The following is a 57499-nucleotide window of genomic DNA, read 5'->3' as shown; positions in this document are numbered from 1 at the left end:
ACGGCCAGGTCCAGGGCATCCTGTCGATCCTGGTGATCGGGGCGGCAACCGACTACGCCCTCCTGCTGACCGCGCGATTCCGGGAGGAACTGGCGGCGCACGGCGACCGGACGACCGCTGCCGCGGCCGCGCTCCGCCGCTCCTTCGGGGCGATCACCGCGAGCGCCGCCACCGTGGCCCTGGGACTCCTGGCGCTGCTGCTCAGTGACCTGACGAACAACCGTGCCCTGGGACCCGTGGGCGCCATCGGGATCGTCTGCGCGGTGCTGAGCACGATGACGTTCCTTCCCGCCGTGCTGGTGCTGTGCGGACGGGCCGCGTACTGGCCCGCCAAGCCGCGCCCCGCCGACGAGGCGACCGGCGGGCACGGCATCTGGCGCCGGATCGCCGCCCGGGTCGACGGGTCCCCGCGCAAGGTGTGGCTCGCCTGCGCGCTGGTCCTGGTCGCCTGCGCCGCGTTCGCGCCCACGCTGAAGTCCCAGGGTGTCCCGCTGGACGAGATCTTCGTGAACGACGCCCCCTCCGTCTCCGCTCAGGCCACGCTCAGCAAGCACTTTCCCGGCGGCTCGGGCAACCCGGCCGTCGTCGTCGCGGCGGCCGGCCGGGCCGAGGAGGTGACCGCGGCGGCCGAGGCGACGGACGGGGTGTCCTCCGCGGCGCCCGTCACCGCGTCGGGCCGGCCGGGCGGGGGCAAGCCGCTCGTCGTGGACGGCCGGGTGCGCATCGACGTGACCCTGGACGACGCCGCGGACAGCGACGCGGCCACGGCGACCGTCAAGCGCCTGCGTACCGCTGTGCACGAGGTGCCCGGGGCGGACGCGCTCGTCGGCGGCTACACGGCGCAGCAGTACGACACCCAGCGCACAGCCGAGCGCGACCGCGGCATCATCGTGCCGGTGGTGCTGGTGATCATTCTGCTGATCCTGATGGGCCTGCTGAGGTCCGTCCTGGTCCCGGTGCTGCTGGTGGCCACCGTGGGCCTCAACTTCCTCGCGACCCTGGGCGTCTCGTCCCTGGTCTTCAAGCACGCCTTCGGCTTCAGCGGTACGGACGCCTCGGTGCCGCTGTACGGATTCGTGTTCCTGGTGGCTCTCGGCGTCGACTACAACATCTTCCTGATGTCACGGGTCCGCGAGGAGGCGCTGCGGCACGGGGCGCGGGAGGGCATGATCAGGGGCCTGGTCAGCACGGGCGGGGTCATCACATCGGCGGGTGTGGTGCTGGCCGCCACCTTCGCCGCGCTGATCGTGATCCCGCTCGCCTTCCTCGCCCAGATCGCGTTCATCGTGGCCTTCGGCGTCCTGCTGGACACGCTGGTCGTGCGGTCGCTGCTGGCTCCGGCGCTCGTCGTGGACATCGGGCCCCGGGCGTGGTGGCCCAGCACCCTCAGCCGCACCGCGCGGGAAGCGGAGCCGCCGGCCTCCGCGTGACGGCCGTGGGGACACAGCCGGCCCGGCCGCCGCTGACACGGAGCCGGGCCGGTGGGGCGGTCGCGGTCAGACGTTGACGCCGTAGTCCGACGCGATGCCCGCCAGACCGGAGGCGTAACCCTGGCCGACCGCGCGGAACTTCCACTCGCTGCCGTGCCGGTAGAGCTCGCCGAACACCATCGCGGTCTCCGTCGACGCGTCCTCGCTGAGGTCGTAGCGCGCGAGCTCCACACCGTTGGCCTGGTTCACCACGCGGATGAACGCGTTGCGGACCTGGCCGAAACTCTGCCCCCGGCTCTGCGCGTCGTGGATGGATACCGGGAAGACGATCTTCGCTACGTCGGCCGGTACCGCCGAGAGGTTCACATTGATGGACTCGTCGTCGCCCTCGCCCTCACCCGTCAGGTTGTCACCGGTGTGCTGAACGGAACCGTCCGGGCTGTTGAGGTTGTTGTAGAAGACGAAGTGCAGGTCGGAAAGGACCTTCCCGTGGTCCGCGCACAGCAGCGCACTGGCGTCGAGGTCGTGGTCGGCACCGGTCGTCGTCCGTACGTCCCAGCCCAGGCCGACCGTCACGGCGGTCAGGCCGGGCGCCTCCTTCGACAAGGAGACGTTGCCGCCCTTGGCCAGGGTCACACCCATGTACTTCCTCCAATGATCCAGTGGTTCACCGGCCGTCGCCGAAGAGGCGGCGGCCCCGCCCTTACTCTTCACGATTCGAGAGGATTTGCCCAGGGCGTGGGCGAGGTCCGGCCCGCTTCCTGGAAGGGCCCGGTGAACGGAAGCGCTCTTCCCGCGCTCTCTCCTGGTGTCTTCCGGTCAATGTTTCCGGTGTCCGTGTGGGGAGAGGGGATCGGATTGACGATGGAGACGCCTCACGGCGCCGCACGACAAGCACGTTACGACAGAGCCCTACGCCAGAACCTTGCGACAGAGTTGCACGACCTTGACAACGCACGACAGCACGACCGTGCCGGTGCCGCCGACAGGCCGCCCCGCACGTCAGCCGGATGAACGGGGTGGCCCATGACAAGCAGGAACAAGGGAACGGGAGCGGGGGACAGGGGGAGCCGCCTGCGGCGGACTGCGGTGTCCGCCCTGTCCTTCCTCGTCCTGCTGGTCGCCGGGGTCGGCTGGGGATATCTGAAACTGACCGGCGACATCGATACGTTCAGCGCCGACGGCATCTCGGGCGACCGGCCACCGGGCACGGCCGGAGGGCAGAACGTCCTCGTCATCGGTTCGGACACGCGCTCCGGGGACAACAGCGGACTCGGCGGCAGTACGGGCGCGGTCGGCCGCTCCGACACGGTGTTCCTCCTTCACGTCTACGCCGACCGCAAACACGCCGTGGCCGTATCCGTCCCGCGGGATGCCATGGTCGACATCCCGGCCTGCCGGAAGCCCGACGGCACCTGGACGGACCCGCAGCAGCACAGTCAGTTCAACGGGGCGTTCTCGGTGGGGGAGACCGCCGAGGGCAATCCCGCCTGCACCCAGAACACCGTCGAACACCTCACGGGACTGCGTGTCGACCACACGGTCGTGATCGACTTCGCCGGATTCTCCGCACTCACCTCGGCCGTCGGCGGGGTGCGGGTCTGTCTGCCGCAGGATGTGTACCAGCGCGATCTGAACCCCAAGCTGGCGACCCAGGGCTCACGGGTCTTCGCCAAGGGCGAGCAGACGGTGTCCGGGCAGCGGGCCCTCGACTACGTCCGGCTGCGGCACGGCATCGGCGACGGCTCGGACATAGGCCGGATCAAGCGGCAGCAGGCCTTCGTGGGCTCCCTGGTGAAGAAGATCAAGTCCCGTGGTATGAACCCCACCACCCTGCTGCCACTGGCCGATGCGGCGACCGACGCGATGACCGTCGACCCGGGGCTCGGATCTGCCGACAAACTGCTCTCCTTCGCCCTGTCGATGAAGAACGTCGACCTGCACAACACCAAGTTCGTCACCGTGCCCTGGCGTTACGAGGGCGCCCGCGTCGCCGTCGTGGAACCGGACGCGGACGAGCTGTGGGCCGCGCTGAAGGCCGACCGCACGCTCGACGGCAAGGAAACCAAGGGCGGCAGGGCGGGATCCGGCGCCTCACCCGAGGCATCGCAGCCGCCGGTCTCCGGTACGGGCATCGACGTCGCCGTCTACAACGGCACCACGGTGACCGGGCTCGCGGCTCGGGCGGCCGGCCTCCTGAGCACACACGACTTCGGTGTCACCGGCACGGCCACCGCGCAGGACCAGAACCGCTCCCGCACCGTCGTCGCCTACGGCCCCGGCCTGCGGGACCAGGCCCGTACGACGGCCAGGCTCTTCCCCGGGGCGCGGATCGAGCAGTCCACCGACGCCGGAATCCAGCTGATCGTCGGACAGGACTACGCGGACGACCCGTCGCCCGCGCCGGACGCCTCGTCCCCCTCCGCGGCGTCCGGCGTACCGGCTGACGTCGCCGACGGGGCCCGCTCCGCCGACGACGACCCGTGCGAGGACCTGTCCTACGGGTGAGCTCCGGCGACTGCTTCCGGACCGGTGGGCCGAGGGGGGTGCTTGCCCGTACGTGACCTGTGCGCAAGGCTTGCACACAAGCGAGGCACGGGGAACGCGTGAACGGGGAGGAAACGCAATGGCGCTGGACAAGGAACTCGACTGGATCCTTGACGATCTCACCAAGCGGGTCGAGTACATACGGCACGCCCTGGTGCTGTCGAACGACGGCCTGGTGACCGGCGCGAGCGCCGGACTGGCCCGGGAGGACGCCGAGCACCTGGCGGCCGTCTCGTCCGGGCTGCACAGCCTCGCCCGCGGGTCGGGACGGCACTTCCGCGCCGGAAGGGCCCGGCAGACCATGGTGGAGTTCGACGAGGCACTGCTTTTCGTGACGGCGGCGGGGGACGGCAGCTGCCTGTGCGTACTGAGCGAGGCGGAGGCGGACGTCGGTCAGGTGGCGTACGAGATGACGCTCATGGTCAACCGGGTGGGAGAGCACCTCTCCGTGTCGTCACGACAGGACGGCACCGGGGGAATCAGCAGGATCTGACGACGCGCGACCGGAGACTGCCGCCCGGCCCGTGGAGTTATCCACAGGCCGGGCGGCAGTTGACTCCCCCGGACTACTCTGGTCACAGAGAGTGATTGGTTCGCACGGGGGAGTATCGCCATGTCGGCAACGGAAATGCCCGGAAAAATGCCTGAAAACCGCTCGCTCGCGGTGGAAGCACGGGAAGCGGGGGCGCCGGAAGCGGATATCTCGCGCTACGACCGCGCCCATACGATGGCGGCGGGCCGGGCCGCGACAGAACTCGGGCTCAAGCGGGGCGAGTTCGAGCTGGCCGTGTATCTGGGAGCTGTCAGGGTGACGAGTGGCGTCCCGGACGGTGTGCGGCCCAGGGTCCACCGGGAGGAGATGGAGCGCCTCCGGGCCCAGGACGGTTTCCCCGGCGCGCTGCGCGAGCGGGTGCGTACGGTCGGGACGGCGGAGGGGGCGGGCCTGCTCGGGATCAGCCCGGTCCGCTTCACCCGGCTGGCAAGGGCCGGGTGCGTCACGCCCGTCGCCTTTTACCTCAACCGCTACCGGGCGGTGGTATGGGTCTATCTCGCCCAGGAGGCACGGGCGCTGGCGGCCCGGTCGCCCGAACTCCTGGTGGGCAACAGCCCGCCCTGGTTGCGCGACCGGCTCGATGGCGGGGGCGACTGCCGGCCCCGCAACTGGCGCTCGCGCAGGATCGAACGCCTGCTGGCCCTCACCCGGGACCCCTGGACGCGCGCGGCGATCGTGGCGCGGGGCCTTGACCCGGTCCAGCTGGCCGAGGTGGTCGACGACCCGTACGAGCGGGCCTACTTCGGCAGGGTCGGTCCGGGCACCGTATTCGGCCGGAGAGGGACGGCCGCCGGGCGGGAAGCGATGGCGCGGCTGATGCCGGCGGACGAACCGGACGAGATCCTCTGGCGCCGGATCAGCCTGATCACGGAACTGGACGCCGCCCGCGAACACCGCCCGGCCCCGCGACCGGGCGACCGGCCGTGGACGGGCCCCGGGCAGGAGGGTGCACCGGTTGCGGCTGTTGAGCCGGTGCCGGCCGCCGAGGTGGCCGGGCCTGTCGAGTCGGTGCCGCTTGCCGGGTCGGGCGGACCCGGGGCGGCGGCTGCCCCGGGCGCACCGGTCACGTCCTGCCGGGCCGCCGGGTCCGAAGGGCCGGGAGGGCTGCTGGCGCGGCTCCGGCTGCGCGGGGCCCGGGGATGGGGGCGGCGCGGCCTGAGGCGAGGGGCGGCAGCCGGGTCGCGGCGGCCCGCCCGCCGCCGTCACCGTGCGACGGACAGGGGCCGCGCGTTCGCCGGGCGGGAAGGCGGGCCGGCGGCCGGAGACGTGGGGAACCCCGGATAAGCGCTGGCCGACGCGGCGTCGGCAAGGCATTGTTCTCGCCATGTTGATCAGGGAAGCCACCACCGAGGACTGGCCTGCGATCTGGTCCTTCTTCCACGGCATCGTCTCCGCGGGCGAGACCTTCACCTACCCGCTGGACCTCAAGGAGGCCGACGCCGTCGACTGGTGGCTCATGAAGCCACCGCACCGGACCGTAGTGGCGGTCGCCGAAGACGGGACCGTCCTCGGCACGGCGAAAATGAACAAGAACCACATGGGCAACGGGTCGCACATCTCCAGTGCCAGCTACATGGTCGACCCCCGGTACTCCGGGCAGGGCGTGGGGCGGGCCCTGTGCGAGTACACGCTCGACTGGGCCCGTGCGGCCGGGTACCGCGCCATGCAGTTCAACGCGGTGGTGGAGACCAACGCCGCCGCGGTGGGGCTCTACCGTTCGCTCGGCTTCGAGATCCTGGGCACCCTGCCGGAGGGTTTCAACCACCCGGCCAAGGGCTTCGTGGGACTGCACATCATGTACCGCCGGCTCTGACCGCGCGGGGCCCGACGGTGCCGGACGGGCGTCCGAGGCGCGCGCGGGCGGCACGGACCGGCGCCGGGCGCTCACTTCACGCCACCACATGGCGGGCGCCCCGGCCGACCCGGTGTCCGGCATGTCCCAACCGGCGACGGTGTGGGGGCCGTTGTGACACAGAATCGGTTGTGGGGCGGGTGCACACATCGGGGACGAGGGCAGTACTGTGCGCTCCACCGCCATTCGGGCGATGAAACATCTGCGGAGGAAAAATCCATGACCATACCCAGGAGATCGTGGCGCGCTGCGGGAACGCTCGCCGCCGCCGCGGTTGTCGGTCTGTCCGGCGCGGTCCTCACCGCCGGTCCGGCCGCAGCTCACACCCCCACCTGGGCCGTGACCTGTGACGAAGTCAGCCTGCACCTGACCCAGTACAACGACCGTGTCACCAACGAGGTGACCGTCACCGTGGACGGCAAGGACCTGCTGCCGACGGAGAAGTTCGGCAAGGGGTTCGACAAGAAGATCGCGCTCCCGGAGCACGACCAGCCCCTGACGGTGCACCTGGTCGTCAAGGCCGGTGACGGCGACCAGTACTCGAAGGAAGACACCAAGCAGGCGCCGGTGTGCGAGGACAGCACCCCGACCCCGCCGTCGACGCCCACGCCGACTCCGACCGAGACGAAGCCGTCCGAGACGCCGACCACGTCGTCTCCCACCCCGACCGACACGCCGAGCGACTCCGCTTCGCCGTCTGCGCCCGCCGCAGCCACGCCGAGCCCGAGCAGCCCGGATCTGGCCGAGACCGGTTCCTCGTCCGCCACGCCGATCATCGGTGGCGCGGCCGTTGCCGTGCTGCTGGCCGGCGGCGGCATCATGTGGTCCGTGCGCAAGCGGCGTACCGCGCAGCACTGACGCGGTCCGGCGGCCCTGACGCGACAGCGCCCGGGTAGCCGGCTGAGGGGCGTACCGCACACGCAGGGCGTGGGCGGTGCGCCCCTCATGCTGTCCGCCTCCCGCGGCTGCCTGTGCCGGCCGCTGTCCGCCACACACACGCACACATACGGCCGCCCGGTCTCACCGCGGTCCGTCCCCGGCCGCCGGTCGGTTGCCGCCGTTGTCCGTCAACGGCTCGGCGACGCTCCGGTGCACGGGGGTTGAGGTGGGCGGCGCCGCCGGTCCGATCTCGCACCAGACCGCCTTGCCCTCGCCCCGGGGTTCGATGCCCCATCGCGTGGCGACGGCGTCCAGCAGCAGCAGACCGCGGCCCGAGGTCGCGGTCTCGCCCGGCGAGCGCCGCCTCGGCCAGGTGCTGGAGCGGTCCTGCACCGAAAGCCGCACCCGGCGTACCGGCTCGGGCAGCACCTCCAGGGTGAGGACGGCGCCGCCCTCCGTGTGCAGCAGCACGTTCACCAGCAGTTCGCCGGTCACCAGCTCGGCGTCGTCGGCGAGTTCGGCCATCTCCCAGTCGGTCAGGGCCTGGCGCACGATCGTTCGCGCCTCGGAGAGCCCCTCCGGATCGGCCTGGTGGATGTACTGGTGCACACGCGGCGCCCGGGGCGAGCCCGGGTCGGGACTGCGCCGCAGCACCAGCAGCGCGACGTCGTCACCGGAGCCCCAGCGTTCCCACAGCCGGTCCGAGAGATGGTCGGCCAGCGCCTCCGCACCCGCCGGTCCCGCACTGACCTCGGTGATCAGGGTGCGCACCCCGGCGTCGATGTCGGCGCCCGGCTCCTCCACCAGCCCGTCGGTGTACAGGACCAGGGTCTCGCCCGGCACCAGATCGAGCCGGGTCTCCGGGTACTCCTCGTCACCGAAGTCCGTCGAGATGCCCAGCGGCATGCCTCCACGCACCTGGGGGCTGCCGACCCGGCCGTCCATGTGCCGGATCAGGGGCCCGAAGTGACCGGCCCGCACCACCCGTACGGTTCCGGTCTCCAGATCGACCTGGGCGTAGGTGCACGTGGCGAACCGCTCCGTGTCCAGCTCGGCGAGGAAGCGGGAGGCCCTGGCCAGCACCGTCGACGGCGGATGCCCCTCGGCGGCGTACGCGCGCAGCGCGATCCGGAGCTGGCCCATGATCGCGGCCGCGTGCGTGTCATGGCCCTGGACGTCACCCACCACGATCCCGAAGCGGTTCTTCGGCAGCGCGATCACGTCGTACCAGTCGCCGCCGACCTGGCGGCCGCTCCACGCCGCGTGGTAGCGGACGGCGATCTCGCCGCCCTCGATGTCGTGGATGCGCGGCGGCAGCATCGCGGACTGGAGCCCGGTGGCGAACTCGCGCTCCTCGTCGAACAGCTTGGCCCGCTGGAGGGACTGGGCGACGATCGCGGCGAGCCCCAGACAGAGAATGCGTTCGTCGGGCTTGAAGGAGGTGTGCTCACGGTAGAAGAGGGCCAGCCCGCCGAGCGACCGCGCCTGCGCGACCAGCGGAAGGTAGGCCGCAGCCTGGAACTTCAGACGACCCACGTACGGTTCGAGCACCGGGTAGCGCCGCGTCAGTGCCGCCAGGGAACTCACGAATCTCGGCTGTCCGCTCAGCACGGTGTCGGCCAGCGGGAACTTCGGATCGAGGCGGCCCGAACCCAGGTCGCCGATGGACTCCAGGGACTCGCCGCTGACCGCGATGACGTTCAGCACCGCGTTGTCCAGCAGCCCGAGCGCGAGCCCGTCGGCGCCCAGCCGTGCCAGTCCGCCGGGCCCCGTCAGGGCCGCGGTCACGTCGTCCACCGTCACCGCCCGCGACAACGCACTCGTTGTCCGTTCAACGATATCGGTCTGCCGCCGGCGGCGTTTCTCCAGTTCCAGCACGAAGGCCGAATGGGTGACCTCGGCCGTCGCGTCACGCACCAGACCGATCACCCGGCGCGCCTTCCCGTCCTCGCCGCGCAGGATGCGCCCCTGGACATGGGTCCACTGTTCGCGGCCGTCGGCGAGCGGAATCCGGAAGTGGACGCTGTACGAGCTGACGGAACTCTTCAGCGCGTCGTCCGTCTCCATGCCGAGCCTGATGCGCTCCCCGGGCTCCAGACGCTCCGCCAGGGTCTCCGGCCGCGCGTCGTACGAGGCCGGGTCCAGACCGAAGACCAGCAGGCCGGCCTCGTCGATGTCGAGCGTCCCGGCACCGAGATCCCACTCGAAGCTGCCGGTCCGGTTCATGGCAAGCCGCTCCGCCGTACCGGTCTCGCCGGCCGGCGCCTTGCCGGTGGCCCGGCCCGGCGGGCCGGGAATGACCGGCGGCCCGTTCTGATCGGTCATTCCAGCTCCGAGGATCGTCCGGCGGGTCTGCCGTACGGCGTGCCCCAATTGTCGGGCCGGTGCGGCACGTCTGCCACAGCGGAACCGCCCCGCGCCCCCTCCCGGTGCCCCGGGCCACCCCCCGTATCCCCTGCCGAGGGGCGCCGCGCACAATGGCAGCGGAAGATCGTCCGTGCCCCGCGGACGGTACGGCACCAGGGCTGACCGGAGCGCGCGCATGAACCACGAGGATCCCGTCCTGCTGCACACCGAGGGACGCGTCCGCCACCTCACGCTCAACCGCCCCCGCGCCCTGAACGCGCTGAACCACGCCATGGTGCTGCGCATGGCCGAAGCGCTCGACGCGGCGGAGCACGACCCCGACGTCACCGCGGTGCTGCTCACCGGCGCGGGGGAGCGGGGCCTGTGCGCGGGCGGCGACATCCGCGCCGTCCGCGACGACGCCGTGGCCGGCGGCCGCGCCTCACTGGACTTCTGGCGTGACGAATACCGGCTCAACGCACGGATCGCCCGCTTCCCCAAGCCGTACATCGCGCTCATGGACGGCATCGTGATGGGCGGCGGCGTCGGAGTCTCCGCCCACGGCTCTGTCCGGATCGTCACCGAGCGTTCCCGCATCGCCATGCCGGAGACGGGAATCGGATTCGTCCCGGACGTCGGCGGAACGTACCTCCTGGGGACCGCGCCCGGCGAACTCGGCACGCACCTGGCCCTCACCGGCGAGGCGATCGGCGCCGCCGACGCGCTGCTCTGCGGCCTCGCCGACCACTTCGTGCCCGCCCAGGGGCTTGCCGCCCTCGTCGCCGACCTCGGCGCCTGCACCACGCCCGAGGACGTCACCGCGACCGCCGGGCGGCACGCCCGCCCCGCACCCGGCGGCGTGCTGGCCGCCCACCGGGCCTGGATCGACTCCTGCTACGCCGCGGACACCGTGGAGGAGATCGTCGACCGCCTCACCGGCCACGAGGCCCCCGCGGCCAGGGAGACAGCGGCCATCATCCTGGCCAAGGCACCCACCTCACTGAAGGTGACCCTCGAATCCGTGCGCCGGGCGCGCCGGCTCGGCGGCCTCGAAGCGGTGCTCGACCAGGAATACCGCGTCTCGACCGCCGCCTTCGCGGGGCCCGACCTGGTGGAGGGCGTCCGGGCACAGATCGTGGACAAGGACCGCGACCCCCGCTGGGACCCGGCCGAGCTCTCCCGCGTCACCCACGCGGACGTCGCCCGCCACTTCGCGCCCCTCGGCGACCGCGAACTCGGCCTCGGTCCGGCACCGGAAGCCGGCTGAACCCGAAGCCGGCCGTCCGGGGCCGAGACCTCGCAGGGCCCGTCGGGGCGAACGGCTCAGTGACCGCCGCTGCCCGACAGGCTCGGCCGGATCGACCGGACGAGGTCGAAGAACCGGGTCTCGTTGCCCGAGAGCCCCGCGCGCCGCAGCGCCCCGTCGGCCTCCTCGATCGGCGAGGCGAGCAACGGCAGGTACAGCGGGGCGTCCTGCGGATCGGAGAGGGCCGCCCGGGTCGCCTCCAGTAAACGGACATAGGCCTGCGCCGCGGCGAGTTCGTCCTTGCGCATCTCAGCATCTCCCGGTCAGAGGTGTCGGACCCACAAGCATCCCCCATGGGTCTGACAGTGACCCCCTGTCAGGGGCGCGGCACGGGGGTCTGTCGGCCGTCCGGCCGACGCCCGCCCACCGGTGGCTCGACCTCCAGGAACCGGCGGCCGCGCGGTCCCCGGTACAACAGCGCCGTCCACCCCAACTCCCGCAGCGCCGCCGCGCACCGGGTCAGCCCGCCCTCCTCCTCGTAGGCGGCCCCACTGCCGGGCGGCCCCGGCCACTCCACCCGCACCGTGCCCGGCGAGGACCCGGCGGCCACCCGGTACCCCTTCGCCGTGCGCCGCCCCGACGGGCCGACGGCCGAGGCGGGCAGCCCCGCCGCCTCCAGCGCCAGGGCGACGGCCCGCACCGGCCGGTGCAGTTCCCACGGCGCCGGGACCGACTCCGGCGCGGCGTGGCCGGCATTGGCCAGGCGCCTGATCTGGAGCAGCCCGTCGAAGGCGGTCCGCACCGAAGCGGCCCGCGCCGGTCCCGGATCCGACGGGCCGTCCCCCGTGGCCGGTTCGAAGCCGCCGTCCGCCTCGGCGCCCATCCGCATCCCCTCCGCCGTACCGTCCTGGTGCCAGTGTGCGCCGCCCCACCGACAACCGGCGGTCAGGGCCGGGCGGCTCCGAGCACCTTGCCCGGGTTGAGGATGCCGTGCGGGTCGAGCGCCGCCTTCACCGCGTGGTGCATGCCGAGCACCGCGGGGCCCAGCTCCTTGTCCATGCCGCGCATCTTCAGCAGCCCCACCCCGTGCTCACCCGTGACCGTGCCGCCGAGCGCGATCGCGTCGTCCAGGATGTCCTCGAAGGCCGACTGGGCGCGGGTCCGGGCCGCTTCGTCGCCCGGAGGCGTGATGATGAGGGGGTGGAGGTTGCCGTCGCCCGCGTGCGCGATGTTGGCCACCAGGATGTCGTGCCGGGCGGCCGTCCGCTCGATCCGGGCCAGCATCTCCGGGACCGCGGTGCGCGGAACACAGACGTCCTCGGTCAGGACCGGACCCAGCCGCTCCAGCGCCGGATACGCCAGGCGCCGCGCCTGGAACAGCGCGTCCGCCTCCTGCTGGTCCGTGGAGACGGCGGCCCAGGTCGCCCCGGCCCGTTCGAAGCAGTCCCGGATCAGCTCGGCCTCGGCGTCGCTCTCGGCGCCCGGTGTGTCGACCCGGCCGAGCAGCACCACGTCGGCGTCGGCGGACAGCCCCATCTTCTTCCAGGCGTCGACCGCGGCGAGACAGTGCCGGTCCACCAGCTCCAGCGCGGACGGGATGACCCCGGAGGCCGTCACGGCGCTCACGGCCTCACCCGCCGCGACCACCGAGGAGAAGTATCCGGCCACCGTCCGCTCCTGGAGCCGCGCCGGACGCAGCCGCACCGTGATCTCCGTGATGACCCCGAGCGTGCCCTCCGACCCCACCATCAGCCCGGCCAGGTCGTATCCCGCCACCCCCTTCGCGGTGCGGCGGCCCAGCGACACGACCTCGCCGAGACCGTTGACGACCTCCAGGCCCAGCACGTAGTCGCGGGTCACGCCGTACTTGACGCAGCACATCCCGCCGGCGTTGGTCGCCACGTTCCCGCCGATGGTCGACCAGGGCGAACTGGCCGGATCCGGCGGGTACCACAGACCGTGCTCCGCGCTCGCCGCCCGCAGGTCGTCATTGACCACACCCGGCTGCACGACCGCCAGCCGCTCCGCGCGGTCGATGGAGACGATCCGGTTCATGTCCTCGAAGGACAGCACGATCGACCCGTCCACGGCGTTGGCACCGCCGGACAGACCCGTGCCCGCGCCGCGCGGCACCAGGGGAATGCCGTGGGCCAGGCAGTGGCGCACCACCTCCCGGACCTCGGCGGTGCTCTGCGGCCGCACCACAGCCAGCGGAGTCCCGTACGGAGCCCACTCGGCCTCGTCGTGCTGGTAACGGCCCAGGCCCGCCGGATCCGTCAGCACCCGCTGGGCCGGAATGCTGTCGACTGGTGCGTTCGCCACGAGAGTGGCCACCTCCCATATTGGATGTACTGCACACCATTATCGCGCGGGGGCCGCCCGTTCCGGGACCAGGGGCCGCACGCGGGGCCGATAGGCTCTGGACCTGTCCGGCGGACCAGGGCCGGACAGGCCCCAGAGCCGCTCACGAAGTCCCCGCCCCGGAGGATCCACGTACCGTGCCCGACCACGACCGCCCGGCCGGAGCCGGCCGCGCCGCCCTGCGCGCCGACTGCGGGAACTGCTTCGCCCTGTGCTGCGTCGCACTGACCCTGACCCGGTCGGCCGACTTCCCCGTCGACAAGGCCGCCGGTACGCCCTGCCGCAACCTCGGGGACGACTTCCGCTGCGGCATCCACACCCGGCTGCGCACCGAGGGCTTTTCCGGCTGCACCGTGTACGACTGCTTCGGGGCCGGCCAGAAGGTGTCGCAGGAGACCTTCGGCGGGCGGGACTGGCGCGGCGCCCCGGAGACCGCGCGGCAGATGTTCGACGTCTTCCCCGTCGTCCGGCAGCTCCACGAACTGCTCTGGTACCTCACCGAGGCGGCCGCCCTGGCGCCGGCGCGCCCCCTGCACGGCGAGATACTGCGCATCCTGGAGGCGACCGAACGCCTCACCCGCCTCGAAGCCGATGCCCTCGCGGACCTCGACGTCGCGGCGCACCGGGGCGAGGTCGCCGCCCTGCTGGCGCGCGGCAGTGAACTCGTACGCGCCACGGCGCCCGGCCGCAAGAAGCGCGACCACCGCGGTGGCGACCTCATCGGCGCCCGGCTCAAGGGCGCCGACTTGCGAGGGGCCGATCTGCGCGGCGCTTACCTCATCGCGGCGGACCTCAGCGGCGCCGACCTCCGCCTGGCCGACCTCATCGGCGCGGACTTCCGGGACGCGGACCTGTCGGGCGCCGACCTGACCGGTGCGCTCTTCCTGACGCAGGCCCAGCTGAACGCCGCCCGGGGGAGCGGCGCCACCCGGCTCCCGCCGTCGCTCGAACGTCCCGCGCACTGGGCGAAGTGACGGGACACCAGCACGTCAGGGCTGCGGCGTCTCCAACGCCGCCTTGAGGCGTTCGAGCGTGGTGCGGATGTTGCGGCGCTGGAACACGGCGAAGGTGTGCCCCCTGGTGGCCAGCCGGTCGAAGGCGTTGGCCACGGCATCGGGCCAGGCCCTGCGGTCGTCGGTCCAGGTCTCCGTGACCCGGGTGCCGCCCTCCACGGCTTCGAAGCGGTACTCCCACGTGGCGATGGGCCCGCGCAGCAACGGCCGCCGGGCACCGATCGCATGGACCCGGAAGGCGAACCTGCGGCCCGGATCGGCCGCCGTCACCGTGCACCGCGTCGTCCAGCTCACCGGGCCGCGCTTGTTGCGGCCGTCGAAGACCATGCCGACGTACGCGTCCCGGCGTTCACCCCGCACCCGCGCTCCCCGGTTCTCCGGGCTCCAGCGGCCCATCGCCGTCGGGTCGCTCAGCCGGGCGTACACGTCGGCGGGATCGGCGAGCACGACGATGCTGTCCGACACGGTCATGGTGCGGGGCATGGAGCACTTCCGTTCCGCGGCCGGCTGCGGTCACCACCGGGCGTCGGGCCGGCCGCACGGCCGACGGGCTCCCGCCCCCACACCTTACTGACCGGTCACATAGGATCCGGCGGCGGGGAGTGACGGATCCGGCAGCCGGAACGAGAACGCCCCGCGGCCGTGGTTCGTTGCACAGAACGTCGCACCCGGAACACCGCCGACGACCGACCGAGGAGCCCGCACATGCCGAGCCGTACCGATCCCAGCCGCACCGAGCCCGGCGGCACCGACACCGGCCGTACCCGCCTGATCGAGCGGCTGATGGAGCAGTTCCCGCACGTGCCGCGGGAAGCCGTCATCAAGGAGGACCTGCTGCGCGGCGGCCTCGCCTTCGACGAATCCGCGCTCAGCGACAACGAGGACGGCGACGTCAAGCCGAAGTCCTACTTCATCTTCTCCTTCGACCACGGCACGCTGCCCGAGCTGGGCGCGGCCGCGCTGCGCCGGCCCCCGGAGGAGATCGTGCTCACCGGAGGCCCGTACGAACTGCGGCGCACCGTAGTCTCGGTGCGGGTCAACCCGGCGTCCCCCTACCGGGTCGCGGCGGACGACGACGGCGTGCTCGGGCTCTACCTCGACGGCAGGCGGATCTCCGACGTGGGCCTGCCGCCCATGCCGGACTACTACCGGCACACCCTCGCCAACGGCAAGTCCGTGATGGAGGTCGCCCCGACCATCCAGTGGGGCTACCTCGTCTACCTCACCGTCTTCCGCGTCTGCCAGTACTTCGGCGCGAAGGAGGAGTGCCAGTACTGCGACATCAACCACAACTGGCGCCAGCACAAGGCGGCCGGCCGGCCGTACACCGGGGTGAAGCCCGTCGAGGAGGTCCTGGAGGCGCTCGCCGTCATCGACCGGTACGACACGGCGAAGACCTCCACCGCGTACACCCTCACCGGCGGCGCCATCACCTCGCACATCGGCGGCCGTGACGAGGCGGACTTCTACGGCCAGTACGCCAAGTCCATCGAGGAGCGTTTCCCGGGCCGCTGGATCGGCAAGGTCGTCGCCCAGGCCCTGCCCAAGGCCGACGTCCAGCGCTTCCACGACTACGGGGTGCAGATCTACCACCCCAACTACGAGGTGTGGGACCGCCGGTTGTTCGAGCTGTACTGCCCCGGCAAGGAGCGCTACGTCGGCCGTGACGAGTGGCACCGCCGCATCCTGGACTCCGCCGACGTCTTCGGCGCCCGCAACGTCATCCCCAACTTCGTCGCGGGAGTGGAGATGGCCGAGCCGTTCGGCTTCACCACGGTGAGGGAGGCCATCGACTCCACCACCGAGGGTCTGCGCTTCTTCATGTCGCACGGCATCACTCCGCGCTTCACCACCTGGTGCCCCGAGCCGACGACGCCGCTCGGCAGGACCAACCCGGACGGTGCGCCGCTGGAGTACCACATCCGGCTCCTGGAGGCCTACCGCGCGACGATGGAGGAGTACGGGCTCAGCTCGCCCCCCGGCTACGGCCCGCCCGGACCGGGGCAGGCCGTGTTCTCCGTCAGCTCCTTCATGGACAGCCTCCCGGCCGCGCCCGAGGCCGGGGACAGCGCCGAGAAGTGAGCGGCCCGCGCATGTGTGCCGGAGCGCGCGCCCCGGCACACATGCGCATTCACGCTTCCGGTGAGGCCATCGCGGGGGTGAGGAGCGGATGCGGGGGGAAGGTAACCGGAACAGTGCTAGTCATTTGTAAAGGCGGTGCCCCATGCTGCACGGTGTCGATGTCAGCGCCCATCAGTCCTCCTTCGACGCGGACGGACTCGACTTCGTCTTCATCAAAGCCACCGAGGGCCGCTCCTACGTCAATCCACGTCTGACCGACCAGACGAAACGGGCCCGCGACGCCGACTGTGTCGTCGGCTTCTACCACTTCCTGTGGCCCGGGAACATCGCGGCCCAGGCCGAGTACTTCGTGAGCAAGGCGCCCGAGAAGGCGGGCGATCTGCTCGCCGTGGACTGGGAGCAGAACGGCGAGGGCACCCACGCGAGCAACGCCGAGAAGGACCGCTTCATCCGCGAGGTCAAACGCCTGCGGCCGCACCACCGCGTCCTGCTCTACTGCAACCGCTACTTCTGGCTGAATCACGACACCACGTCCTACGCGGGCGACGGGCTCTGGATCGCCGACTACGTGACCGCGGGAAAGCCGCGCATCAAGGCGTCCTGGCGCATTCACCAGTACACCGACCACCCGCTCGACAAGGACGTCGCGAACTTCTCCTCGCGCTCCGCCATGCGCACCTGGGCGCGCAACTGACCCGTCCTGAGTAGGTGCACACCCATCATGGGTGCGGCCCTACGATATGTCCGGTGAACGAGACCCCGCCCAGCCTCCTGGGACTCACGACCTACCTCATGACGAAGACGGGCAAGGCAGCGCGCGGCCGGCTCGCCGACCGGCTGGCCGAACGCGGGCTGCGGCTCTGGCACATGGCGGTGCTCGCCGCACTGACGGACTTCGGCCCCCATGTGCAGCGGGAGCTGGCCGCACGGCTCTCGATCGACCGCAGCGACGTCGTGAAGATCGTGGACGGGCTCGGTGCGGCGGGTCTGGTCGAGCGGGCCCGCGACGCCGCCGACCGGCGGCGGGTCACGGTCACCGTCACCCCCGAGGGCCGCGCCCTGCTCGAAAGCCTGAAGGCGGACGCGCTGTCGGTGCAGGAAGAGGTTCTGGCCCCGCTGAACGCCCGTGAACGGGCCCGGCTGACGGCCCTGTTGCGCCGCGTGCACGACGGGGCGCCGGACACCGCGGGGGCGCGGCCAGGTCGCTGACCGATTCGGCGCGCCGCGTGCGGCAGACTTCTGTGGTGACCACACCCGCGGCCCAGCCGCCTCGTGACCGTGCGCTCGGGCGCGGCATCTCCACCCTCATCCCGCAGGCCGCGACCGCCTCGCCGGCCGAACAGGCGGCAGCCGTGCTGACGGCCATGCGCAGCGTTCCGGTGCGCGTCGGGGTGCTCCAGGCGGCGGTGGTGCTGCTGGAGGAACGGGTACGGGCCACCGGCGACGAGGCGGAACGGGCCGCGGCGGCGACCACGGTGGCCATGCTCCGCAGCGCCATCGGCCAGGCGGGCTGACACCGCACCTGTACACCGCCCGCACGCGGCCTCACCCTCATCGCCCCCGCTCAATCGGTTCGCGCCGGGGCCGGTCGGTACGTGATCCTGAGCACCGCCTCCGCCCGGGGGCGAACAGTGAAGGGCAGCGGCGAAGCATTGACGAGCAGTGTGTACGAGACGGCGTGCGGGCGGGTACGCGGACGGACCCCGGCGCGGGGAGTCGTCGCCGTCCTCGGAATCCCGTACGCCGAGCCCCCGTTCGGCGCGAACCGTTTCCGGGCGCCGCGCCCCCGCGCGCCCTGGGAAGGCGTCCGTGACTGTACCGTCTTCGGTCCCGTCCCGCCGCAGTCGGCAGAGCTGCCGGGCGCCCCGTCCTGGGCTCCCGGCGACGAGGACGTGCTGAGCCTCAACGTCTGGGCTCCGGCGGGCGCGCCCGGCCCGCTGCCGGTGCTGGTCTGGATCCCCGGGGGCGCCTACACCTTCGGCTCCGGCGCACAGCCCGACTACGACGGCACGGCGCTCGCCCGCACCGGACTGGTCGTCGTCACCCTGAACTACCGCCTCGGCTTCGAGGGCTTCGGCCACGTGCCCGCCGACGGCACGGACGCCTGCCCGCCCAACCGGGGACTGCTCGACCAGATCGCCGCACTGGAATGGGTCCGCGACAACATCGCCGCGTTCGGCGGGGCACCGGACAACGTCACCCTGGCAGGACAGTCGGCCGGCGCCACGTCCGCGGTCTGCCTGATGGCGATGGACGGCGCCCGGGGCCTCTTTCGCCGCGTCATCGCGCACAGCGCGGTCGGCCCCTGCTTCGCCCCTGAGCTCGCCCGGCGCGTCACCGCACGAGTGGCCGCCGAGGCGGGCGTCCCGGCGACCGGCGCCGCACTGGCCGAAGCGTCCCCGCAGGCGCTGGTCAGGGCGTCCGACGCGGTCACCGAGGCGTACCGGAAGGATCCGGACTCCGGCCAACTGCACTGGGACCCGGTGATCTACGGGCCGGTCGCCGACGGGCACCTGCTGCGCGACGACCCGCTGGCCCTGATCGCCGGGGGGACCGCCCGGGACATCGACCTGCTCGTCTGCCACACCACCGAGGAGTACTGGCTGATGGACGCCGTCGGCAGCAGCGCCGACGTCTCCACGGACGAGCGGCTCCGGCGCTTCGCATCCGACTTCGGCCTCCCCGGCCCGCTGATGGAGGGATACCGCGCGCTCATGCCCGGAGCCCACGCGTACGAACTCCACCTCGCGGTCTACGGGGACCTGATGTACGGCGAGTACAGCAACCGGCTCGCCGACGCGCACGCCCGCGCGGGCGGCCGGGCGTTCCTGTCCCGGTTCGACCGGCGGCGCGGGGAAGGGCGGTCGAGGGTGCGCGCCTGGCACTGCGCGGACGTGCCCTTCGCCTTCGGGAACGTGGAAGAGGAGAGCGTTCACTTCCTCATCGGCGGCGCGCCGACGCCCGGGGACCGCCGCCTCGCGGAGCTGATGACCGCGGCCTGGTCGGGTTTTGCGGCCACCGGCGATCCGGGCTGGGAACCGGGCGACGGCCATGTCCGGGTGTGGGGCGCGCCGGACGAGTCGGCGGCGCCGGGCCACTGGCGCGACAGCGCGTCGGTCCGCGCGCTGTGGGGCACGTACACCTACCGTCCCGCCCTCACCTGACGCGGGGAGACGGCGGCGCAGGGGGGTCACATCGGGGGCAGTCGCAGAGGTCCCCGGCCCTCGCGCACCTTGCCGACGTGTCGCAGCTCGCCCAGCGGCTCGCCGTGCAGATCCGTGGTCACCAGCACGGCCTGATCACCCAGGCACGACTTGTCCCCGTCCGGCTCCTCGCAGTAGAGCACGTAACCGGTGACCCGGTCGACGGTCCCGGGCTCCAGGCGCCACACCCAGTCGTAGTCGCTGACCTGCACGCGCGGGTACGTCGCCCGGAGCCGGTTCCCCACGGCGTCGTGCACGGCCGCGGCGAACTTCTGCCGCGCCTCGAACGGCCGGACGATCCGGGCGCTGCCGGAAGCGGGGTCGATGCGTCCGTCCGTTGCCGCGTAGCCCACCGAGTAGTAGTTGTGCGAGGTCAGGGCCGCCAGCAGGGAGGTCGAGCCCAGCCGCATCGCCGTCGGCTGCGACTTCTTTCCCCTGGGCCGGCCCTCGGCGACGGACGGCGAGGCCAGGTTCACCGCGGCGCCCTTCACCTCGGTCCCCTCCTTTCCGCTGCCCGCCTCCTCCTTCCACTGCCGTACGCACGAGCCGATGTCCTCCAGCAGGGCGGTCACCGTGGCATTGGCCGGGGAGGCGACGATCCACGGAGCACCGGTCTGCGGTTCGATCGCGATCACCTCGTGGCCGCAGCGCCGGAACGTGCCCACGAGCACCCGCAGCGCGGCCGCTTCCCGCCGCCCGCGCTCCACCGCGTCGTCCATGACACCCCGGCACGCGTGGGTGTTGCACGTGCCCGCGTCGGCGTCCACCCTCATGCGGACCACGGCGTCGGGGTCGTCGGTCATCGCGAAGGTGATCTCCGAACCACTCGCCTGCGGGAACAGCTTGTGGGCCTCGATCACCTTGAGAACGCCCGGGTAGTAGGTCTCGGCCAGCTTCGCGGCGAACTTGCGGTCCTCCTTCGTGCTCACCACCCCGCACCCCGTGAGCGCCAGTGCGAGCGCGCACGCCAGCGCGCCGGCAACTCCCGCTCCGGCCTTGCGCGTTCTCGACGATCTGCCCATGCCCGCCCCGCCCCCGCTCCGTATCCCGGTACGCCTCTGCGCCCGGACCTGCCCGTGTGTCCGATGTGACAGTAGGACCGCCGGGCGCGTGGGGGATGAGTACGCCTACTCATCGGGCGGACCGTACGGCCACTCATGTCATTGGCATGGACCTGCTCACATGTATTCGGCTACAGTCCCGAACGGCACACTCTGAGAGCGCTCTCAGAAGAGACGCCTCGGACGCCTGCTGTTCCTCCCCCACCCAGCCGGAACACCAGAAGGGCCAAAACCTTGAGACGCACCACAGCCTTGAGAACCGCACTGTCCGTCGTGCTCCTCGCCGGAGCCTGGGCGGGTGCCGGATTCCCGTCGGCCTCCGCCGCGGACACCCCCGCCGCACCGTCCCGCGCCGCCGCGCCGGCCTCGGACGGGCTGCTCACCGCCATGCAGAGGGACCTCGGCCTGACGGAAGGCCAGGCCAGGGCGCGGCTCTCCGCCGAGAAGACCGCCACCGCACTCCAGCCCAAGGCGCGCCACGCGGCCGGGGCCTCGTACGGCGGCTCCTGGTTCGACCCCGCGACGGGTGACCTCACCGTCGCCGTCACCAACGACAAGCAGGCGGCGGCGGTGCGGGCGACGGGCGCCGCGGTCCGGCTGGTGACCCACACCGAGCAGCGCCTCGACTCGGTGAAGGCGAAGCTCGACAAGCTCGACGCCCCGGCGGGCGTCAGCAGCTGGCACGTCGACCCGCGCGTCAACAAGGTCGTCATCGACGTCGTCGCGTCCAAGCAGTCTGACAACGATGTCCAGAAGTTCATCGAGCGGGCCGAGAAGACCGGTCCGGTCACGGTCGAGCACACCACCGAGGCGCCTCGGACGTTCTCGGCGGGAACCGTGGGCGGTGACCCGTACTACACGGGCAACGTGCGATGCTCCATCGGCTTCTCCGTGTACGGCGGCTTCGTCACGGCCGGCCACTGCGGCCAGGCCGGCGCCGGAGTCAGCGGCTGGGACGGCTCGGCGATAGGCAGCTTCCAGGGCTCCTCCTTCCCCGGCGACGACTACGCGTGGGTCAGCGTCGGCAACGGCTGGTGGACCGTCCCCGTGGTCCTCGGCTGGGGAACGGTCTCCGACCAGCTCGTGCGGGGCTCCGACGTGGCCCCCATCGGCGCGTCGATCTGCCGCTCCGGCTCCACCTCGCACTGGCACTGCGGGAACGTGCTCGCCACCAACGACACGGTCAACTACAGCCAGGGCGCCGTCTACGAGATGACGAAGACCAGTGTCTGCGCCGAACCCGGAGACTCGGGCGGCTCGTTCATCAGCGGTGACCAGGCGCAGGGCGTCACCTCGGGCGGATGGGGAGACTGCGCCTCGGGCGGCGAGACCTGGCACCAGCCGATCAACGAGATCCTGAACCGGTACGGGCTGACGCTCCACACAGCCTGACCGCACCAGCACCAGCACCAGCACCGGTCCCGGGGCCTGCCGGACATCACGGCGGGCCCCGGGCTCGTGCGTGCCGCGCCGGGGGCCGTCAGGCGAGTCGGAGATCGATGAACGGCACGGTGTCACCAGGCAGTACGTACCGTTCCGTCTCGACGAAACCCCGGCTCAGCGCGAACCTCAGCCCCTCGGGGTTCGACTCCAGGACGCAGGTCTCGATCACCTCGGCGCCGAGCCCCCGGGCGAGCGTCAGACCGTGCGTGTACAGCTGCCCGCCGAAGCCCAGCCCGCGATGGGCCGGCAGGATGCGCGCGATCACGGTCGCCACCGAGGCGTCCGCGATGGGCGGACGCACGGTCGAACAGCCCACGAGGACACCATCCTGATACGCGACGCACAGCCGGTTGCGCCGCGCGCGCTCGCCCACCTCCGCGAATGTCAGCGGCGCCGTCGGGATGATGGCGTTGTGGACGAACTGCCAGTCCAGGAGGGCGGCGTCGCCGTCCACCTGTTCGATACGAAGATCGGTCATCGCGTCAGCAAACCGGCTCCGCGACCACCCGTCAACCCGAGCCGCCGTCCGTCCGGGCCCGCACGCGGCCGACGGAAACAAGTTGCCCCCGACATGGCCCCCTGCCAGGCTCGGAACCATGTCGGACCAGCAGACCAGCAGCAGCCACGGCGTGCACACCCTCTTCTCCCACGGCCGCCTCACCGCGATCCCACGCAAGACGGCCCGCCGCGAACAACTCCTCGTCCACCTCACGGAAACGCTCTTCGAGTCCGGGCGCACCTACACGGAACGCGAGGTCAACGAGGCTCTGCGCACCGTTCATGACGACTGCGCCGCGCTCCGCCGCTACCTCGTCATCGGCGGGCTGCTGGGCCGGGACAAGGACGGCTCCGGTTACCGGCGGCTGCCGCGCCCGGCGGCCTGAATCCTTCGCGCACCGCTCCGGTCCTTGGGGGCCGGACGCTCAGTCGGTCCAGGTGCCGCGCAGAGCAGCGGTGGCGAACCCCGGCCCGTACGCGACCATGACTCCGGTGGCGCCGTCCTGCGGGGGCTCGGCATGGGTACGTTCGAGGATGCGCAGTACGGAGACCGCGCCGAGATTGCCCTCGTCGCGGAGGGTGGCGGTGGAGTGACGGGTGTCGTGGGCGTCGAGGCCGAGCGCCGACGCGGTGTCGCTGATGATGCGGGCGCTGCCGGGGTGGATGACCCCGAAGCCGACGACGGACGGGCCGAGCCACGCCAGCAGATCGGGCAGGACGTCGTCGGCCGCGCTCAGCGCTTCCTTGGTGCTGTCGAAGTGGAAACCGGTGTGATCGACGCGGCCGGCGTAGCGCGTCAGGCTCTGCGGCAGGACGTGCTCGTAGGTGTCGGCCGGGGAGTCGACACGGAAGCCGGGGCCCAGAGGCTCGCTGGTGACGAGAACGGCGGCGGCGCTGTCCCCGAACAGCGCCTTGTAGATCATGTGCTCGACGGCGTCGTCCTCGTGGCTGTAGACGGCGGAGATGACTTCCGCCGCGACGACGAGGACCGTCGAGCCGGGTCTCGCGGTCACCATGTCGACCGCCCGGATCAGCGCCTGGGCGCCACCCGCGCATGCCAACGATGTCAGAGCGATCCGCCGGACCCCGGGCCGCAGTCCGAGACGGTCCAGGAGATGGATGTCCATGTTCGGCACGGCCCACCCGGTCGAGTGCGTCGTGATGATCGCGTCCACGTCGCCGGGGCCGAGGCCGTACGCGCCGAGGAGGCCGTGCGCCGCCCGCTCCGCCATGTCCACCGCGTCGCCGAAGGCCGTGGTACCCCGCTCCGCGACCCCCGCGTTCCCCGACACCGTCGGCGCGTCCAGCGGCCGGGTGAAGTACCTGCTGCGGACACCGGTGTTGGCCACGATCCGGAGGATCGCGGCGAGCCGGGGGTGGCCGGGGTGATGCGCGCCGATGTCGTCGGCGATCTCTCCGGTGGTGATCTTGTGGGCGGGAAACACGGTGGTGGGGCGGGCTATGTAGGCGGGCACGACATCCTCCGGCGGGCACGTTGCGGCGACGTTGTGGGGGTAGGGCACAACCTAAGCCACGAGAGGCCGCGATGCCCTGATCAGAGCATCGCGGAAGCCGGGAGGGAAGACGTCAGGGGGCGCGCAGAACCGGGATCCGGGAGTGCGCGCGGCGCGCTCCGGGATGGAAGATGAGAACGATCAGGCGCGCGCCGGGCGCGGCCATGGGCTGTGCCGCGCACATGGTGACCCAGCCCGGTCCGTCGACGGCGTGGCGAATGGGCCGTTCGTCGCCGTCGGGATGGATGTGCGCACTGCCCGAGTCCCAGATCGGCGCGCACTGCGGGTCGGCCAGGACATCCTTCTCGATCCGGCGGAGCACCTCGTCCTCGGGCCGGCTGGCGAGCGCCGCCCGCAGCTGGGGCACGACGAGGGGGGCCCAGGCCCGGTCCCAGTCCATGAGCATCGAACGCCCCTGTGGTTCCAGCAGCATCCACCGCATCGTGTTCGCCGGGACCTGCCCGCCGGGAAACAGCCGGGCGAACTCCCTGTTGTGCGCGATGAGCTCCCACGAGGCGTCGGTGACGTACGCGGGATGGGTCATCCCGTCGACGGCCTCCTGCCACACACCGGGCACCTCCTTGCCCGAGCGGGAGGTGAGCGGTCCGGGCGGGTCGCCTATACCGGCGTACCGGCACAGCGACACCCACTCCTGCTCGTTGAGGGCGAAGAGCATCGCGACATCACGGAGGAAGCCGGTGTCGGGCCTCGGCCACGCTCCGGATTCGAGGCGCCGGTACGTACCGGGTGTCCGGTGCAGGAGCTGGTCGACCTGGTGCTGCGAGAGGCCGGGCGCACGGCGCCCCTGGCCGGACGAACGGTGAAAACCGTGCCCTGTGGGGTCGATCAGTGCACGACGGACTCTCAGAAGAGTCCGCAGTGCTGCCTTGTCGGTGCTGGTCATGCGATCAAATCCCCCGCGTTAGGGCCACGTTGCGCGGGCGTGAGCCTAATTGGCGCGACGTGGCTTAGCGCTAAAAACTGGACGTAGAAAACGGTCTGTTTACCTTCCATGCTGGACGGCGTGAGGCACTGGCCTGCGGCCCCTCGAAACTGCCGGCCCGTGCCTGACGTGCGGACTTCCTGCTGTCCTCTCCTGGCAGTGCTTGCAGCCGGAATTCCGTGCCCGTTCAGAACGGTGGCGGGAAGGGCTTGACCAGCAGACCGTATTTCGTCCCTCCGAGGGGCATCCTTCGCAGGATGGTCCGCTGATCTGGCTCTTTCCGTCACCCACCTCGATCTCCCGGACCGAGGCGGGGCGGATCTCGGTGCGGTCGGCAGCCCCCCTGCCGACCGCACCTTCTTCATGCCTCCCCGACCCCCTCCCCTCCTGCCCGCGCTACTCGGCCAGGGCCCAGATCTGGTTCTGCTGGTTGGGCCGGGAGTTGGCGCAGGTGTCGACGACCAGCGGGTTGCCGTCGGTGGTCACGGAGGCGTACGCGTCCAGGCAGCGACCGGGCAGCCCGGTGTTCTTCAGGAAGCCGTTGCGCTCGTACGACCACTTCTGGGTGGAGCTGCCGTCACAGGGGTTGAGGACGGCCCGGTAGCCGGTGTACGCGCTGTCGCTCCGGTGGACGGCGTCCAGGCACCGGCCCAGCGCGCGGATGGTGCCGTCGCTCGGCAGAGTCCAGCGCTGATTGGCCCCCGCGGTGCAGTGGAAGAGGATGACCGGGTTGCCCGCCGCCGTGCCCGAGCCGCTGTCGTCGGCGCACTTGTCGCCGATGCCGGTGATCTGCCCGGTCGGCTGCTGACCGGTGCAGCCCGCGCCCGGGGTGACCCGGAAGACGGCCGTGCCGTGCGGGGGCAGGGTGGCCCCGATCGTGGACGTGGTCGTGGTGGCCCCGGTCCAGAGGTCCTTGACCGATGCGGAGCAGTCCTCGCCGCCGAGGAAGCCGACCGCGGACAGGGTGGTGTTCGCGGGCACGGCCGTGGTGCCGCGGTTGAGGAGCGATACCGCGCGGTCGCCGTTGGCCAGGGGCCGGGCGAGTACGTCGACGGTGCCGTCCCGGGAGACGACACCCGCCTGCCTGCCGAGCGGGTCCTGGTCGATGGCGATGAGGTCGGTGTTGCCGAGGGCGGCGAGCGAGTCGGTGCTCAGCGAGGCGACGTCCGTGCTGAGGATGAGGGGCGAGGCCATCATGGCCCAGAGAGCGAACTGGGAGCGGGACTCCTCGGCTGTCAGCCCGTCACCGGTGATGAGGAAGTCGGGGTCGTTCCAGCTGCCGGGGGCCGCGTAGCGCGACAGGAGCGAGTTGTAGCCGTACTGGGTCATGACTCCGGCGCCGTTGCTGTTCTTGTCCCAGGCGGATCCGCCGCCGTTGCGCATCTTGACGTCGTAGCCCTCGCGCCAGAGCTGCCCGGTCGTCGAAGCACCGTCGATCACGTCGTACCAGTCGGAGAGGTCCGTGGCGCCGATGGAGAAGTAGGCGGGCGACGACTCGGAGAACACCATGTCGCGTCCCGAGGAGTTCGCTCTCATCGCGGCCGCGAAGTCGCCGTACGCGTCGATGTATCCGTCGGCGTCGGAGGCGGAGGACGGCATGTTGCAGCCGTCGAGCTTGATGTAGTCCACACCCCAGGCGGCGAAGAGGTCCACGTCCTGCTGGAAGTGGCCCCAACTGCCCGGAAAGCCGCCGCAGGTCGCCGTGCCGATGTCGCTGTAGATACCGAACCGCAGGCCCATCTCGTGGAGCCGGCTGCCGATGTACGCCATGCCCCGCGGGAACTTCTCGGTATCGGTGACGAGATTCCCCTCGGAGTCGCGAGCGGTGGTGGTCCAGCAGTCGTCGATGGTGACGGTGTCGTAGCCCTTGGCCGCCAGCCCCGTGTCCACCAGGGCCTGGGCCTGCTCAAGGATGAGTTGTTGGCTCGGCCCTTGGTCCCCGGTGTTCGGGGAGTCGGTGTCGCAGCCGTACCGCGCCCAGTTGTTGAAGCCCATCGGCGGGGTGAGCGCCAGGGCGTTGCCGTTCGGGCTGGTGGCTGTGGGGGAGGCCTGGGCGCCGGGTACGGCCAGGGCTCCCGAGAGCGCGACTGCGGCGGCCACGGCTGTGAGGGCCGTGCGCCATCCGTGGGACCGGTGTGTTCTCTCCGACATGAACCGCAACTCCAGTCAGTGAAGGTGAACATGACAAGTGTGCTCGCTCAGTGCAGTACATGAGCCCGATCGTGTCAATAGTTGCTCAAATGGATGCAACTGCATGCAACTTCAAGCAGGAAGGCTGTTCGATGCGGGAGCAGGTGTCCCAGGCCGCCCAAGCGGTTCACCGGCGGACGGTCCTGTGGGGGCGCCGCCCCATCAGCGGCTTCCTTCGTATTCCGGTGCGACGCGAACTCGTTGCTCTCTGGTGGAGAGGGGTTTCGCCATGTAGCGTCACTGCCGGAAGTCGTGGTTCGCCGAACCTGCCCGTGCTCCGGCGCGGGCGCCTTGCTGTGCAGGGTGGACCACGACGCCACTGGGACCGCGTGGTGCGGCTCCCGATATCGACTGAGAGGCACCGGCATGGCCAGCGGAACCGTCAAGTGGTTCAACGCCGAAAAGGGTTTCGGCTTCATCCAGCAGGACGGCGGCGGGCCGGACGTCTTCGCGCACTACTCGAACATCAACGCCACCGGCTTCCGTGAGCTCCAGGAGGGCCAGGCGGTGACCTTCGACATCACGCAGGGCCAGAAGGGCCCGCAGGCCGAGAACATCACGGCCGCCTGACGCCACAGCACAACGGCCCGGCCCCCTCGGAGCACGCTCCGAGGGGGCCGGACCGCGTCGGTGCCGGCCTCGCGCCGCCGGTGGTGCGAGGCGACCCGGTTGTGCCGTGGCCGCTTCAGGACCCTGCCGCAGCCCCCGCGCGAGCCCGCTGTCCGGCCGTCGGCGCCGTGCCGGCCGGCGCGGCCGCGGTGTACATGGCCGCCCCCTTCTGGATCCTCTTGCCGATGAGGCCCTTCTTGACGAGGGTTTCCAGGGTGTTTCGCACCACCTGAACAGAGGTTTTGCGATCCGGGTGCGCCTTCGCCAGGGCCACGTGGACCTCGCGCGCCAACTGCGGCTCACCGGCCGGCATGAGCGCGTGGATGAGCTGGTGCAGCGGGGCACCGGAGGTCCCGGGAGCGCCCGCCGCGGCCCCCTTCTTCTCCGCCGCCTTCCTGGGTGCTTTGCGACGGCTTCCCTTCGTGGCGGCCGATGCCTTGCCGGCGGGCCCGGGGCGGGCGGCCGTCGTCTGCGAACCCTTGGCCGGCCGTGGCTGCGGGACGGCTCCGGTGGCCGGTGCGTCCTCGCCGACGGCCGCGGTGCCGGCCTCCGCGGTGAGGGACGGCCGTGGCGCGGCCTCACCGGGCAGCCCTGCCCGCATCCCCGCGAGCCAGCTCTCGTCCTCCTTCAGCTGCCCCACACGCGCCTGCAACTCCGCGATGTGGGCGGTGAGTTCTCCTTGCTCCGAGCGGTTGGCGGCGAGGTCGGCGGCGAACCGCTCCGCGTACACCCTCTGCACGCTCTGCGGCTCGCTGTCTGCGTTGTCCACGGTGGTTCACGCTCCTTGTGCTTGTGGGGGCTTCCGCCGGACACCGGTCACGGGCCGGAGCCCGTCGTACCGAATCCGGCATACGCGTCCATTCACCATCAGAGCCGACGCGGCCCGCGGCGTTTACGGCCAAGGTCCAGCCGAAGGGATGAACGCGCCCCCAAACCGCACCACCCCGGGACAGGGGCTACGGGCGGCGCCCCCACGCGGAGATCATCGGCGCGGTGGCGAGGTCGATGCGCCCGGTGGCCACGTTCGCCAGATGGCGCTCGATCTCCTCGTCGGTGGCCAGCCCCGACGCCACCAGACGGCCCCGGATCTGCCGGACCGTCGCGGCCTCCAGGACCGCACACGCCGGTGAGGTGATCGGGAAGTACGCGTCGGCCCGGACGTCCTCCAGACCCGCCTCCCGCAACAGCCTGGGCAGGGTCCTGCCGTACGCGAGGTCGGCTCCGCGCGCCGCCATCAGGGACCGGAAGCCGGACCGGAGGCGGTTGGCGAGCCGCTGCTCAGGACCGGACTCGTCCGGACACAGCAGAGGTTGCAGCCCGGGGTCGGCATCCTCCAGGAGCAGCCGGCCGCCGGGCCGCAGCGCCCGGACCATCCGGCGCAGCGCCTCGGCGCGGTCCGCGACGTGCACCAGGACCAGCCGGGCGTGGACGAGGTCGAAGCCGCCGCCCGGCGGGGGGTCGGCCGCCACGTCGTGCGCCAGCACCTCGATGACGCCTCCGGCCGCGTCCTGGGTCCAGGACACGTCGATGTCGGTGGCGACCACCGCTCCGCCAGGGCCGACGCGCTCGGCCAGGCCCCGGGGGACGGACGGCCCGCCCGCGCCGACCTCCCAGCACCGCATGCCGGCGCCGATCCCGAGCGCGTCGACATGCCGGAACGTCACCGGATCGAAGAGCTCGCCCAGGGCACCCAAGCGGATCCCTGCCTCGGTCTGGCGGTTGTCGAGCAGGTAGCCGTGCTCGGGGTCGTTCTCAGCCATGGGGCGAGTCTGGCAGAGGCGGGCACCCACCGGTCAACGACAGCCGCTGCGCGAACCGTTGACAAAAACGTCGCCTGCTAGAAACCTGTCACCGCAGCACCGCAAATTATTGACTGGATCACTCAAAAATCTAGGTAATGAGCGTGAGTTTCCGGCAGGTGCGGTAGTCCCGCTCCTGCCGGCGTCCCCGATCGTCCCCTCGGTGTACCGGAAGCCCGCGCCCGGCCCACGCCTTCCGCAGGGCGCACCACGCGTCGTGCGGAACGGTGACGCCTGCCCGTGCCCGCCCGGTCCCGGGGCCCACGGAACAAGAGGACAGCATGAGATGGAAGCAATACAGATGGCGGCTGGTCATCGGCGCGGTGACAGCCGCGCTGATGACCGTCGGGCTCGTGCCGGGCGCCGCATCGGCGGCGACCGTGCAGAATCCCGACCTGGCACTCGGTAAGCAGGTCACGACGAGCGGGGCGCACGGCGCCTACCCGGCGTCCAACGTCACGGACGGCAGCCAGCAGACGTACTGGGAGGGCTCCGGCACGCTCCCGCAGTGGGTCCGCATCGACCTCGGCGGCCGGTTCGACGTCGACCAGGTGGTGCTGAAGCTGCCGGCCGCCTGGGAGGCCAGGACCCAGACCCTCGGCATCGAGGGCAGCACGGACGGGAGCAGCTTCAGCACCCTGTCCGCCCCGGCCGCACGGGCGTTCAGCCCTCAGGCGGGCAACACCGTCACCATCGGCTTCGCCGCGACGCAGGCCCGGTACGTCCGCGTGCGGGTGACCGCCAACAGCGGCTGGGACGCGGCTCAGCTCTCCCAGGTCGAGGTGCATGGTGAGGACTCCGGCGACGACTCCGGCCCTTCCCCGGCGGTCGGCTCCAATCTGGCGCTGAACAAGCCCATCGAGGCATCGTCGTCCGTGCAGAGTTTCGTGCCGGCCAACGCCAACGACGGCGAGTCCGGCACGTACTGGGAGTCGAACGGATACCCGGCGTCCCTGACGGTGAAGCTCGGCGCCGACGCCGATGTCGAGGCCGTCGTCGTCAAGCTCTCCCCGGACCAGGCCTGGGCGGCCCGTACCCAGAGCATCCAGGTGCTCGGACGCGCCCAGTCCGCCACCGGATTCACCTCGCTGAAGGACAGGGCCGACTACGCGTTCAGCCCTTCGGACAACGCGAACACGGTGACGATCCCGGTGAGCGGGCGGTACGCGGACGTGCGGCTCACGTTCTTCGCCAATACGGGTGCCCCCGGCGCCCAGGTCGCCGAGATGCAGGTGGTCGGCACCGCGGCTCCCAACCCGGACCTCACCGTCACCGAGCTGACGTGGTCTCCCGCCTCGCCGTCCGAGTCGGACGACGTCACGGTGGACGCCACCGTGCGCAACGTGGGTACGGCGGCGTCCACCGCGACGACGCTGGACGTCAGCCTGGAGGGCGTGGTCGCCGGCAGCGCACCCGTGAGCGGGCTCGCCGCCGGAGCCTCGGCCACCGTGCGGGTCGACGTGGGCAAGCACCCGATGGGCGCGTACAGCCTCTCCGCGGTCGTCGACCCGGCCGACACGGTCATCGAGCAGGACAACAGCAACAACAGCCGCACCGCGGCGTCGAAGCTCGTGATCGCCCAGAGTCCGGGCCCGGACCTGGAGGTGCTCGGCATCACGCCCAGCCCCTCGAACCCCGCGGTGGGGGCCGCCGTCACCTTCACGGTCTCCGTGCACAACCGCGGGACCACGGACGTCAGCACCCCGACGGTCACCCGGCTCCTCGTGGAAGGCACCACGCTGAACGGTGAGACCGGGGCGATTCCCGCCGGTGGCACCGTCTCCGTTGCCGTCACCGGCAGTTGGACCGCGAAGAGCGGCGGCGCCACTCTGACCGCCACGGCGGACGCGACGGATGCCGTCACCGAGACCAACGAGAACAACAACGTCTTCTCCCGCACCATCGTGGTCGGCCGCGGGGCCGCGGTCCCGTACACCGAGTACGAGGCGGAAGCGGGCGACTACCGGGGCACGTTGCTGAAGTCCGACCAGAAGCGCACCTTCGGGCACACCAACTTCGCCACCGAGTCCTCCGGCCGCCAGTCCGTGCGGCTGGACTCCACCGGCCAGTACGTCGAGGTCACATCGACCGTCCCGTCGAACTCGATCGTGGTACGCAACTCCATCCCCGACGCCCCGAACGGCGGCGGCACGGAGGCCACGATCAGCCTGTACGCCAATGACACCTTCGTCCGGAAGCTGACCCTCTCCTCCAAGCACAGCTGGCTCTACGGTGACACGGACAGCCCGGAGGGCCTGACCAACCAGCCGCAGGCGGACGCCCGCAGACTGTTCGACGAGTCCAACGCGCTGCTCGGCGAGACCTATCCGGCCGGCACGAAGTTCCGGCTCCAGCGCGACGCGGACGACTCGGCGTCCTTCTACATCATCGACCTCATCGACCTGGAGCAGGTGGCGCCCCCCACCGCGCAGCCGGCCGGGTGCACCTCGATCACGGCCTACGGAGCGGTTCCGAACGACGGGATCGACGACACGGACGCCATCCAGCGCGCGGTGACGGCCAACCAGAACGGCGACATCGGCTGCGTCTGGATTCCGCCGGGGCAGTGGCGCCAGGAACAGAAGATCCTCACCGACGACCCGCTCGACCGTGGACAGTACAACCAGGTGGGCATCAGGGACGTCACGATCCGGGGCGCCGGCATGTGGCACTCCCAGCTCTACACGCTCACCCCGCCGCAGGACGCGGGCGGCATCAACCACCCGCACGAGGGCAACTTCGGCTTCGACATCGACGACAACACCAAGATCTCGGACATCGCGATCTTCGGCTCCGGCACCATCCGGGGCGGTGACGGCAACGCCGAGGGTGGCGTCGGGCTCAATGGCCGCTTCGGCAAGAACACCAAGATCACCAACGTGTGGCTCGAGCACGCGAACGTGGGCGTGTGGGTCGGACGCGACTACGACAACATCCCGGACCTCTGGGGCCCCGCCGACGGCGTCGAGTTCACGGGCATGCGCATCCGCAACACGTACGCCGACGGCATCAACTTCGCCAACGGCACCCGCAATTCCACGGTGTACAACTCCTCGCTCAGGTACACCGGCGACGACTCCCTCGCCGTGTGGTCGAGCAAGTACGTGAAGAACCCCTCGGTGGACATCGGCCACGACAACCACTTCCGCAACAACACCATCCAGCTGCCCTGGAGGGCCAACGGAATCGCGGTCTACGGCGGCTACGGCAACACCATCGAGAACAACATCATCTCCGACACGATGAACTACCCGGGGATCATGCTGGCGACCGACCACGACCCGCTGCCCTTCTCCGGGCAGACGCTGATCGCCAACAACGCGCTGCACCGCACGGGCGGGGCGTTCTGGGGCGAGGCCCAGGAGTTCGGGGCGATCACACTCTTCGCGGCCGGACAGGACATCCCGGGGGTCACGATCCGCGACACCGACATCCATGACTCGACCTACGACGGGATCCAGTTCAAGTCGGGCGGCGGCGCCGTGCCCGGGGCGCAGATCTCGAACGTCCGCATCGACAACTCCGTCAACGGATCCGGAATCCTCGCCCATGGAGGGGCTAGGGGCAGTGCGACCCTGACCGATGTCACCATCACCGGCTCGGCCGACGGCGACGTGGTGGTCGAACCCGGTTCACAGTTCGTCATCAACGGACAGGCCGGCCTGGCCGGCCGGACGGTCACCCACGAATAGCGCGGAAACCCGGCCGGCACGCGTCAGCGGCGTGCCGGCCGGGGACCGCGCGTCCGGGGCGCGACACGCGGTCCGGCACAATGCGGCATGTGATCGACAACGACCCGTACCTGTGGCTGGAAGACGTGGAAGGCGACGCCGCGCTCGCCTGGGTGGCCGAGCGGAACGCCGAGACGGCCGACGCACTGGCCGCCGGAGCCGGTTTCGCCCCCCTGAAGCAGCGCCTGCGCGATGTGCTGGACGCCTCGGACCGGATTCCGTACACCCGGCGCCGCGGAGCGTTCCTCTACAACTTCTGGCGGGACGCCGAGCACCTGCGGGGTGTGTGGCGGCGTACGACGCTTGAGCAGTACCGCGAGGAGACACCCGCCTGGGAGGTCCTCCTGGACATCGACGCGCTCGCCGCCGCCGAGGGCGAGAAGTGGATCTGGGACGGCGCCGTGGTGCGGCGGCCCGACTACGGCCGTGCGCTGGTGTGCCTGTCGCGCGACGGCGGCGACGCCGTGGTCGTCCGCGAGTTCGACCTCACCACCCGGACCTTCGTCGAGGGCGGTTTCCGGGTCGCCGAGGCCAAGACCCAAATCGAGTGGATCGACGCGGACACCGTCTTCATCGGCACGGACTTCGGACCGGGCTCGCTCACGGACTCGGGCTATCCGAGGACCGTACGCACCTGGCGGCGCGGCACACCCCTGGAACAGGCCACCGTGGTCTTCGAGGGCGACCCGCGCGACGTGTCGGTCAGCGGCCTGCACGACGCCACCCCGGGCTTCGAACGCAGCTTCGTCAGCCGTTCGCCGGACTTCCACAGCAGCGAGCTGTACCTGCTGGCCCCCGGCACCGCCCCCGTCCGCATCGACGTCCCGGACGACGCCCGCGCGTACGCCCACCGCGAGCATCTGATCGTCGCTCTGAAGACCGCCTGGCTCGGGCATCCGGCGGGCTCCCTGCTCGCGTTCGGCTTCGAGGCCTTCCTGGCCGGCGACCGCACTGCCCAGGTGCTGTTCACGCCCGACGAACGGACCGCGCTGGCCGGACACACGTGGACCCGGAACCACCTGATTCTCGAAACGATGCGGGACGTCAGCACCCGCGTCGAGGTCCTCACACCCACCCCCGCCCCCGGCACCTGGGAACGCGCACCGCTCGCCGACGTCCCCGAGCTGTCGGCCCTCTCCGTGGTGGACACGGACGCGGACACCTCCGACGAGTACTTCATGGACGTGTCGGGCTTCCTCCAGCCGGCCACCCTCCACCACGGGCGGATCGGCGCGGAGCCGGAGATCCTCAAGCAGGCCCCCTCCCACTTCGACACGGCCGGACTCACCGCGCGGCAGTTCTTCGCCACCTCGAAGGATGGCACCCGCGTCCCCTACTTCGTGATCGGCCCCGACCGCTCCGCCACCGGCCCCGGGCCCGCCCTGCTCTACGGCTACGGCGGCTTCGAGGTGTCACTGACCCCCTCCTACAACGGGGTCACCGGCCGTGCCTGGCTGGAGCGCGGCGGGACGTATGTGATGGCGAACATCCGGGGCGGCGGAGAGTACGGTCCCGGCTGGCACCGGGCCGCCCTCGGCGCGGACCGGCCGCGCGCCTTCGAGGACTTCGCGGCCGTCGCCACGGACCTCGTCGCGCGCGGCCTCACCACCCCGGCCATGCTGGGCGCCGTCGGAGGCAGCAACGGCGGCCTCCTGATGGGCGCGATGGTCACGCGCTACCCGGATCTGTTCGGCGCGATCGTCGCCCGGGTGCCGCTGCTGGACATGCTCCGCTTCCACGAGCTCCTCGCGGGCGCGTCCTGGATCGCCGAGTACGGGGACCCGGACCGGGAGGAGGACCGCCCGCACCTCATGGACCTCTCCCCGTATCACCGGCTCTCCGCGGACCAGGACTATCCGCCCGTGCTCCTGACGACCTCCACCCGTGACGACCGGGTCCACCCCGGCCACGCCCGGAAGGCTGCCGCGCGGCTGCGCGCACTCGGCCACCGGGTCCTGCTGCACGAGAACACCGGTGGCGGCCACGCGGGCGCCGGCGACAACGAACAGGCCGCCCACAACAGCGCGCTGGTGCATACGTTCCTGTGGCACCACCTCGCACCGCGGACCGGGCCGGCCACCGGCTGAGGGCGGCCGGTGCTCAGGCGGCGTACACCTCGAACCCGGAGAGCTGGGCGGCCGGCCACCCCGTGTTGGCGGTGAAGACCAGCCGCAGCAGGCGCGTGGTGACCGCCGCCGGGAGGGTCAGGGTCACACGGTTGCCGCTCGCGGGGTCGAATACGCGGTCCGAGGCGGCGAGCAGCGGGGCGAACCCGCCGCCGTCGCTGCTGCCCTGCACCGACAGGGTCTGTGACCGGGCCTCCCAGGCACTGGACGGAGGCAGGGTGAGCACGATCCGCCGCACCGCGGTGACAGCCCCCAGATCCACCTGGATCCACTGGGGGAAGGCGTCGTTCGCCGACTCCCAGTAGCTGTCCGGATCGCCGTCCACCGCGTTGCCGGAGCCGTAGCCCTGGGTGCGGCTGCTCTCCGCGGTCGGGCGCCGCAGGGCCAGGTCGGTGTCACCGGCGGAGTCCGCCGTGGGCGGGGTGGGGCGGACGGGGGTGAGGGCGATCAGTCCCTTGAGCATCCGTCCGCCGTCTCCGGTCAGCCTGAGGTAGTAGTCGGAGGAACAGGCGGTCCCGTCCTCGTCCAGTGCCAGGAACCCCGAGTCGACGGGGGTCCAGGCCCGGGACTCAGCGGTCTTGGCGATCTGGTTGCCCTCGTTGTACTCGTCGAACATCGATATGTAGATGCCCTGCACTCCGGCCCGGCACATGTTGTAGAACTGCCGCCACATGAAATCGCCGTGCGCGCGCTGGCGCGCGGACACATCGCCTGGCAGCACACACGGCTGGTAGTCGATGCCGTGCGCGGCACAGTCCGCCTCATCGCCGAGGGTGTAGGTGGTGTAGGCGTTGTCGGCGTCCTGGGCGCTGCCGATGGCGCCGATCATCCAGGGCGAGATCATGTCGAAGGCGTGGTACACGTCCGCGTATCCGGTGCGGCTGCCGGCCCCGCCGGTCCGCCATTCCCGGGGCACCCCGCCGATGACGTAACAGCCCTGCGCCTTGAACCAGTTGATGACGTCGAGACACTCCTCGACGGAGAACGGGTGGTTGGTGTCGTTGAAGCCGAAGCCCCAGACGCACACCACCGGAAGGCCGTTCTGGGTGGCGTACTGCGGGGACGCCGTGTGCGCCTTCATCTTGCCGGTCCAGTCGGCCTTGATCTCCGAGCGCATCCCGTCCCAGTTGGTGACGTCGTACATCACATAGAACTTCACCTCGTTCGACTCCGCCGCGGACCGCACCTTCGCCGCCATCGCGTCCCGGGTCGGGCCTTCGCCCCCGGTCGGATTGAAGCGTTGGAGGGCCGCGGTGTCGATCCCGTACTCCCGCATCCACCGGAAGTGGGTGTCCACGGTCTGCTGGTCGTACGAGGAGAACAGCGTCGCAGGCTGCCCGTTGCCGAGGCTGCCGTACGCCGTGGGGTAGGGATGCGTGTACTCGCGCGGGTCGGGCCAGCACTTGATGCCGGTGTTCGACGGGGAGGGGGAACGGCCCCAGTCCTGGGTCCAGTGCCACCAGCCGTCGATCGGCGCGCCGTCGCCCTTGCAGGCGAACCAGCCCTGGTAGCCGACGGTGACCTTGCCCACCACATCACCCGGCGGACTGCCGGCCGCTGACGCGGGCCCGGCGAGGGCGGTCTGTGTGCCCCCGACCGCGCCCACCGCACCGGCCGAGAGGGCGGCTTGCAGAAACGTGCGGCGCGTTAAACCCATCTGGATCTCCTCCGGCTAGGCCGACTCCCGCCGTGACGCGCCTGCATGGGCAGGCAGCAGACCGGGACTCGATGCCGGGGATCGTAACGACGCGAGAATGCGCCCGCAATACTCGACGCCAAGCTTGAAATTATTCGCGCAAGCATTGCAAAACCGCGGTGTGCCTCGCTATGGCGAACCTCCGTGACGCGGAGCGGACCGGCTCACCGGTTCGGCCCGGCGGGCCGCCGGCGGGCAGGCTGGGTGCCGTGGCGGCCCTGGGCAAGGCACCGACAGGCCGGTGGCGGCACCTGTCGTCAGGGCCGCACCGAGCTGGACGGCCGGGCTCGCGGGTGCGCTCGCTCAGCCGCTCGCGTCGCTCCCCGCGTTGAGCCACGTCCCGATGCCGGGCAGCGCCCCGGGCCCGCTGGTCTCCTCCACCGAGCCGACGAGGTCCGCTATGGAGACCCCTCGCAGTGATTCCCGCCAGGCGGCGTCGGCGGCGGCCATGGTGCGGGCGATGGGGCACGGAGCCGTGCACTTCTCGGGCGGCGTCCCGAGGGGCCCCCGCTGGCGGATCTCGGTGCAGACGAAGGCCGGGTCGGCGCCGTCGACCGCCTGCACCACGTCCAGGACGGTGATCCTGGCGGCGTCCCTGGTCAGGATGTACCCGCCCGTCTTGCCCTGTACCGAGTGGACCAGGCCGGCCCGGGAGAGTGCCTGCATCTGCTTGGCCAGGTAGCTGGGCGAGACGTCGTGCAGCAGGGCCAGCCGGGCAGCGGGCACCGGTTCGCTCGCCGCAGTCAGCACGACGCAGCAGTGCAGTGCCCATTCCACCCCGCCGGACAGTTTCATGTCGCCCTCCCGCTCTACTCGGATACATACTATCCGAGTAGAATCACGGACAATGTATGTCCGGGTTAGCGGTGCCGGGGTGCCCGCGCTCGGCTCACGGAAGGGCTCGACCATGAAGATCACAGTCATCGGCGGAACCGGGCTGATCGGTTCCCAGCTCGTCACCAGGCTGCGCGAGGGCGGCCACACGGTGGTCCCCGCGTCCCTGTCGACCGGAGTCGACCTGCTCACCGGGGAGGGGCTCGACGCGGCGGTCGAAGGTGCGGAGACGGTCGTCAACGTGACCAACTCACCCACGTTCGACGCGGCGTCCCCCGACTTCTTCCGCGCGAGCATGGGGCACCTGCTGACGGCGGGCGAGCGGGCCGGTGTACGGCACCAGGTCATTCTCTCGATCGTCGGGGTGGACCAGGTGCCCCAGCTGGACTACTACCGGGCGAAGACGCTCCAGGAGGAACTCCTGCGCAACGGGCCCACCGCGTACTCGATCGTGCGCGCCACGCAGTTCTTCGAGTTCATGGACGCGGTCATGTCGTGGACCTCCGACGAGGAGACCGTGCGCCTGCCCGGCACGCGTGTCCAGCCCATCGCGACGGCCGACGTGGTCGCCGCCCTCGCCGATGTCGCCACCGCCGCGCCGCTGGACGGGACGGTCGATGTCGCGGGCCCCGACGTCTTTCCCCTCGACGAGCTCGGGCGCCTCACGCTCGCCGCCCGCCAGGACCGGCGCACCGTCGTCACCGACGACGAGGCGGGCATGTTCGCCGCTGTCGACGGTGACGTCCTCATCGCCGGTCCCGGCGCACGTATCGCCCCCACCTCGTACAAGGAGTGGCTCGCCGCCGGTCCCCGCTGAGACGGCGGGAAGGGCGGCCGCGCGGCACGGGCCCCGAGCCCCGGCACCGCGCGGCCGCCCTCTGTTCCGAGCGACGGCTCAGTCGTTCGTCAGGCCGTGTTGTTGGCCAGGGCCAGCAGCCTGCTGGCGTCGCCGTTGAACCGGTCGCGGTCCACGGCACCGGAGATGCCGCTCACCGAACCGGAGTCGGTGTACTGCCAGAAGGTGTAGTGCGAGAAGCCCTTCGGGATGGCGGGGCTCGACGCGCTTGTCCAGTGCGCGGTGAACAGCGGGCTGCGCGCGGACATGCCGCTCCAGCCGCCGGTGCAGGAGTTCCACCAGCTCGCGCTGGTGTAGATGACGACGTCGCGCCCCGTCTTCGCCTTGTACGTGTTGTAGAAGTCCAGGATCCATGACTGCATCGCCGAGGCCGACTTGCCGTAGCAGCCGCCTTCCAGGTCGAGCATGCCGGGAAGCGTCAGGTTGTCCCGGGACCAGGCCCCGCCGTGGCCGGCGAAGTACGTGGCCTGCGCCGCACCGGTGGACAGGTTGGGGCGGGCGAAGTGGTACGCGCCCCGGATCACCTTCGCGTTGTACGCGTTGACGTAGTTGGTGTTGAAGTTCGGGTCCTTGTACGTGGTGGACTCGGTGGCCTTGATGTAGGCGAACTTGATGCCCGCCGACTTCACCGACGACCAGTTGATCGAACCCTGGTAGTGCGAGACGTCGATACCCGGGAGCTGCGTCGCCTGCACGGAGACCGAGCTCCCGGCATCCAGCTGGAGCTCGCGGGTGTCCGGTGCGAACGTCTTGCCGTCCCCGAGATAGCCGGCGCCCATGTAACCGTCGCCGAAGGGGATGGTCGCGCCGGCCGGTGTGGCCGGCTGGGCCGAGGCAGGGGCCGCCGAGACGGCGGGAACGAGCACCATGCCGAGGCTGACGGCTCCGGCGGCCACCAGCTTGCGGAGTGCGGGTCTGCGGCTGTGGGTGCGGGACAAGGAGGCCTCCTGGTGTGGGCTACCCGAATGGTCTACTCGCGTAGCGTGAAGAGATACGGAACGGCGTTGTCTGATCCGGGGGCGTGCATCAGTCGGTGCGGCGAAACGGCCTTTGCCTTGACGGGTGCACGTCACGAGTGACGCATGAACTCCACTGTGACGTAAAGGGTTTTGGGCCGGTCTCTGAGGTCTGGACCAGTGGAGAAGCCGCCGAACTGCGGTGTTGCCGCGGCCCGGCGAGAAATTTCACCTCCATGAAACCTCGGCGCGCCGCCCGCGGACCGTGCGGCCGGTGCCCCGGTCCGTGGTCGCGAGCAGCGCGACGGCGATGTAGACGAACTGCTCGGGAACCCGGAACCACAACGGGGTGGCCGGATCACCGTTGAGCGGGACGTCCTCCATGGCGGCGTACACATTGGCTGGAAGCATAAGCACGAAGAGCACCGCCAGGCAGAACCCGGCCGCCGGGCGCGTCGCCGTCCGGACCAGCCCGGCGGCCCCGAGGAGCTCCAGCACACCGGTCACGTACACCACGAGGTGGGGGAGCGGTACGAACGGCGGGACCATGGCCGTCAGATCGTCATGGCTGGGCATCAGGCTCCCGCCGTCCGGAACGAAGTGCGCCGCCCCGCTCGCCACGAGCAGCGCCGCGAGACCGTGAACGACGGCGGCCCGCCAGGTCGTGAACCGGCGGATGCCCAGGATGCCCAGGAGCCGGAACACCAGTGCCGGAACGGCGAACAGCAGGAGGGATTCGAACATGGATGTCCTCCGAGAGACAGGGGAAGCATGGGGCGCCGGGGTCGAACCGGCGGCTTCGCGCTCCACGGGTGGATCCGCGGCCGCCCCGCGCGGCCCGGCACGACGCCATGCTTCCCCGCCCGGCCCCCGCCCCGGCCCCAATGTGCCCGGCCCGGACGGCATCCGACACCGGCCTACACTGCCCGGATGGATTCGGTCACGCTGGACGCACTCGACCTGCGGCTCCTGCACGCCCTCCAGCTCGACGGCCGGGCCCCCTTCAGCAGGATCGCCGACGTCCTCGGCGTCTCCGACCGGACCGTGGCCCGGCGCTTCGGCAAACTCCGGGCCGCCGGAATCGCCCGCGTGGCCGGTGTGACCGACAGCCGGCGCCTCGGCCACGCCGAATGGCTCGTACGCCTGCACCTGCCGCCCTCCCGCAGCACCGCCCTCGCCCGCGCGCTGGCCCACCGGCCCGACACCGCCTGGGTGGCCGTCCTGTCGAGCGGCACCGAGGTCGTCTGCGTCTTCCGCGTTCCCGACGAGGGCCCGGCACCCCTCGCCTCACTGGGCCGCCTGCCGCACATCACCCACATCGACGCCCACCGGCTCCTGCGCCCCGTCATGGACCGCCGGTGGATCGGCCGCACCCTGGCGCTCACCGACGAACAGATCGCCGCGCTGACACCCGACGCCACCGAGGACGCCCGGCCGGTGGAACTCACCGACCTCGACCGCCGGCTGCTGCCCGCCCTCGCGGCCGACGGCCGCGCCGCCTACCCGGACCTCGCCCGGCAGGTCGGCTGGTCGGAATCCGCGGTCCGCCGCCGACTGCACGAACTGCGCCGCTCCGGTGTCCTCCGGCTCGATGTCGAAATCGACTCGGGGCTGTTCGGCTTCTCCGTGCAGTGCATGCTCCGGCTGACCGTCGCACCCGGCCGCCTCGGCTCCGTGGCCCGCGCCCTGGGCGACGACGCCGAAGCGGCCTTCGTCGCCACCACGACCGGCCCCCACAACCTGGTCGTCATCGTCGTCTGCCGGGACACCGCGGCCCTCGACACGTACCTCACCGAACGGTTCGGCCTGCTCGACGGTGTCGACCGGCTGGAATCCGCGCTGATCACGTCCTACGTCAAACGCGCCGCCCCGGAACTCTGACCGCAGCCCGCCCGCCGGTCAGCGGTCCGGCGCGGCTCGGCGCGCGGGGCGACTTCTGACGGTCCGTGCCCGGGGGCCGGAACCGGCGTGCCGTACCGGACGAATCCGCCTTGTCCGCTTGATCATCACAGGTTAGGGTCCCCGGGCATGTAACGGGAGATCAGCGCAGGTGGGGGACACGGCCGTAGATGTCAGCGCGTCCGAGAGGAAGCCGGGCGCGTGGAGTCAGGCCATCGCGGCCGTCGCGTTGGTGGGGATGCTCGGGGGCGGGTTCTGGCTGACGGCGAAGACCTCAGCCGCCGAGGACACGCCCTCACCCGCCGTCTGCTCGGCCGACGAGTCTTCGAAGACCCCGGACGCGTCCGCGACCGGCCCGGGGAGCGCGCGGCGCGTCTCCGGTGCGGCACTGTGCGAGGCGCTGAACCGCGCCGATCTCGCCGGCCTGCTCGGCGTCCCCGGCGAGATCCCGCTGTCCGCGCACGGCGGCGACGGCTCCATCGGACTCCCCGGCGGCAAGGACATCGCCCACCCCACCGCGGAGGTCGGATTCGACACGTACACCGTGCACCTGTCGGTCACCTACGACGGTTCCCCGGTGGCAGGGTCCGGCCCCTACCTGCGGGACGCGCGGAAGCGGACCGTTCTCGGTCACCCGGCGTTCCTCCACACCGAGCAGACCATCAGGATCAGGTTCCGGTTCGACGGCGGCGAATCCGAGAGCGGTCCCGGCGTTGCGGCCCACGCCCTCACGGTGGCCCTAGACGCCGAGGACAGCGGTGGCTCCTACGACCTGGTGGTGTGGCGCGAGGACGGCGGCTTCCCGGACGAAGCTGCGCTGACGCGCATCGCGGAGACGGTACTGCCCACGATCGAGGGCTGGGCCGCCGCCGGAAAGTGACAGGGCCACCCCGCTCCGCGCCCGGTGTCCTCACCCGCCGCGGACCGGACGGAGGATACGGTGCGGGAACCGGCACGGAGGAGGGCATGAGGCATGGCCAAGACGGTGACCGCGGGACTGGCGGAGCTCCGGGAGGATCTCGCCGGCTTCTACCGGGACCTGCACCGCCACCCGGAGCTGTCGCGCCAGGAGACCCGCACCGCGGCCCTGCTGGCCCGGCGCCTGAGGGACGCCGGGTTCGACGAGGTCGCCGAGCAGGTCGGCGGCACCGGCGTGGTGGGCGTTCTGCGCAACGGGCCCGGCCCGGTCGTCATGCTCCGCGCGGACTTCGACGCCCTCCCCGTCGAGGAGAAGACGGGACTGCCGTACGCCAGCACGGTCCGAGCCACGGACGGCGAGGGGCACGAGGTGCCGGTGATGCACGCCTGCGGGCACGACATGCACGCCGTTTGCCTGACGGGCGCCGCCACCCTGCTCGCCGGGGCCCGCGACCAGTGGAAGGGCACCCTGCTGGTGGTGTTCCAGCCGGCCGAGGAACTGGCCGTCGGCGCCCGCGACATGGTCGGGGACGGGCTCTTCGAGCGCTTCCCGAAACCCGGCATCGTGCTCGGCCAGCACGTGGGCCCCCTGCCCGCCGGATTCATCGGCCACGGCTCCGGCCCGCTCATGGCGGCCGCCGACTCGCTGAACGTCACGCTCCATGGCAAGGGCGGCCACGGCTCCCGGCCGGAGGCGACGGTCGACCCCGTGCTGATGGCGGCGAACGTGGTCACCCGGCTCCAGGGCATCGTCGCCCGCGAGGTGCCACCGGCCGAATCCGCCGTGGTGACGGTGGGGCGCCTCCAAGCGGGCACGAAGGACAACATCATCCCCGACACCGCCGAACTCGGCATCAACATCCGCGCGTTCACCCCGGCCGTACGCGACCTGGTCCGAGGCGCGATCGAACGTGTCGTGGCCGGCGAGGCACAGGCCGCGGGTGCGGTGCGGCCGCCGGAACTGAACTGGTTCGGCTCCGCACCGGCCCTCGTCAGCGACCCGGAGGCCACCGGAACGACAGTGGCGGCGCTCTCCGCGTACTTCGGCGCGGAGCGGATGCTGCCGATGCCCCAGGTGAACGCGAGCGAGGACGTCGGTGTGTTCGGTGAGACGCTCGGCGTGCCCACCGTGTTCTGGTTCTGGGGCGGGCTGGAGGCGGAGCAGACCATGGCCGCGCTCGCGCAAGGACACCTGGACGAGCTGCCGGGCAACCACTCCCCGCACTTCGCCCCGGTCGTCGAGCCCACGCTGAGCACCGGGGTGGAGGCCCTGGTGGTCGCCGCGCTGACCTGGCTGGACTAGGACCTGTCCGGCGGATCCGCGCGGTCGGTCCACCGGGTGGCCCGGCGCGATCCCGATCCCGTCGGACAGGGCCAGGAGCCGGAATCCCTGGTCCCGGCCCGCTCACCGCCCGCCTCGGCGGTCACCGCATACACCGGACAGTCGAGCGCCTCGGTGAACGGGCCCAGGTCGGTCACGGGCGGCGGTTCCTGTCCGGGATCTGATACGCGGGAGGGGGGGGGCGGCCCCATCTCACCGGTCGGTACGCCGAGGACGATCCGTCTCGGCGGAGCCGATGGCCCGCAGGGACCGGTCGGCCACGGTCACCGCCAGGAACAGCACGCTGACGGCGAGCATGAACCAGGCGAGGTGGTGCAGACCCACGGTATCGATGTGATGGCCGAAGAACGCGGCGTTGGCGGCGGAGGCGATGATCGCGCCGAGATAGCCGAAGGTGCGCAGGAGCCCCGCCGAGGAACCCATGCGGTCGGCGTCGGCCTGATGGTAGACGGAGTTCTGCAGAGCGAGGCTGTTCAGCCCCTGGGGCACCCCGAGCACGACCACTACGGCCAGCAGCATCCACACGGGGCTGTCGGCGTGCAGCAGGAACAGCAGCGCACAGGCGCCGATCTGCCCCGCCGCCCCCACCAGCAGCTTGCCCCGGACGGCCTGGCGCCGCCCGGTGAGCGTGGACACCAGGATCGCGACGCTGAACAGGGGCAACTGCACCAGACCGGCCTGCGAAGCGGTCAGCCCGCGCCCCTCCTCCGTCCACTGGGTGTAGCCATACAGGAAGGCGTACGTGACGACGTAACACAGCAGCGCCCTGCCGTACGTGGCGACCAGCGGCAGGTTGCTGCCGAGCACGCGTACGTCGATGAACGGCTGCCGGGCGCGCAGCTCGCGCCAGGTGAAAGCGACGCCCGCGCACACCGTCAGGACGGGCAGGTACCAGGTGCTGGCGCCCGGGTCCATGAGGAACAGCAGGAGGCAGACGAGGGCCGAGGCGAACAGGGCCATGCCCGGCAGGTCCAGGTCGCCCGCCGGATGGTGGCCCGCTTCGCGGCGCCGGGCAGGCGTCGCGGGGATACGGCGCGCACCGAGGTACAGGCCGGCCGCCGCCAGCGGGATGTTCACGGCCAGGGTGGCGCGCCAGCCGCCGACACCGATCAGCAGACCGCCGAGGCTGGGCCCGACGACGGCGATGGTCTGGGTGGTGACGGCGAGAGCGGTGAGCACACCGGCCGGGCTCTTCTGCCCGGTGCGCCCGGCCTCGCTGCGGATGAGGTACATCGCGGCCGGATAGCCGGAGCAGGTGCCGAAGCCGAGGAGCACGCGCGCGGCGATGAGCACGCCCAGGCTCGGCGCGCACATCCCGACGACGCCCGCGACACCGGTCAGCGCGGTCCCGGCCAGGAACAGGCGGCGGGGGCCGAAGAGGTCGATGAGCCGTCCCACCACGGGCTGCCCTATGGCGGTCGCCAGATAGAGGGCGGAGATGAGCCAGGCCGTCTGTGCGGGCGGTGCGCCGAAGGCGGCGCCGATCGGTACCAGCGAGACGGAGATGATGGACGAGTTGACCGGATTGAGCACCGACCCCAGCATCATCGGGGCCAGCAGCCGCCGGTCGAAGCCGTCCGCCGGGCTGTTCGCCCCGCCGGGACGGATGCGCCGCAGAATCCCGGTCATGCCCGGACGATCCGTTCCAGCAGGGCTGTCGCGGCGAGGAGCGTACGCCGTTCCTCCTCGGTGCACTCGTCCTCCAGGGCGCGCGTGAGCCAGCCCTCGCCGGCGCGGCGGCGGTCCTCCAGGAAGGCGTGGCCCTGCCCGGTGACGAAGACCAGCTGCCGCCGGCCGTCCCCGGGGTCGGGGCGGCGGGCGACGAGCCCGCGCTCGGCCAGCACGCCGACGGTGGCGGCCACCGACTGGTGGCGGACGCGCTCGGCGGCCGCGAGGTCGCTCACCGACGCCTCGCCGTCCTTGTCGAGCCGGCTCAGCACGGACGTCTGGGTCGGGGTGAGGTCGCCGGGGTCGTACGTCTCGCGCATCCGTCGTCTGAGCCGGCTGAACACCACGCGCACCTCGCGGGCGGCGCGCGCCGCCGATTCCGAGACTCCGTCGGCAGTGGCGCGTGTGGTGCGGGTGACCTCGTCCATATCTCCAGGTTAGCTTGCGCAGTCTGGACTGTGGATCAGGGTGGGTGCGCCCGTACGGCAACGCGCCCGCCGGGGCAGGAGGGGTTCCTGCCCCGGCGGGCGCGGACGTGAGCGGGCCGATCAGGCCATTTCGGGCTGAGGCTCCAGCTTCGGGACGGGCGCGGCCTTCGGCTCCCACCGCCTGGTGGTCCGTACGTAGCCGTAAATCACCGAACCCATGGCCAGAATGAGGAGCGGCCCGAACACCCAGGGATAGTGGGCCATTTCCAGCGAGAGATAGCGATAGGACACCAGGAGCAGCGCGAACACCGCGGTGCCGTAGGCGACGAGCCGAATGCCCGAACGGTCCCAGCCGCGGTCGTGCGCGCGCATACCCGTCTCGATCGTGAGCGTGAACACCACACCCGCGACGAGGTCGGCGCCGTAGTGGTAGCCGAAACCGAGCGTCGCGGCGAGCGTGGCCACCAGCCAGAAGGCGCCCGCGTACTGGAGGAACTTCGGGCCCTTGCGGGAATGGATGAAGATCGCGGTGGCCCAGGCCGTGTGCAGGCTGGGCATGCAGTTGCGCGGCGTGATCTCGTCGAAGGGCATGTGGTGCGGAGTCCCGATCGGCGTCGGTGTGTCCGGCCACAGGTTGGCCACCGCCCAGTGTCCGCCGTCCGCCCCGAACGCGAAGATCGGTCCGACCACGGGGAAGATCATGTAGATGGCCGGGCCGAGAAGGCCGATGACCAGGAAGGTGCGCACCAGGTGGTGACCGGGGAAACGCCGGTCGGCGGCCACATTGCGCAGCTGGTACAGCGCGACGAGGACCGCGGCCACCGCCAGCTGCGTGTAGACGTAGTCGAGGAAGCGGGCGCCGACCGGGCCGGTCGCCTCGATCATCCGCCCCACGGCCCAGGAGGGGCTGCCGAGTGCGTGGTCGGCGTTCGCCATGTACTGGTCGAGCACATCGGGGCGGGTCTTGGAGGTGATGAGCAGCCAGGTGTCACCGGTCTTGCGGCCGGCGACGAGAAGCAGACCCAGGCCGACGCCCTTCAGGAGCAGGACGCGTTCCTGGCCCGTGCGGCGGGTGACGGCGATGACCGCGACCCCCAGGATCACCCACAGCGCGCCGTTGCCGAAGAAGTGGCCTTCGGTGACGGGGGCGTCGGCCACCCACCGCACCAGCGCGATGACGACGTCGATTCCGGCCGCGACACCGACCGCGATGAACCGCTGCCGCCAGGTGAGGACCACCATCATCAGACCCATGCTGGCGTACAGCAGAAAGCCGGATTTGGGGGCGAATATCACTTCTTGGGCCTGAGTGGTGACCGGCCCCGGCAAGCCGTAGTGGCGTGCGGCGATCTCCAGCGCGACGAGGAACGCGAGTGTCACCACCGCCGCCGCCGTCCACAGTATCGCTCGCGGTTGGCGCCACGCAGCGAAGGGTATTCGGCGGTTTATTCGCGAAAACACCCGCGATGCTATAGATATCAATTCTCTGGCCGATGTCTTAGGTTTTGGTCAAATAGGTCGCTTTTCATGCCGGATGGCATGGTTGTGCGGGCGATGAGGGCGGTCGCCGGGGTGCGATCATGCTAGCGGAGGGGGTACGGACGGGATTCGCTGGTCATCGCTGGTAGGAAGGACGCGGAATCCTGACCGGAGGTTCAGTATTGGCCGCCGGGTCATGGACGAAAACCCCGGCCACTTCCTGGCGTGGACCCTACGTCAGCGGGTGGCGGCTGCCGAGGTGTACGTCCCGAATGAGACGTAGCCCGCCACTGCGGGCGGGCTACGGCGCTCCCTGCGGAGCAGGGTGGGGCGCGGACGGCCGGGGTCAGGACAGGGCGCAGCTCACGGTCGGTACGCCGCCGGAGCCGGGCGTCCCCTGGAAACCGAAGGCGGTGTGGGAGCCGGCCGCGAGGCTGCCGTTGTAGTCGGTGTTCGTGACGGTGACGGCGCCCCCGCTCTGGGTGTAGGAGGCGTTCCACATGTTGGTGACCTTCTGGCTGCCCTCCCAGGTCCAGGTCACTTTCCACGACGCGGCGGCCGATGTGCCCGTGTTGGTCACGGTCACGTCCACCCCGAAGCCGGTGCCCCAGTCGTCGTTCACCGTGTAGGCGGCCGTGCAGCCGCTGTCGCCGCCGGAGCCGGAGCCGGTGGTGAGGGCGGTGACCGAGGAGGAGGGCGGCGAGGTGTTGCCCGCCGCGTCACGGGCCCGGACGGTGTAGGTGTACGAGGTCCCGGCGGACACGCCGGTGTCGGTGTACGTGGTGCCGGTGGCCGTGCCGGCCTTGGTGGAGCCGCGGTAGATGTCGTAGCCCGTGACGCCGGTGTCGTCGGACGCGGCCGTCCAGGAGAGGGAGACGGAGGTGCCGGTGGTCGCGGTGACGGTGAGACCGGCCGGGGCGGTGGGTGCCTGCGTGTCACCACCGCTGCCGCCGCCGTTGGTGAAGTCGGGTGCCTTGATGCCGGCCAGGTAGCCGTCCTTCACCGTGTCGACCGAGGTCCAGTTGTCCTTGAGGATGCCGCCGGTGTCACCGGAGTTGGGGTTCCAGGACCAGAAGGTCCACGAGAAGCTGTCGCCCCCGTACTGATCGGTCGGCCGCAGGTAGTCGGCCAGCGCCGTCAGCCACTTCTGGTCGGTGGTGGACTGGAGCGTCGTACCGAACTCGCCCACCCACACCGGGGCGATGTCCTGCTTGAAGATGTAGCCCCAGTAGGTGTCCCAGACGCCGGGCATGTTGTCGGGGAAGGAGGTGTCCTCGAACCACGGCTGCTGGGCGACACTCGTGGCGTAGTCGTGCGCCGAGTAGACCACCCGGTCCGGCACGCTGAGCTCCACCGGGTACTGGCCGACGCCCATGAGGTTGCCGCCCCACCATCCGGACACCCCGTCGAAGGTCTGCACACCTTCGACGAAGACCAGGAGGTCCGGGTTGGCGGCCAGGACCGCGTCCCCGCCGCGCTCGGCCGCCAGCCGCCAGTCCTTCGCGGTGTCGCCGCACCCCCAGCAGGCGGGGTCGTGGGGCTCGTTGTGCAGATCGATGCCTATCACCGCGTCGTTGCCCGCGTACCGGCCGGCCAGTGACGTGAGGTTGGCGAGCCAAGTGGACTCGGGCACGGCCGAGGTGTACCAGAGTGCCGACTGGCCGGCGGAGTCCGGGCGGTGCCGGTCGAGGATGACCTTCATGCCGACGCTGCCCGCGTGGTCCACGATCCGGTCCATCACCTGGAGCGAGTCGAGGCCCTCCAGGTCGCTGTTCATCCCGCCGGAATAGTTGATGCTCGCGGGTTCCGTCCCCGCGAAGATGTCGTCGCTGTAGGGCAGCCGGATGGTGTTGTACCCCAGCGACCGCATCTGGTCGATCATGCTCTTGTAGTCGCGGGACCACAGGCCGTGGGCCACGTAGTTGGCGGTCTCGAAGCCGAACCAGTTGATGCCGGCGACGCGGACCGGCCGGTCGCCGGCGTCCAGGATCTGCCGGCCGCTGGTGTGCCAGTAGCCGGAGCCGGACGCGGTCTCGGCGGCGGAGACGGCCTGGGCGCCGGCGAGGGGGAGAAGCAGGGCCGTCGCGGTCACCGCGGCGGTTCTGGCGGCTCTTCGGAGGGTGCGGAGAGGGTGAAGCACGGTGCTGGTTCCTCTCTCGGAGGTACGGCCCGGCGCGCATGGGAGCGCTCCCACTTCGCGATGCGCCGTACCGCCCGTGGCAGGGGGGTGGGGTTGTCGCGGGCGCCCGCCGCCCCGGCCCTCCGTGGCGACGTCCCGGTGCCCGGAGGCTGGGGTCGATGACCGGCGGCCCGGCGCCATCAAAGCGATAGAGCCATGGGCATGTCAATGGGCCGTCAGGTGTTCATGAGCTGAAGCCCGGGGGTGAAGTGGTCGCGGTGGAGGGTGCTGCGCCCCTTCGGGGGTTCGTGGGTGACCACCCGGGCTCTGCGGGTCGGGTGGATATGGCCCCCGTCGTGATCGTGGGCGGGAAAAGGGGGTGGACACCCCGCCTCTTCGCTGCAAACATATGCTGAATGACGCATGATCATGCATTCACTCAGGCGGTCTCCACCGCGATCTGGCCCGAAGGCTTCCTCGCGTACACAGGGCACGGCGGACTGCGCGAACACGGTGACGACATCTCGATCGTCGCCTCCGACCGCCCGGCGGTCAGCGCCGCGATGTTCACGCGGAGCCTCTTCGCCGGTCCGGCCGTGGTCCTCAGCCGCAGGCACGCCGCAGGGCGCGGTCTCCGTGCCGTGACGACGCTGGCGCAGAACGCAAACGTCGCCACGGGGCGCCAGGGCGAGCGGAACGCCGCCGAGGTCGTCCGCCGCGTCGCCGGGATCCTGGGCGTCCCCGAGGGCGAGGTGCTCATCGGCTCCACCGGGGTCATCGGCCGCCCTCTGCCGATGACCACCATCCTTCCGCACTTCGACCGGACGGCCGAGCGCGGCGTCGCCGCGTTCACCGCCGGGCCGCTGGACGTCGCTCGCGCGATGATGACCACCGACACCCGCCCGAAGGTCGCTGTCCGCACCCTCGGGCAGGCCCGCATCGTGGGCGTCGCCAAGGGCGTCGGCATGCTGGAGCCCGACATGGCCACGATGCTCGCCTACGTGTTCACCGACGCCGAGCTGTCCCCGGCGGACCTGGACGCCGCACTGCGCGGGGCGGTGGACCGTACGTTCAACTGCCTGAGCGTCGACACGGACACCTCCACCTCCGACACCGTCGCGGTCATCGCCAACGGTGCGGCAGGGGCGGTCGACCCGGCGCTGTTCGCCGAGGTGCTCGCCGACCTGTGCCTGGACCTCACCCTGCAACTGGCCGGTGACGGCGAAGGCGCCACCAAGCTCCTGCGCGTCACCGTCGCCCGCGCCCGCGACCACGCGCAGGCCAAGCGCATCGCCAAGAGTGTGGTGAACTCCCCGCTGGTCAAGACCGCCGTCCATGGTGCGGACCCCAACTGGGGGCGGGTCCTCATGGCCATCGGCAAGAACACCGACGACACCGACATCGTGCCGGGCGACGTCACCGTGCGGTTCGGCGACATCGCGGTGTACCCCGAAGAGCCCGAGGCGGACACCCTCGGCCGGCTCGTGGAGACCATGCGTCGGGACGAGGTCGACATCGTCGTCACGCTGGGTCTCGGCGCCGCCGAAGCGACCGTCTACGGCTGCGACTTGTCCGCCGGCTACATCCGCGTCAACGCGGACTACACGACCTGACACGCCGGCCCGTCGCCCGGCCGGAATCGGCCTCGGTGGCGGGCGGCGGCGGTCACGGGCCGGGTGTCACACCCGTACGAAACTGCCCACCAGTACGGCCAGTGAGACCACCAGCATGCCGAGGCAGTTCACCCAGAACGCGCTGCTCAGCGCCCGCGCCCGGATGTGTGCGGCGGCGGCCGCGAGGAAGTAGACGACGACCGCGGCCGTCGTCGTCATGGCGACACCCGGCACCTTGAAGCCGACGACGAGCCCCACGACCGAAGCCGTCTTCGCCGTGGTCAGCACCCACCACCAGTCACGCGGCAGTCGTACGCTTTCCAGGCAGTCGGCGATGAACCGGGGCGGGCGCAGCATCATCGCCGCGTCGCCCGCCTGGATGACGAGCAGCACCACCACCGGCCAGACGGGGGAGGGGAGTTCGGAGAGCGACATCGGTCAGAGCCCTTCCTGTGCGGTGACGAACGCGGCGGTGTGCCTGATCCTCGCCGCCGTCTGCTGGGGATCGGTCGATCCCGCGGCGAGCAGCATCAGCTCGCCCAGGTATGCGGCGAACATCACCTGTGCGCCGAGCCGGGCACGCGCCTCGGGCGCACCGGCGTTCACCATCGCGGCGCCGAGGTTGTCCTCGGTGAGCGTGCGCAGCGCGCCCAGAGAGGCGTTCTCGTCCTTGCCCCGGGCCAGAGTCCGGAAGTAGGCGCGCGCGAGGTCGTCGTTCTCGGCGAACAGATCCAGGAACGGGTCGAAGTAGTGGGACAGATACGCCACGGCCGACGGTGCGGCGGCGGCCCCCGCCTCCGGGGGCTCGGGCGGGGAAGGGATGCGGTCGGCGATGGCCCGGTCGAACACCAGGCTCAGCAGGGACTCCTTGTCCCCGACCGCCATGACCGCCCCCACGGAAACCCCTGCCTCCGCCGCGACCTGACGCACCGTCGTGCTCTGGAAGCCGTGCTCCGCGAAGAGCCGCGCGGCGGTCTCCGTGATCCGGGTGGCGGTGCGCAGCTTCTGCGCCGCACGCGTTGACTGAACCTGTTCACCGAACACGTTCACAATGTACGTACGCGGCCGGGGCGGCGCAAGAGCGGTGGCGCGCCCGGTCCGCGCCGCGCGGACCGGGCGCCGGCCCGCTACAGCTCGTCGCCGAAGGCGTCGGCGAGTTCACGCCACTCGGCGAGCGGCAGGCCGTCCCTCTTCCCGCCGGCGGCGACCACCTGGAGCGCGACATGGTCGGCGCCCGCGTCGAAGTACTCCCGCGCCCGCGCCTTCACCCGGTCGGCGTCGCCCAGCGCGAAGAGGGCGTCCAGGAGGCGGACGCTGCCACCGCCGTCGAAGTCGCTCTCCGCGAATCCGAGGCGCAGCAGGTTGTCGGTGTAGTTGGGGAGCTTCAGGTACATCGCCAGCATGGCGCGGGCCGTGGCGTGGGCGCGGTCGAGATCGGTGTCAAGTACGACGGACAGCTCGGGGGCGAGCAGCGCGCCGGGCCCGAGCGCCTCGCGTGCCTCCGCCGTATGCGCGGTGGTGACGAGGTAGGGGTGGGCGCCCAGCGCCCTGCCCGCCGCGAGTTCCAGCATCTTCGGGCCGAGCGCCGCCAGCACCCGGCGGCCGGGCCCCACGGACGGCTCGGCGGTGTCCAGCGCGTCGAGGTAGGCCACCATCGCGCTGTACGGCTTCGCGTACCGGGGGACCATCGGGCCGTGGCTGACGCCCAGGCCGAGGACGAAGCGCCCCCGGGCGCTCGCCTCGAGCGCGGCGACCCGCGCCGCGACCTCCTCGGCGGTGTGGTCCCAGATGCTCAGGATGCCGGTGGCGACGGTGGCCGTACGAGTGGCGTCGACGATCGCGGCGGCGTCGTCGGGCGAGGGGCTGCCGCCGATCCACAGCGTCCCGTACCCCAGTGCTTCGAGCTCGGCGACCGCTTCCGCGATCGCCGCCTTCCCCGCGGCGTCCACCTTCGACGGGTGCAGCGCGCCGCTCCAGATGCCGACCCGGCCGAATACCTCACGTGTCTCAGAAGTCATGCCGGGATAAAACAGCGCCCGGCTCCCGCTATTCCCCGCCGCACCCGATACGGGCCGGGATTCACCCGACAGGCCGTCATGGCGCCGTGCGCGCACCTCATGTGGGCGAGTGGCCGCGTGTGCGGGGGCGCCGCACGGGCAACTGGCGGATATTGGACGCTCTGCGGCCCCGCAGTGTGCGCCCGCCGGACGAGGAGGTAGCTGCCGTGACGACCCCCGCCGCATCGGAGGGACCTGGAGGCAGGGAGCGACGCCCGGACGGGGGGCGCGGCGGGGGAGGAGGCCGCGATCCGCGCGAGGAGGCCGCGGCGCCGGGTGATTCCGGACTCGGTACCATCACGACGGCCGTACCGGCCCGGCTCGACCGGCTGCCGTGGTCGCGCTGGCACTGGATGATCGTCATCGGGCTCGGCACGGTGTGGATTCTGGACGGCCTCGAAGTCACGACGGTCGGTAACATCGCGAGCCGGCTCTCGGAGGACGGCTCGGGCCTCGACATCACGTCCGCTCAGGTCACCGGACTCGCCGCGGCCCTCTACGTGGCGGGTGCCTGCTCGGGGGCGCTGTTCTTCGGGTGGCTCACCGACCGGTTCGGCCGCAAGAAGCTGTTCATGGTGACGCTCGCGGTCTACCTCGCCGCGACAGCCATGACCGGCCTCTCCTTCAGCGCCTGGTGGTTCTTCCTCTTCCGCTTCCTCACCGGCTTCGGTATCGGCGGCGAGTACGCGGCCATCAACTCGGCCATCGACGAGCTGATCCCCTCGAAGTACCGGGGCCGCGTCGACCTCATCATCAACGGCAGTTACTGGCTGGGCGCGGTCGGCGGTGCGCTGCTGTCGATCGTCATGCTGAACACGGACTACTTCCCCAAGGACCTCGGCTGGCGGCTCACCTTCGCCCTCGGCGTCGTCCTCGGCTTCGTGATCCTCCTCGTGCGGCGGCATGTGCCGGAGAGCCCCCGGTGGCAGTTCATCCACGGCCACGGGGACGAGGCGGACAAGCTCGTCACGTCCGTCGAGCGGGAGATCGAGGACGAGAAGCACGAGAAGCTGCCGCCCCCGGCCGGTGAGATCACCATCCACGAACGCAGGAGCATCGGCTTCGGGCTCATCGCCAGGACCGTCTTCCGCAGCTACCCCAAGCGCGCCGTGCTCGGACTCTCCCTCTTCATCGGGCAGGCATTCCTCTACAACGCGATCACCTTCGGCTTCGGCGCGATCCTGACGACGTTCTACGACGTGCGGAGCGGCCACACCGGCTACTACTTCGCGGTGATCGCGGCCGGCAACTTCATCGGACCGCTCGTGCTCGGCAAGCTGTTCGACACGATCGGGCGGCGCATCATGATCGCCGGTACCTACATCCTGCCGGGCATCCTGCTGTTCATCACGGCCTGGCTCTTCGACCGGGGCTCGCTGACCGCCAACACCCTCACCGCGTGCTGGTGCGTCGTCCTGTTCTTCGCCTCGGCGGGCGCGAGCAGCGCGTACCTGACGGTCTCCGAGGTCTTTCCGATGGAGACCCGGGCCATGGCCATCGCCTTCTTCTACGCGGTCGGTACCGCCGTCGGCGGGATCAGCGGCCCCCTGATCTTCGCCGACCTCACCGAATCGGGGGTCCCCGGCGACACGGCCCTCGCCTTCTCCATCGGCGCGGCCCTGATGTGCGCGGCCGGGATCGTCGCGGCCTTCCTCGCGGTCGACGCCGAGCAGCGCTCCCTGGAGGACATCGCGACGCCGCTCTCCCAGACCGAGTCCGGCACCTGAGCGACGCCGGGGGCCCCGTGGCGACGGCCCGGCCCCGGGCCCCGGTGACCGCGACGCCCAAAACCGGTTGTGCACCGCCCTCGTGGTGATGTCGGATCGGCGGCATGACGATCGCACTCGCGACACCGCGGGCAGACGGGCTGGGCGGCGCCGTCGGCGCACTGCGGGAGTGGCAGCACGAGGGCGCGCCGGCGCAACTGCATCCGGGAGACCTGGGCTGGTTCCGGCGGTTCGGCGCGGAGGCCGCCGCCGCGGGGGTCCGGACCTGGAGCCGGGCCGGCCGGATCCTCGCCGTCGGGCTGCTCGACGGTCCCGGGCTGGTGCGGCTGACAACAGCTCCGGACGCCCGTGGCGACGAGGAGCTGGCGCACCGGCTGGCCGAGGACGTGACCCGTCCCGCGCGCGGTGTGCTGCCCGGGGGGAGGGCGAACGTCGAGGCGCCGAAGGACGCGCTGCTCCGGGAGCTGCTCGGCGAGGCGGGCTGGGGCGCCGACGAGCCGTGGACGCCGCTGGCCCGTGACCTCGCGCGGCCCGTGGAGGACCCGGGCGTGCGGATCGACGTGGCCGGGCCGGAACACGCGCACCTCGTCGCCGCCGTGCACCGCTCGGCGTTCGACGGGTCACGGTTCACGGAAGGGCACTGGCACGCGATGGCGGCCGGGCTCCCCTTCGCCGAGGCCCGGTGCCTGCTCGCCCGCGACGAGCGGGGCGAGGCGGTGGCGACCGTGACGGTGTGGTCGGCCGGCCCGGGACGGCCCGGACTGCTCGAACCGATGGGCGTGCACCAGGAACACCGCCACCGCGGCTACGGACGGGCGATCACTCTCGCCGCGGCGGCCGCACTGCGGGACATGGGCGCCTCCAGCGCACTCGTCTGCACCCCGAGCTCCCGCACCGGCGCCGTGGCCACGTACGAGTCGGCGGGTCTTCTGCGGCGCCCCGAGATCCACGACTGCGTCCGCCGGGCCTGAGGGCCGTCCGCCGGGGCAGCACGCTCGCGGCGGGCCGGCTGATCATGGAACGCGTGGTTCGGGGCACACGGCGGTCGATGACGTTCGTGACCTGCCGAGGGAGATGCCGTGCCGATACGCAGACCGGGAAGCGGCACACGCCGTGCCCGCACCACCGAACCGCTGCGCAGCCCCCTCCTCACCCTCGCCCTGGCCGGCGCCCTGATCTGCGGCGCGGCCCTCCTCTTCCTGCGCTTCGCCCACTGGGCCGGCGCCCACCCGGTCACCGCCGGGGCTCTGGCCGTGCTCGCCGTCCCCGTGCTCTACATCCTGTTCCGGGCGATGCCGCGCACCCGGGAACTGCGCCGGGCAGCCCGCGAGGCCATGGCACCGCCCCCCGGCGAAGCCGCCGGCACGCCCCGCGACGAGGTCCCGGAGCCGTTCCCCTCCGCCTCGGTCCGGGCGGCAGGACCCGCCCCCGTCCCCGGCGCACGGGACGGGCTCACCGCCGTACTCCCGCCGCCGGCCGCCGACCCGGCCGCGCTCGACTTCGGCGCACTCGACCCCGACGGCTTCGAGGCGGCCGTGGCCGCGCTGTGCGAACGGGACGGCTGCCAGGAGGCCGAGGTCACCGGCGGCGCGGGTGACCTCGGCGCCGACGTCCTCGCCACCGCACCGGACGGGCGGCGCGTCGTCGTGCAGTGCAAGCAGTACGGACCCGCGCACAAGGTGGGCTCCCAGGACCTCCAGCGCTTCGGAGGTACCTGCTGGACGGTCCACGGGGCACAGCTCGCCACCATGGTGACGACCAGTGAGTTCACGGCGCCCGCCCTGGAGTACGCGCGGGCCTGCGGCATCCGCTGCGTGGACGGGGCCATGCTCGCCGCCTGGGCCGAGGGTTCGGGCCCCGCCCCCTGGGGCCCGGCGATGCCGGACACGGCCTGAGGAGCACGCTCGCGGCCACGGTGCGGAGCCCGCTGAGCCTGCCGCCCCGTATCCGGCACCGGGCATCGGTCGGGGGCCGGACCCGTCCGTCCCCGCCCGCTGTCAGGGGCCGGTCCCCTCCTCGTCCTCATCCGCTTCGCGTTCGCCGACGCTGACCAGCCCCGTCTCGCAGGCGGCGATGACGGCCTGCACGCGGTCTCGGAGCCCGAGCCTGGCGAGGAGGCGGGCGACATGCGTCTTCACGGTCGCCTCGGCCAGGTGCGGGCGGGCGGCGAGTTCGGCGTTGCTCAGCCCCCGGGCGAGCAGGCCGAGCACCTCAAGTTCGCGCGGGGTGAGCGCGGCGAGATCGCGCTGTCCGCCGACTCCGCCCTGATCCCGGTCATCGGCAAGAAGAACCACTTCACCGGTACGGCCGCCGGCGTGGCCCGCTCGGGCCCGTACGCAAGGCTGCACAGATGATCGAGCGAGAAACCGCCGTGCGCACCGTCGAAGAGCAGCTGGAGCGCGACTACCGGAAGTGGCGCGCGGTGGACGTGGGCGCGGTGCGCACGGCCGTGGTCCAGGTGGAGGAACACGAGCTCGTGTG

At 71.4% G+C, this 57499-nt stretch carries 51 protein-coding genes and 1 pseudogene (2 of these 52 only partly in view); 27 read left to right on the top strand and 25 right to left on the bottom strand.

Translation table 11 applies throughout. The features are described from left to right. Window positions 1-1430, top strand: partial view of an MMPL family transporter gene (locus B082_RS0116535; protein ID WP_199783808.1) — the 3' portion only. Its footprint begins 682 nt before the window's first position; the window shows 1430 of its 2112 coding nt (coding positions 683-2112); its start codon lies beyond the left edge, outside the window; its stop codon occupies window positions 1428-1430. A gap of 66 nt (window positions 1431-1496) precedes the next feature. Here the strand turns inward: B082_RS0116535 and B082_RS0116530 are convergent, their stop codons facing one another. After that, a complete protein-coding gene (locus B082_RS0116530) occupies window positions 1497-2072 on the bottom strand; it encodes a TerD family protein (protein WP_018552924.1) in 576 nt (191 codons plus the stop codon). A 447-nt stretch (window positions 2073-2519) separates the two neighbouring features. Here B082_RS0116530 and B082_RS0116525 point away from each other — a divergent pair, with 447 nt between their 5' ends. The 5 genes from B082_RS0116525 (at window position 2520) to B082_RS0116505 (ending at window position 7240) form a co-directional block, all read left to right on the top strand. Then, window positions 2520-3938 carry an LCP family protein gene (locus B082_RS0116525; protein ID WP_018552923.1) on the top strand — a complete coding sequence of 473 codons (1419 nt, stop codon included), beginning with the start codon at window positions 2520-2522 and terminating at the stop codon, window positions 3936-3938. Window positions 3939-4056: 118 nt separating this feature from the next. Then, window positions 4057-4470, top strand: a complete 414-nt coding sequence (locus B082_RS0116520) for a roadblock/LC7 domain-containing protein (protein WP_018552922.1) — start codon at window positions 4057-4059, stop codon at window positions 4468-4470. Window positions 4471-4617: 147 nt separating this feature from the next. Next, the gene (locus B082_RS36220; RefSeq protein ID WP_420707684.1) at window positions 4618-5814 is read left to right on the top strand and encodes a DUF6397 family protein; all 1197 of its coding nucleotides are present in this window, start codon (window positions 4618-4620) and stop codon (window positions 5812-5814) included. Between the two features lie 40 nt (window positions 5815-5854). Continuing rightward, window positions 5855-6343 (top strand): GNAT family N-acetyltransferase, encoded by a 489-nt coding sequence (locus B082_RS0116510; protein WP_018552921.1) that lies wholly within the window; start codon window positions 5855-5857, stop codon window positions 6341-6343. 258 nt (window positions 6344-6601) lie between these two features. After that, window positions 6602-7240 carry an LAETG motif-containing sortase-dependent surface protein gene (locus B082_RS0116505; RefSeq protein WP_018552920.1) on the top strand — a complete coding sequence of 213 codons (639 nt, stop codon included), beginning with the start codon at window positions 6602-6604 and terminating at the stop codon, window positions 7238-7240. A gap of 162 nt (window positions 7241-7402) precedes the next feature. Here the strand turns inward: B082_RS0116505 and B082_RS0116500 are convergent, their stop codons facing one another. Then, a complete protein-coding gene (locus tag B082_RS0116500; protein WP_018552919.1) occupies window positions 7403-9586 on the bottom strand; it encodes a SpoIIE family protein phosphatase in 2184 nt (727 codons plus the stop codon). A 217-nt stretch (window positions 9587-9803) separates the two neighbouring features. Between B082_RS0116500 and B082_RS0116495 the strand changes: the two genes are divergently transcribed. Beyond that, window positions 9804-10874, top strand: coding sequence for an enoyl-CoA hydratase/isomerase family protein (locus B082_RS0116495; RefSeq protein ID WP_018552918.1), 1071 nt, complete (start codon window positions 9804-9806; stop codon window positions 10872-10874). A gap of 56 nt (window positions 10875-10930) precedes the next feature. On the opposite strand, the gene B082_RS0116490 is transcribed toward B082_RS0116495, so the two are convergent. From B082_RS0116490 to B082_RS0116480, 3 genes are all read right to left on the bottom strand, one after another. Continuing rightward, window positions 10931-11161, bottom strand: coding sequence for a hypothetical protein (locus B082_RS0116490; RefSeq protein WP_018552917.1), 231 nt, complete (start codon window positions 11159-11161; stop codon window positions 10931-10933). Between the two features lie 68 nt (window positions 11162-11229). Then, a complete protein-coding gene (locus tag B082_RS0116485; protein ID WP_018552916.1) occupies window positions 11230-11736 on the bottom strand; it encodes a hypothetical protein in 507 nt (168 codons plus the stop codon). A 62-nt stretch (window positions 11737-11798) separates the two neighbouring features. Next, window positions 11799-13175: an FAD-binding oxidoreductase gene (locus B082_RS0116480; RefSeq protein ID WP_018552915.1), complete on the bottom strand. Its 1377-nt coding sequence runs from the start codon at window positions 13173-13175 to the stop codon at window positions 11799-11801. A gap of 176 nt (window positions 13176-13351) precedes the next feature. Here B082_RS0116480 and B082_RS0116475 point away from each other — a divergent pair, with 176 nt between their 5' ends. After that, window positions 13352-14188, top strand: a complete 837-nt coding sequence (locus B082_RS0116475) for a pentapeptide repeat-containing protein (RefSeq protein ID WP_018552914.1) — start codon at window positions 13352-13354, stop codon at window positions 14186-14188. A gap of 15 nt (window positions 14189-14203) precedes the next feature. Here B082_RS0116475 and B082_RS0116470 read toward each other — a convergent pair whose 3' ends face one another. Beyond that, window positions 14204-14710, bottom strand: coding sequence for an SRPBCC family protein (locus tag B082_RS0116470; protein ID WP_018552913.1), 507 nt, complete (start codon window positions 14708-14710; stop codon window positions 14204-14206). Between the two features lie 222 nt (window positions 14711-14932). On the opposite strand from B082_RS0116470, the gene B082_RS0116465 reads away from it, so the two are divergent. From B082_RS0116465 to B082_RS0116445, 5 genes are all read left to right on the top strand, one after another. Continuing rightward, window positions 14933-16309, top strand: a complete 1377-nt coding sequence (locus B082_RS0116465) for a radical SAM protein (RefSeq protein ID WP_018552912.1) — start codon at window positions 14933-14935, stop codon at window positions 16307-16309. 142 nt (window positions 16310-16451) lie between these two features. Next, on the top strand, window positions 16452-17003 hold the full coding sequence (locus B082_RS0116460; RefSeq protein WP_018552911.1) for a glycoside hydrolase family 25 protein: 552 nt from the start codon (window positions 16452-16454) through the stop codon (window positions 17001-17003). A 53-nt stretch (window positions 17004-17056) separates the two neighbouring features. Then, window positions 17057-17518, top strand: coding sequence for a MarR family winged helix-turn-helix transcriptional regulator (locus tag B082_RS0116455; RefSeq protein WP_018552910.1), 462 nt, complete (start codon window positions 17057-17059; stop codon window positions 17516-17518). Window positions 17519-17553: 35 nt separating this feature from the next. Continuing rightward, window positions 17554-17823 (top strand): hypothetical protein, encoded by a 270-nt coding sequence (locus B082_RS0116450; RefSeq protein ID WP_026249866.1) that lies wholly within the window; start codon window positions 17554-17556, stop codon window positions 17821-17823. Between the two features lie 138 nt (window positions 17824-17961). After that, entirely contained in the window at window positions 17962-19473 is a 1512-nt protein-coding gene (locus B082_RS0116445) for a carboxylesterase/lipase family protein (RefSeq protein ID WP_199783806.1), read from the top strand. A gap of 26 nt (window positions 19474-19499) precedes the next feature. Here B082_RS0116445 and B082_RS0116440 read toward each other — a convergent pair whose 3' ends face one another. Beyond that, window positions 19500-20534: an SCO7460 family lipoprotein gene (locus B082_RS0116440; protein ID WP_051094630.1), complete on the bottom strand. Its 1035-nt coding sequence runs from the start codon at window positions 20532-20534 to the stop codon at window positions 19500-19502. Between the two features lie 291 nt (window positions 20535-20825). Between B082_RS0116440 and B082_RS0116435 the strand changes: the two genes are divergently transcribed. After that, entirely contained in the window at window positions 20826-21965 is a 1140-nt protein-coding gene (locus B082_RS0116435) for a S1 family peptidase (protein ID WP_026249864.1), read from the top strand. Window positions 21966-22053: 88 nt separating this feature from the next. Here the strand turns inward: B082_RS0116435 and B082_RS0116430 are convergent, their stop codons facing one another. Continuing rightward, complete coding sequence (locus B082_RS0116430) at window positions 22054-22494, bottom strand: GNAT family N-acetyltransferase (protein ID WP_018552905.1); 441 nt, start codon at window positions 22492-22494, stop codon at window positions 22054-22056. Window positions 22495-22612: 118 nt separating this feature from the next. On the opposite strand from B082_RS0116430, the gene B082_RS0116425 reads away from it, so the two are divergent. Continuing rightward, entirely contained in the window at window positions 22613-22900 is a 288-nt protein-coding gene (locus B082_RS0116425) for a DUF2087 domain-containing protein (RefSeq protein ID WP_018552904.1), read from the top strand. A gap of 39 nt (window positions 22901-22939) precedes the next feature. Here the strand turns inward: B082_RS0116425 and B082_RS0116420 are convergent, their stop codons facing one another. From B082_RS0116420 to B082_RS36215, 3 genes are all read right to left on the bottom strand, one after another. Continuing rightward, on the bottom strand, window positions 22940-23989 hold the full coding sequence (locus B082_RS0116420; protein WP_018552903.1) for a hypothetical protein: 1050 nt from the start codon (window positions 23987-23989) through the stop codon (window positions 22940-22942). Between the two features lie 112 nt (window positions 23990-24101). Next, a complete protein-coding gene (locus B082_RS0116415; protein WP_018552902.1) occupies window positions 24102-24932 on the bottom strand; it encodes a helix-turn-helix transcriptional regulator in 831 nt (276 codons plus the stop codon). 435 nt (window positions 24933-25367) lie between these two features. Then, complete coding sequence (locus tag B082_RS36215; protein WP_018552901.1) at window positions 25368-27071, bottom strand: ricin-type beta-trefoil lectin domain protein; 1704 nt, start codon at window positions 27069-27071, stop codon at window positions 25368-25370. Between the two features lie 456 nt (window positions 27072-27527). On the opposite strand from B082_RS36215, the gene B082_RS0116405 reads away from it, so the two are divergent. Continuing rightward, window positions 27528-27731: a cold-shock protein gene (locus tag B082_RS0116405; protein ID WP_018552900.1), complete on the top strand. Its 204-nt coding sequence runs from the start codon at window positions 27528-27530 to the stop codon at window positions 27729-27731. Window positions 27732-27846: 115 nt separating this feature from the next. Here B082_RS0116405 and B082_RS0116400 read toward each other — a convergent pair whose 3' ends face one another. Continuing rightward, window positions 27847-28539 (bottom strand): hypothetical protein, encoded by a 693-nt coding sequence (locus B082_RS0116400; protein ID WP_018552899.1) that lies wholly within the window; start codon window positions 28537-28539, stop codon window positions 27847-27849. Window positions 28540-28726: 187 nt separating this feature from the next. Then, window positions 28727-29530: a methyltransferase domain-containing protein gene (locus B082_RS0116395; RefSeq protein WP_018552898.1), complete on the bottom strand. Its 804-nt coding sequence runs from the start codon at window positions 29528-29530 to the stop codon at window positions 28727-28729. A gap of 320 nt (window positions 29531-29850) precedes the next feature. Between B082_RS0116395 and B082_RS0116390 the strand changes: the two genes are divergently transcribed. Both B082_RS0116390 and B082_RS0116385 read left to right on the top strand, forming a co-directional pair. Beyond that, complete coding sequence (locus tag B082_RS0116390) at window positions 29851-33261, top strand: CARDB domain-containing protein (RefSeq protein ID WP_018552897.1); 3411 nt, start codon at window positions 29851-29853, stop codon at window positions 33259-33261. Window positions 33262-33341: 80 nt separating this feature from the next. Further along, the gene (locus B082_RS0116385; protein ID WP_018552896.1) at window positions 33342-35387 is read left to right on the top strand and encodes a prolyl oligopeptidase family serine peptidase; all 2046 of its coding nucleotides are present in this window, start codon (window positions 33342-33344) and stop codon (window positions 35385-35387) included. A gap of 13 nt (window positions 35388-35400) precedes the next feature. On the opposite strand, the gene B082_RS0116380 is transcribed toward B082_RS0116385, so the two are convergent. Next, window positions 35401-37083: a discoidin domain-containing protein gene (locus B082_RS0116380; protein ID WP_026249863.1), complete on the bottom strand. Its 1683-nt coding sequence runs from the start codon at window positions 37081-37083 to the stop codon at window positions 35401-35403. Window positions 37084-37425: 342 nt separating this feature from the next. Further along, window positions 37426-37917 carry an RrF2 family transcriptional regulator gene (locus B082_RS0116375; protein WP_018552894.1) on the bottom strand — a complete coding sequence of 164 codons (492 nt, stop codon included), beginning with the start codon at window positions 37915-37917 and terminating at the stop codon, window positions 37426-37428. 112 nt (window positions 37918-38029) lie between these two features. Here B082_RS0116375 and B082_RS0116370 point away from each other — a divergent pair, with 112 nt between their 5' ends. Continuing rightward, window positions 38030-38773, top strand: coding sequence for an SDR family oxidoreductase (locus tag B082_RS0116370; RefSeq protein WP_018552893.1), 744 nt, complete (start codon window positions 38030-38032; stop codon window positions 38771-38773). 89 nt (window positions 38774-38862) lie between these two features. Here B082_RS0116370 and B082_RS0116365 read toward each other — a convergent pair whose 3' ends face one another. Together B082_RS0116365 and B082_RS0116360 are read right to left on the bottom strand one after the other, a co-directional pair. Beyond that, the gene (locus tag B082_RS0116365; protein ID WP_018552892.1) at window positions 38863-39750 is read right to left on the bottom strand and encodes a GH25 family lysozyme; all 888 of its coding nucleotides are present in this window, start codon (window positions 39748-39750) and stop codon (window positions 38863-38865) included. A gap of 246 nt (window positions 39751-39996) precedes the next feature. Beyond that, window positions 39997-40512 carry a hypothetical protein gene (locus B082_RS0116360; RefSeq protein WP_018552891.1) on the bottom strand — a complete coding sequence of 172 codons (516 nt, stop codon included), beginning with the start codon at window positions 40510-40512 and terminating at the stop codon, window positions 39997-39999. 186 nt (window positions 40513-40698) lie between these two features. On the opposite strand from B082_RS0116360, the gene B082_RS0116355 reads away from it, so the two are divergent. The 3 genes from B082_RS0116355 to B082_RS0116345 all read left to right on the top strand — a co-directional run bounded on the left by B082_RS0116355 (window position 40699) and on the right by B082_RS0116345 (window position 43888). Next, the gene (locus tag B082_RS0116355; RefSeq protein ID WP_018552890.1) at window positions 40699-41649 is read left to right on the top strand and encodes an Lrp/AsnC family transcriptional regulator; all 951 of its coding nucleotides are present in this window, start codon (window positions 40699-40701) and stop codon (window positions 41647-41649) included. A 169-nt stretch (window positions 41650-41818) separates the two neighbouring features. Then, window positions 41819-42547, top strand: a complete 729-nt coding sequence (locus tag B082_RS0116350; RefSeq protein WP_037710293.1) for a DUF6215 domain-containing protein — start codon at window positions 41819-41821, stop codon at window positions 42545-42547. Window positions 42548-42640: 93 nt separating this feature from the next. Then, complete coding sequence (locus B082_RS0116345) at window positions 42641-43888, top strand: amidohydrolase (protein ID WP_018552888.1); 1248 nt, start codon at window positions 42641-42643, stop codon at window positions 43886-43888. A 231-nt stretch (window positions 43889-44119) separates the two neighbouring features. Here the strand turns inward: B082_RS0116345 and B082_RS0116335 are convergent, their stop codons facing one another. From B082_RS0116335 to B082_RS0116320, 4 genes are all read right to left on the bottom strand, one after another. Next, complete coding sequence (locus tag B082_RS0116335; protein WP_018552886.1) at window positions 44120-45556, bottom strand: MFS transporter; 1437 nt, start codon at window positions 45554-45556, stop codon at window positions 44120-44122. Then, complete coding sequence (locus tag B082_RS0116330; protein WP_018552885.1) at window positions 45553-46023, bottom strand: MarR family winged helix-turn-helix transcriptional regulator; 471 nt, start codon at window positions 46021-46023, stop codon at window positions 45553-45555. Before B082_RS0116330 ends, B082_RS0116335 begins: the two co-directional genes overlap by 4 nt. A gap of 120 nt (window positions 46024-46143) precedes the next feature. Next, the gene (locus B082_RS0116325) at window positions 46144-47427 is read right to left on the bottom strand and encodes a phosphatase PAP2 family protein (protein ID WP_267885834.1); all 1284 of its coding nucleotides are present in this window, start codon (window positions 47425-47427) and stop codon (window positions 46144-46146) included. Between the two features lie 421 nt (window positions 47428-47848). After that, window positions 47849-49642, bottom strand: coding sequence for a cellulase family glycosylhydrolase (locus tag B082_RS0116320; RefSeq protein WP_026249861.1), 1794 nt, complete (start codon window positions 49640-49642; stop codon window positions 47849-47851). Window positions 49643-50037: 395 nt separating this feature from the next. On the opposite strand from B082_RS0116320, the gene argJ reads away from it, so the two are divergent. Then, window positions 50038-51234, top strand: coding sequence for a bifunctional glutamate N-acetyltransferase/amino-acid acetyltransferase ArgJ (gene argJ / locus B082_RS0116310; protein WP_018552882.1), 1197 nt, complete (start codon window positions 50038-50040; stop codon window positions 51232-51234). Between the two features lie 66 nt (window positions 51235-51300). Here the strand turns inward: argJ and B082_RS0116305 are convergent, their stop codons facing one another. The 3 genes from B082_RS0116305 to B082_RS0116295 form a co-directional block, all read right to left on the bottom strand. After that, window positions 51301-51669, bottom strand: coding sequence for a DoxX family protein (locus B082_RS0116305; RefSeq protein WP_018552881.1), 369 nt, complete (start codon window positions 51667-51669; stop codon window positions 51301-51303). Window positions 51670-51672: 3 nt separating this feature from the next. Beyond that, window positions 51673-52278 (bottom strand): TetR/AcrR family transcriptional regulator, encoded by a 606-nt coding sequence (locus B082_RS0116300; protein WP_078622583.1) that lies wholly within the window; start codon window positions 52276-52278, stop codon window positions 51673-51675. An 83-nt stretch (window positions 52279-52361) separates the two neighbouring features. Continuing rightward, window positions 52362-53252 carry a TIGR03620 family F420-dependent LLM class oxidoreductase gene (locus B082_RS0116295; RefSeq protein ID WP_018552879.1) on the bottom strand — a complete coding sequence of 297 codons (891 nt, stop codon included), beginning with the start codon at window positions 53250-53252 and terminating at the stop codon, window positions 52362-52364. A gap of 206 nt (window positions 53253-53458) precedes the next feature. Between B082_RS0116295 and B082_RS0116290 the strand changes: the two genes are divergently transcribed. The 3 genes from B082_RS0116290 (at window position 53459) to B082_RS0116280 (ending at window position 56913) form a co-directional block, all read left to right on the top strand. Next, on the top strand, window positions 53459-55018 hold the full coding sequence (locus B082_RS0116290) for an MFS transporter (RefSeq protein ID WP_018552878.1): 1560 nt from the start codon (window positions 53459-53461) through the stop codon (window positions 55016-55018). Between the two features lie 104 nt (window positions 55019-55122). After that, a complete protein-coding gene (locus B082_RS0116285; protein WP_018552877.1) occupies window positions 55123-55989 on the top strand; it encodes a GNAT family N-acetyltransferase in 867 nt (288 codons plus the stop codon). Between the two features lie 108 nt (window positions 55990-56097). After that, on the top strand, window positions 56098-56913 hold the full coding sequence (locus tag B082_RS0116280) for a restriction endonuclease (RefSeq protein ID WP_018552876.1): 816 nt from the start codon (window positions 56098-56100) through the stop codon (window positions 56911-56913). Window positions 56914-57015: 102 nt separating this feature from the next. On the opposite strand, the pseudogene B082_RS36210 reads toward B082_RS0116280, so the two are convergent. Further along, a pseudogene (locus B082_RS36210) lies at window positions 57016-57267 on the bottom strand (response regulator transcription factor); the annotation flags it as partial. Window positions 57268-57368: 101 nt separating this feature from the next. On the opposite strand from B082_RS36210, the gene B082_RS0116265 reads away from it, so the two are divergent. Beyond that, window positions 57369-57499: the beginning of a YrhB domain-containing protein gene (locus B082_RS0116265; protein ID WP_026249859.1), read on the top strand. The gene runs 451 nt beyond the window's last position; the window shows 131 of its 582 coding nt (coding positions 1-131); the start codon lies at window positions 57369-57371; its stop codon lies off the right edge, out of view.

Source organism: Streptomyces sp. ATexAB-D23, from assembly GCF_000373645.1.
Taxonomy (GTDB): domain Bacteria; phylum Actinomycetota; class Actinomycetes; order Streptomycetales; family Streptomycetaceae; genus Streptomyces; species Streptomyces castrisilvae.
Note: the sequence above shows the minus strand (reverse complement) of the source record. Positions and strands in the feature narration are given on the sequence as shown.

Coding starts and splice junctions, on each gene's coding strand:
- B082_RS0116530 (WP_018552924.1), bottom strand. CDS start 2,072: ATGGGTGTGACCCTGGCCAAGGGCGGCAACGTCTCCTTGTCGAAGGAG.
- B082_RS0116520 (WP_018552922.1), top strand. CDS start 4,057: ATGGCGCTGGACAAGGAACTCGACTGGATCCTTGACGATCTCACCAAG.
- B082_RS36220 (WP_420707684.1), top strand. CDS start 4,618: ATGCCTGAAAACCGCTCGCTCGCGGTGGAAGCACGGGAAGCGGGGGCG.
- B082_RS0116510 (WP_018552921.1), top strand. CDS start 5,855: ATGTTGATCAGGGAAGCCACCACCGAGGACTGGCCTGCGATCTGGTCC.
- B082_RS0116505 (WP_018552920.1), top strand. CDS start 6,602: ATGACCATACCCAGGAGATCGTGGCGCGCTGCGGGAACGCTCGCCGCC.
- B082_RS0116500 (WP_018552919.1), bottom strand. CDS start 9,586: ATGACCGATCAGAACGGGCCGCCGGTCATTCCCGGCCCGCCGGGCCGG.
- B082_RS0116495 (WP_018552918.1), top strand. CDS start 9,804: ATGAACCACGAGGATCCCGTCCTGCTGCACACCGAGGGACGCGTCCGC.
- B082_RS0116490 (WP_018552917.1), bottom strand. CDS start 11,161: ATGCGCAAGGACGAACTCGCCGCGGCGCAGGCCTATGTCCGTTTACTG.
- B082_RS0116485 (WP_018552916.1), bottom strand. CDS start 11,736: ATGGGCGCCGAGGCGGACGGCGGCTTCGAACCGGCCACGGGGGACGGC.
- B082_RS0116470 (WP_018552913.1), bottom strand. CDS start 14,710: ATGCCCCGCACCATGACCGTGTCGGACAGCATCGTCGTGCTCGCCGAT.
- B082_RS0116465 (WP_018552912.1), top strand. CDS start 14,933: ATGCCGAGCCGTACCGATCCCAGCCGCACCGAGCCCGGCGGCACCGAC.
- B082_RS0116460 (WP_018552911.1), top strand. CDS start 16,452: ATGCTGCACGGTGTCGATGTCAGCGCCCATCAGTCCTCCTTCGACGCG.
- B082_RS0116440 (WP_051094630.1), bottom strand. CDS start 20,534: ATGGGCAGATCGTCGAGAACGCGCAAGGCCGGAGCGGGAGTTGCCGGC.
- B082_RS0116430 (WP_018552905.1), bottom strand. CDS start 22,494: ATGACCGATCTTCGTATCGAACAGGTGGACGGCGACGCCGCCCTCCTG.
- B082_RS0116425 (WP_018552904.1), top strand. CDS start 22,613: ATGTCGGACCAGCAGACCAGCAGCAGCCACGGCGTGCACACCCTCTTC.
- B082_RS0116415 (WP_018552902.1), bottom strand. CDS start 24,932: ATGACCAGCACCGACAAGGCAGCACTGCGGACTCTTCTGAGAGTCCGT.
- B082_RS0116405 (WP_018552900.1), top strand. CDS start 27,528: ATGGCCAGCGGAACCGTCAAGTGGTTCAACGCCGAAAAGGGTTTCGGC.
- B082_RS0116395 (WP_018552898.1), bottom strand. CDS start 29,530: ATGGCTGAGAACGACCCCGAGCACGGCTACCTGCTCGACAACCGCCAG.
- B082_RS0116390 (WP_018552897.1), top strand. CDS start 29,851: ATGAGATGGAAGCAATACAGATGGCGGCTGGTCATCGGCGCGGTGACA.
- B082_RS0116385 (WP_018552896.1), top strand. CDS start 33,342: ATGCGGCATGTGATCGACAACGACCCGTACCTGTGGCTGGAAGACGTG.
- B082_RS0116380 (WP_026249863.1), bottom strand. CDS start 37,083: ATGGGTTTAACGCGCCGCACGTTTCTGCAAGCCGCCCTCTCGGCCGGT.
- B082_RS0116375 (WP_018552894.1), bottom strand. CDS start 37,917: ATGAAACTGTCCGGCGGGGTGGAATGGGCACTGCACTGCTGCGTCGTG.
- B082_RS0116370 (WP_018552893.1), top strand. CDS start 38,030: ATGAAGATCACAGTCATCGGCGGAACCGGGCTGATCGGTTCCCAGCTC.
- B082_RS0116360 (WP_018552891.1), bottom strand. CDS start 40,512: ATGTTCGAATCCCTCCTGCTGTTCGCCGTTCCGGCACTGGTGTTCCGG.
- B082_RS0116355 (WP_018552890.1), top strand. CDS start 40,699: ATGGATTCGGTCACGCTGGACGCACTCGACCTGCGGCTCCTGCACGCC.
- B082_RS0116345 (WP_018552888.1), top strand. CDS start 42,641: ATGGCCAAGACGGTGACCGCGGGACTGGCGGAGCTCCGGGAGGATCTC.
- B082_RS0116335 (WP_018552886.1), bottom strand. CDS start 45,556: ATGACCGGGATTCTGCGGCGCATCCGTCCCGGCGGGGCGAACAGCCCG.
- B082_RS0116330 (WP_018552885.1), bottom strand. CDS start 46,023: ATGGACGAGGTCACCCGCACCACACGCGCCACTGCCGACGGAGTCTCG.
- argJ (WP_018552882.1), top strand. CDS start 50,038: ATGACGCATGATCATGCATTCACTCAGGCGGTCTCCACCGCGATCTGG.
- B082_RS0116305 (WP_018552881.1), bottom strand. CDS start 51,669: ATGTCGCTCTCCGAACTCCCCTCCCCCGTCTGGCCGGTGGTGGTGCTG.
- B082_RS0116295 (WP_018552879.1), bottom strand. CDS start 53,252: ATGACTTCTGAGACACGTGAGGTATTCGGCCGGGTCGGCATCTGGAGC.
- B082_RS0116285 (WP_018552877.1), top strand. CDS start 55,123: ATGACGATCGCACTCGCGACACCGCGGGCAGACGGGCTGGGCGGCGCC.